The organism is Mariniflexile gromovii (assembly GCF_017814435.1).
In the GTDB taxonomy this organism is placed as follows: Bacteria; Bacteroidota; Bacteroidia; order Flavobacteriales; family Flavobacteriaceae; genus Mariniflexile; species Mariniflexile gromovii.
This window is the reverse complement of sequence record NZ_JAGJCB010000012.1, coordinates 1-57,671: the sequence shown is the minus strand read 5'-3', so window position 1 is coordinate 57,671 and position 57,671 is coordinate 1. Positions and strand designations below refer to the sequence as shown.

45 protein-coding genes (1 of these 45 running past the window's edge) are annotated in these 57,671 nt (G+C 35.3%); 40 read left to right on the top strand and 5 right to left on the bottom strand.

Going from position 1 to position 57,671, the window contains the following annotated elements:
- The 36 genes from J8H85_RS12540 to tsaB all read left to right on the top strand — a co-directional run.
- A protein-coding gene (locus J8H85_RS12540; RefSeq protein WP_209655551.1) for a TAT-variant-translocated molybdopterin oxidoreductase crosses the window boundary here: on the top strand, positions 1 to 1,468 show its end. Its footprint begins 1,625 nt before the window's first position; the window shows 1,468 of its 3,093 coding nt (coding positions 1,626-3,093); the start codon falls outside the window, past its left edge; its stop codon occupies positions 1,466 to 1,468.
- A gap of 95 nt (positions 1,469 to 1,563) precedes the next feature.
- On the top strand, positions 1,564 to 3,294 hold the full coding sequence (gene nrfD, locus J8H85_RS12535) for an NrfD/PsrC family molybdoenzyme membrane anchor subunit (protein WP_209655550.1): 1,731 nt from the start codon (positions 1,564 to 1,566) through the stop codon (positions 3,292 to 3,294).
- A 9-nt stretch (positions 3,295 to 3,303) separates the two neighbouring features.
- Positions 3,304 to 3,834: a DUF3341 domain-containing protein gene (locus J8H85_RS12530; RefSeq protein ID WP_209655549.1), complete on the top strand. Its 531-nt coding sequence runs from the start codon at positions 3,304 to 3,306 to the stop codon at positions 3,832 to 3,834.
- 5 nt (positions 3,835 to 3,839) lie between these two features.
- Positions 3,840 to 4,394, top strand: a complete 555-nt coding sequence (locus J8H85_RS12525) for a c-type cytochrome (protein ID WP_209655606.1) — start codon at positions 3,840 to 3,842, stop codon at positions 4,392 to 4,394.
- A gap of 22 nt (positions 4,395 to 4,416) precedes the next feature.
- On the top strand, positions 4,417 to 5,772 hold the full coding sequence (locus J8H85_RS12520; RefSeq protein ID WP_209655548.1) for a cation-translocating P-type ATPase: 1,356 nt from the start codon (positions 4,417 to 4,419) through the stop codon (positions 5,770 to 5,772).
- A 30-nt stretch (positions 5,773 to 5,802) separates the two neighbouring features.
- Entirely contained in the window at positions 5,803 to 6,870 is a 1,068-nt protein-coding gene (locus J8H85_RS12515; RefSeq protein WP_209655547.1) for a cytochrome c oxidase subunit II, read from the top strand.
- A 30-nt stretch (positions 6,871 to 6,900) separates the two neighbouring features.
- On the top strand, positions 6,901 to 8,700 hold the full coding sequence (locus J8H85_RS12510) for a cytochrome c oxidase subunit I (RefSeq protein WP_209655546.1): 1,800 nt from the start codon (positions 6,901 to 6,903) through the stop codon (positions 8,698 to 8,700).
- Positions 8,701 to 8,946: 246 nt separating this feature from the next.
- The gene (locus J8H85_RS12505; RefSeq protein WP_209655545.1) at positions 8,947 to 13,626 is read left to right on the top strand and encodes a gliding motility-associated C-terminal domain-containing protein; all 4,680 of its coding nucleotides are present in this window, start codon (positions 8,947 to 8,949) and stop codon (positions 13,624 to 13,626) included.
- 29 nt (positions 13,627 to 13,655) lie between these two features.
- On the top strand, positions 13,656 to 14,615 hold the full coding sequence (locus J8H85_RS12500; protein WP_209655544.1) for a PorP/SprF family type IX secretion system membrane protein: 960 nt from the start codon (positions 13,656 to 13,658) through the stop codon (positions 14,613 to 14,615).
- A 22-nt stretch (positions 14,616 to 14,637) separates the two neighbouring features.
- The gene (locus J8H85_RS12495) at positions 14,638 to 16,527 is read left to right on the top strand and encodes an OmpA family protein (protein ID WP_209655543.1); all 1,890 of its coding nucleotides are present in this window, start codon (positions 14,638 to 14,640) and stop codon (positions 16,525 to 16,527) included.
- A 172-nt stretch (positions 16,528 to 16,699) separates the two neighbouring features.
- On the top strand, positions 16,700 to 17,725 hold the full coding sequence (ruvB, locus tag J8H85_RS12490) for a Holliday junction branch migration DNA helicase RuvB (RefSeq protein ID WP_209655542.1): 1,026 nt from the start codon (positions 16,700 to 16,702) through the stop codon (positions 17,723 to 17,725).
- A 56-nt stretch (positions 17,726 to 17,781) separates the two neighbouring features.
- A complete protein-coding gene (gene queG / locus J8H85_RS12485; protein ID WP_245243804.1) occupies positions 17,782 to 18,747 on the top strand; it encodes a tRNA epoxyqueuosine(34) reductase QueG in 966 nt (321 codons plus the stop codon).
- A gap of 56 nt (positions 18,748 to 18,803) precedes the next feature.
- On the top strand, positions 18,804 to 21,104 hold the full coding sequence (locus tag J8H85_RS12480; RefSeq protein WP_209655541.1) for an NADP-dependent malic enzyme: 2,301 nt from the start codon (positions 18,804 to 18,806) through the stop codon (positions 21,102 to 21,104).
- A gap of 51 nt (positions 21,105 to 21,155) precedes the next feature.
- Complete coding sequence (ruvA, locus tag J8H85_RS12475) at positions 21,156 to 21,737, top strand: Holliday junction branch migration protein RuvA (RefSeq protein ID WP_209655540.1); 582 nt, start codon at positions 21,156 to 21,158, stop codon at positions 21,735 to 21,737.
- Between the two features lie 6 nt (positions 21,738 to 21,743).
- A complete protein-coding gene (gene sov, locus J8H85_RS12470) occupies positions 21,744 to 29,051 on the top strand; it encodes a T9SS outer membrane translocon Sov/SprA (protein WP_379937218.1) in 7,308 nt (2,435 codons plus the stop codon).
- A gap of 161 nt (positions 29,052 to 29,212) precedes the next feature.
- Entirely contained in the window at positions 29,213 to 29,593 is a 381-nt protein-coding gene (gene gcvH, locus J8H85_RS12465) for a glycine cleavage system protein GcvH (RefSeq protein ID WP_209655539.1), read from the top strand.
- The gene (locus tag J8H85_RS12460; protein ID WP_317195003.1) at positions 29,586 to 29,960 is read left to right on the top strand and encodes a VanZ family protein; all 375 of its coding nucleotides are present in this window, start codon (positions 29,586 to 29,588) and stop codon (positions 29,958 to 29,960) included. The genes gcvH and J8H85_RS12460 overlap by 8 nt, the downstream gene beginning before the upstream one ends.
- Before the next feature lie 62 nt (positions 29,961 to 30,022).
- A complete protein-coding gene (locus tag J8H85_RS12455) occupies positions 30,023 to 30,745 on the top strand; it encodes an energy transducer TonB (protein ID WP_209655538.1) in 723 nt (240 codons plus the stop codon).
- A gap of 206 nt (positions 30,746 to 30,951) precedes the next feature.
- Positions 30,952 to 31,737 (top strand): energy transducer TonB, encoded by a 786-nt coding sequence (locus J8H85_RS12450; RefSeq protein WP_209655537.1) that lies wholly within the window; start codon positions 30,952 to 30,954, stop codon positions 31,735 to 31,737.
- A 118-nt stretch (positions 31,738 to 31,855) separates the two neighbouring features.
- Positions 31,856 to 33,955 (top strand): energy transducer TonB, encoded by a 2,100-nt coding sequence (locus tag J8H85_RS12445; protein WP_209655536.1) that lies wholly within the window; start codon positions 31,856 to 31,858, stop codon positions 33,953 to 33,955.
- Between the two features lie 448 nt (positions 33,956 to 34,403).
- Positions 34,404 to 35,624, top strand: a complete 1,221-nt coding sequence (locus J8H85_RS12440; RefSeq protein ID WP_209655535.1) for a M57 family metalloprotease — start codon at positions 34,404 to 34,406, stop codon at positions 35,622 to 35,624.
- A 330-nt stretch (positions 35,625 to 35,954) separates the two neighbouring features.
- Positions 35,955 to 36,107, top strand: coding sequence for a hypothetical protein (locus J8H85_RS12435; RefSeq protein ID WP_209655534.1), 153 nt, complete (start codon positions 35,955 to 35,957; stop codon positions 36,105 to 36,107).
- A gap of 380 nt (positions 36,108 to 36,487) precedes the next feature.
- The gene (gene cyoE, locus J8H85_RS12430) at positions 36,488 to 37,381 is read left to right on the top strand and encodes a heme o synthase (RefSeq protein WP_209655533.1); all 894 of its coding nucleotides are present in this window, start codon (positions 36,488 to 36,490) and stop codon (positions 37,379 to 37,381) included.
- Between the two features lies 1 nt (position 37,382).
- Positions 37,383 to 37,964 (top strand): cytochrome c oxidase subunit 3, encoded by a 582-nt coding sequence (locus tag J8H85_RS12425; RefSeq protein ID WP_209655532.1) that lies wholly within the window; start codon positions 37,383 to 37,385, stop codon positions 37,962 to 37,964.
- A 46-nt stretch (positions 37,965 to 38,010) separates the two neighbouring features.
- Positions 38,011 to 38,991 carry a cytochrome c oxidase subunit 3 gene (locus tag J8H85_RS12420; protein WP_209655531.1) on the top strand — a complete coding sequence of 327 codons (981 nt, stop codon included), beginning with the start codon at positions 38,011 to 38,013 and terminating at the stop codon, positions 38,989 to 38,991.
- A 21-nt stretch (positions 38,992 to 39,012) separates the two neighbouring features.
- On the top strand, positions 39,013 to 39,393 hold the full coding sequence (locus tag J8H85_RS12415; RefSeq protein WP_209655530.1) for a cytochrome C oxidase subunit IV family protein: 381 nt from the start codon (positions 39,013 to 39,015) through the stop codon (positions 39,391 to 39,393).
- A 102-nt stretch (positions 39,394 to 39,495) separates the two neighbouring features.
- Complete coding sequence (locus J8H85_RS12410; protein ID WP_209655529.1) at positions 39,496 to 40,212, top strand: hypothetical protein; 717 nt, start codon at positions 39,496 to 39,498, stop codon at positions 40,210 to 40,212.
- 48 nt (positions 40,213 to 40,260) lie between these two features.
- On the top strand, positions 40,261 to 41,007 hold the full coding sequence (locus J8H85_RS12405) for an SCO family protein (protein WP_209655528.1): 747 nt from the start codon (positions 40,261 to 40,263) through the stop codon (positions 41,005 to 41,007).
- Positions 41,000 to 41,536 (top strand): DUF420 domain-containing protein, encoded by a 537-nt coding sequence (locus J8H85_RS12400; RefSeq protein WP_209655527.1) that lies wholly within the window; start codon positions 41,000 to 41,002, stop codon positions 41,534 to 41,536. The genes J8H85_RS12405 and J8H85_RS12400 overlap by 8 nt, the downstream gene beginning before the upstream one ends.
- 40 nt (positions 41,537 to 41,576) lie before the next feature.
- Positions 41,577 to 41,795 carry a hypothetical protein gene (locus J8H85_RS12395; RefSeq protein ID WP_209655526.1) on the top strand — a complete coding sequence of 73 codons (219 nt, stop codon included), beginning with the start codon at positions 41,577 to 41,579 and terminating at the stop codon, positions 41,793 to 41,795.
- Between the two features lie 84 nt (positions 41,796 to 41,879).
- Complete coding sequence (locus J8H85_RS12390) at positions 41,880 to 42,581, top strand: ABC transporter ATP-binding protein (protein WP_209655525.1); 702 nt, start codon at positions 41,880 to 41,882, stop codon at positions 42,579 to 42,581.
- A complete protein-coding gene (locus tag J8H85_RS12385) occupies positions 42,574 to 43,803 on the top strand; it encodes an ABC transporter permease (protein WP_209655524.1) in 1,230 nt (409 codons plus the stop codon). The genes J8H85_RS12390 and J8H85_RS12385 overlap by 8 nt, the downstream gene beginning before the upstream one ends.
- A 2-nt stretch (positions 43,804 to 43,805) precedes the next feature.
- On the top strand, positions 43,806 to 45,050 hold the full coding sequence (locus J8H85_RS12380) for an ABC transporter permease (protein ID WP_209655523.1): 1,245 nt from the start codon (positions 43,806 to 43,808) through the stop codon (positions 45,048 to 45,050).
- Between the two features lie 54 nt (positions 45,051 to 45,104).
- Complete coding sequence (locus J8H85_RS12375; protein ID WP_209655522.1) at positions 45,105 to 46,229, top strand: efflux RND transporter periplasmic adaptor subunit; 1,125 nt, start codon at positions 45,105 to 45,107, stop codon at positions 46,227 to 46,229.
- Positions 46,207 to 47,583 carry a TolC family protein gene (locus J8H85_RS12370; protein WP_209655521.1) on the top strand — a complete coding sequence of 459 codons (1,377 nt, stop codon included), beginning with the start codon at positions 46,207 to 46,209 and terminating at the stop codon, positions 47,581 to 47,583. The genes J8H85_RS12375 and J8H85_RS12370 overlap by 23 nt, the downstream gene beginning before the upstream one ends.
- A 1-nt stretch (position 47,584) precedes the next feature.
- Positions 47,585 to 48,256 carry a tRNA (adenosine(37)-N6)-threonylcarbamoyltransferase complex dimerization subunit type 1 TsaB gene (tsaB, locus tag J8H85_RS12365; RefSeq protein ID WP_209655520.1) on the top strand — a complete coding sequence of 224 codons (672 nt, stop codon included), beginning with the start codon at positions 47,585 to 47,587 and terminating at the stop codon, positions 48,254 to 48,256.
- A gap of 266 nt (positions 48,257 to 48,522) precedes the next feature.
- Here the strand turns inward: tsaB and J8H85_RS12360 are convergent, their stop codons facing one another.
- The 4 genes from J8H85_RS12360 to J8H85_RS12345 all read right to left on the bottom strand — a co-directional run bounded on the left by J8H85_RS12360 (position 48,523) and on the right by J8H85_RS12345 (position 50,981).
- Complete coding sequence (locus J8H85_RS12360) at positions 48,523 to 49,338, bottom strand: mechanosensitive ion channel family protein (RefSeq protein WP_209655519.1); 816 nt, start codon at positions 49,336 to 49,338, stop codon at positions 48,523 to 48,525.
- 77 nt (positions 49,339 to 49,415) lie between these two features.
- Positions 49,416 to 49,760, bottom strand: a complete 345-nt coding sequence (locus J8H85_RS12355; protein WP_209655518.1) for a DUF1304 domain-containing protein — start codon at positions 49,758 to 49,760, stop codon at positions 49,416 to 49,418.
- Between the two features lie 69 nt (positions 49,761 to 49,829).
- The gene (locus J8H85_RS12350; RefSeq protein ID WP_209655517.1) at positions 49,830 to 50,030 is read right to left on the bottom strand and encodes a dodecin family protein; all 201 of its coding nucleotides are present in this window, start codon (positions 50,028 to 50,030) and stop codon (positions 49,830 to 49,832) included.
- A 48-nt stretch (positions 50,031 to 50,078) separates the two neighbouring features.
- The gene (locus J8H85_RS12345) at positions 50,079 to 50,981 is read right to left on the bottom strand and encodes a NifU family protein (protein WP_209655516.1); all 903 of its coding nucleotides are present in this window, start codon (positions 50,979 to 50,981) and stop codon (positions 50,079 to 50,081) included.
- 171 nt (positions 50,982 to 51,152) lie between these two features.
- Between J8H85_RS12345 and J8H85_RS12340 the strand changes: the two genes are divergently transcribed.
- On the top strand, positions 51,153 to 52,154 hold the full coding sequence (locus J8H85_RS12340) for a PorP/SprF family type IX secretion system membrane protein (protein ID WP_209655515.1): 1,002 nt from the start codon (positions 51,153 to 51,155) through the stop codon (positions 52,152 to 52,154).
- 72 nt (positions 52,155 to 52,226) lie between these two features.
- On the opposite strand, the gene J8H85_RS12335 is transcribed toward J8H85_RS12340, so the two are convergent.
- Positions 52,227 to 53,384, bottom strand: a complete 1,158-nt coding sequence (locus tag J8H85_RS12335) for a vWA domain-containing protein (RefSeq protein ID WP_209655514.1) — start codon at positions 53,382 to 53,384, stop codon at positions 52,227 to 52,229.
- A gap of 211 nt (positions 53,385 to 53,595) precedes the next feature.
- On the opposite strand from J8H85_RS12335, the gene J8H85_RS12330 reads away from it, so the two are divergent.
- The 3 genes from J8H85_RS12330 (at position 53,596) to J8H85_RS12320 (ending at position 57,354) form a co-directional block, all read left to right on the top strand.
- On the top strand, positions 53,596 to 55,770 hold the full coding sequence (locus tag J8H85_RS12330; protein WP_209655513.1) for a histidine kinase: 2,175 nt from the start codon (positions 53,596 to 53,598) through the stop codon (positions 55,768 to 55,770).
- Positions 55,771 to 55,970: 200 nt separating this feature from the next.
- Positions 55,971 to 56,705: a LytR/AlgR family response regulator transcription factor gene (locus J8H85_RS12325; protein WP_209655512.1), complete on the top strand. Its 735-nt coding sequence runs from the start codon at positions 55,971 to 55,973 to the stop codon at positions 56,703 to 56,705.
- 133 nt (positions 56,706 to 56,838) lie between these two features.
- Positions 56,839 to 57,354, top strand: a complete 516-nt coding sequence (locus J8H85_RS12320; protein WP_209655511.1) for a gamma carbonic anhydrase family protein — start codon at positions 56,839 to 56,841, stop codon at positions 57,352 to 57,354.
- The last annotated feature ends 317 nt before the right edge of the window (positions 57,355 to 57,671 follow it).

Sequence of the window (57,671 nt, the reverse complement as noted above, 5' to 3'; positions counted from 1 at the left end):
ATCAGCAGACGTGCCTTCAGGAAATGCTGCTAGTGCTTTAACTGCTTCAGCTAAAAAATCAGGTTTAGAATTAACATTATATACCAAAGTAGGTATGGGTGATGGGCAACAAGCCAATAACCCATGGTTACAAGAGTTTCCAGACCCCATTACAAGAACATCTTGGGATAACTATTTAACCATTTCAAAAGCTGATGCTGATGCATTAGGTTTAATGAATAAGCACGTTGCTAACGGTGCCTTAAATGGTAGTTATGCTAAAGTTTCTGTAAACGGAACCACTATTACAGCTCCAGTAATGATTCAACCAGGGCAAGCTAAAGGCTCCGTTGGTTTAGCGTTTGGTTACGGAAAAACTAAAGGATTAAAAGAAGAAATGCAAACAGGTGTGAATGCCTATGCATTATATAAAGATTTTAACACGGTACAAAACGTTACTATTGAGGCTGCAGCTGGTGAGCATGAATTTGCATCGGTACAGTTACATAATACCTTAATGGGTCGTGGCGATATCATTAAAGAAACGTCTTTAGAAATCTTCAATACCAAAGATAAAAAACATTGGAATGCAGTTCCTGTAGTATCTTTAAACCATAAAGAAACTCCAGTAACATCTCCAGAGGTAGATTTATGGGATGAATTTGATCGCTCTATAGGGCATCATTTCAATCTGTCAATCGACTTAAATGCTTGTACAGGATGTGGGGCTTGTGTTATTGCTTGTCACGCTGAAAATAATGTACCGGTAGTTGGTAAAACAGAAGTGCGTCGTAGCCGTGATATGCATTGGTTACGTATCGATAGATATTATTCATCTGAAGAATCTTTTGAAGGTGATAACGAGAAAAAAGATAATATTTCTGGATTAGGAAGTTCGTTAAGCGAATTTGGTGAAATGGAAAATGCTTCTGTAAACCCACAAGTAGCATTCCAACCAGTAATGTGTCAGCACTGTAACCATGCGCCTTGTGAAACTGTATGTCCTGTGGCAGCAACTTCTCATGGTCGCCAAGGTCAAAACCACATGGCTTACAACCGTTGCGTAGGTACTAGATATTGTGCAAACAACTGTCCTTATAAAGTACGTCGTTTCAACTGGTTCTTGTACAATGGCAATGATGAGTTTGATTATCATATGAATGACGATTTAGGTCGTATGGTATTGAATCCAGATGTTGTAGTACGTTCTCGTGGTGTTATGGAAAAATGTTCTATGTGTATTCAAAAAACACAAAAAACAATTCTTGATGCTAAGCGTGATGGACGTGAAATTAAAGATGGAGAATTCCAAACAGCATGTTCTGCAGCTTGTGGAAGTGGCGCTATGGTTTTTGGAGACATCAACGATAAAGAAAGTCAAGTTGCAAAACTTAAAGAAGATAAACGTATGTACCACTTGTTAGAGCATGTAGGGGTTAAACCAAACGTGATGTATCAAACAAAAGTGAGAAATACAACTGAAGCATAAATCAAGTAAAGAGTTTGAAAGTAAAAAGTTTAAAAAGCAATGTGTCTTTTAAACAAATAAACGCTTAAACAAATAAACAAATAAACAATTAAGAAATGGCGTCTCATTACGAAGCACCTATTAGAAGACCCTTAGTTACAGGCGAAAAATCATACCACGACGTTACTGTGGATGTGGCTAAGCCAGTAGAAGGAAAAGCAAACAAACAATGGTGGATAGTTTTTGGTATTTCACTTGCAGCTTTTCTTTGGGGTATTGGATGTATTTTATATACCATATCAACAGGTATTGGAACTTGGGGTTTAAATAAAACCGTAGGTTGGGCCTGGGATATTACTAACTTCGTTTGGTGGGTTGGTATTGGTCACGCAGGAACACTTATTTCTGCGGTACTTTTACTGTTCCGTCAAAAATGGAGAATGGCAATTAACCGTTCTGCAGAGGCGATGACCATCTTCTCGGTAGTTCAGGCAGGTTTATTTCCAATTATTCACATGGGTCGTCCATGGTTAGGATACTGGGTATTACCAATCCCGAATCAGTTTGGTTCTTTATGGGTAAACTTCAACTCACCGTTACTTTGGGACGTATTTGCAATTTCAACATACCTATCAGTATCATTAGTATTCTGGTGGACTGGTTTACTTCCAGATTTCGCAATGCTACGCGATAGAGCTATTAAGCCTTTCCAAAAGAAAATATACTCTATTTTAAGTTTTGGATGGTCTGGTCGTGCTAAAGATTGGCAACGTTTTGAAGAAGTATCTTTGGTACTTGCAGGTTTAGCAACACCACTTGTACTTTCTGTACATACTATTGTATCATTTGACTTCGCAACCTCGGTAATCCCAGGTTGGCATACCACTATTTTCCCTCCATACTTCGTTGCTGGAGCGGTATTCTCAGGATTCGCCATGGTAAATACACTTCTTATCATCATGAGAAAAGTGTGTAACCTTGAAGATTATATTACCGTACAACACATCGAGTTGATGAACATTGTAATCATGATTACGGGTTCTATTGTTGGTGTGGCTTATATTACAGAGTTATTTATTGCATGGTATTCTGGTGTTGAATACGAACAATATGCATTCTTAAACAGAGCAACTGGTCCTTACTGGTGGGCATATTGGGCGATGATGACTTGTAACGTATTCTCTCCGCAGTTTATGTGGTTCAAGAAGTTAAGAACAAGCATCATGTTCTCATTCTTTATCTCAATTGTAGTAAATATTGGAATGTGGTTTGAGCGTTTCGTAATCATCGTAACGTCGTTACATAGAGATTACTTACCATCTTCATGGACTATGTTCTCTCCAACATTTGTTGATATAGGTATTTTTATAGGAACTATAGGATTCTTCTTTGTATTATTCTTATTATACTCGAGAACATTCCCAGTAATTGCGCAAGCAGAGGTAAAAACAATTTTAAAATCATCTGGTGAGCGTTATAAAAATATTAGAGAAAGAGGTGATAGTTTGGTTGGAACTGGTGCAGATGCAAGAACTTCTAACTTTAAGTTGCCTCAAGAAACAACAGCAAGCAAACCAAGTCAAGATAATTCTGAGAAATTAGATAATCTTTTACAGGGCATTGGTAAATTCGACCCAACATTACAAACGCCTGATGATTTAAAGGTTATCAATGGTATTGGTCCAAAAATGGAAGAAGTCTTAAATAGTATTGGTATTTATACCTATGCTCAGGTAAGCAAAATGACAAAAAGAGAATATGATTTGTTAGACGAAATTACAGGTTCTTTCCCGGGAAGAGCAGAACGTGATGATTGGTCAGGACAAGCTAAAAAATTAATAAACTAAACATAGTCAATGGAAACTTCAAAAGTTATTCACGCTATTTATACAGATGATGATGTATTAATGTCGGCTGTTAAAAAGGTTAAGGCAGAAAGATATCATATCGAAGAAATATACACACCATTTCCAGTACATGGACTAGACAAAGCTATGGGATTAGCACCTACACGAATAGCTATTGCAGCATTTATGTATGGTCTAGTTGGTTTAACAGTTGCAACCGTTATGATGAATTTCATCATGATTGAAGATTGGCCCCAAAATATTGGCGGTAAACCAAGTTTTAGCTATATAGAAAATATGCCAGCATTCGTGCCAATTATGTTTGAGTTAACGGTGTTTTTCGCTGCGCATTTAATGGTAATTACATTTTATTTAAGAAGTAGAATGTGGCCATTCAAAGAAGCTGAAAATCCAGACCCAAGAACAACAGACGATCATTTCTTAATGGAAATTGCAGTTGATGGTAATGAAGAAGCTCTTGAAAATTTGCTTAAAGATACTGGAGCCGTAGAGATTAATTTAATTGATAAAGCGCATTAATAATGATGAAGAGCTTAATTAAAATATTAGTAATAGCAGTTGTTTTAGTTGCTGTATCATGTAAAAAGGATACCGCACCTAACTACCAATTCATGCCTAACATGTATGAGTCTGTAGGTTACGAAACCTATAGCGAATCATCTGCTTTTAAAAATGGAGTTGAAGCACAATTGCCTGCAGAAGGTTCTATAGCAAGAGGTTTTATACCTTTTGATATTGAGAATTCAACTGAGGGTTATACGTTAGCTAAAGAAACCTTGAAAAGCCCTTTAGATTCTCTTTCAGTTGATTTAGAAAGAGGAAAAGCATTATATGATATTTATTGCGGTATCTGTCATGGAACTAAAGGAGACGGACAAGGAAATCTAGTAAAACGCGAAAAAATATTAGGTATTCCAAGTTATGATGATGCAGGTAGAGCAATAAATGAAGGAAGTATTTACCATACTATTTATTATGGAAAAAATGCGATGGGTTCCTATGCAAACCAGTTGAAAGAAGAAGAGCGTTGGCAAGTAGTTTCGTATGTGTTGGAATTAAAGGCTAATTTAGAAAAGTAAGATAGACAAGATTATTATAGATATGTATACATTTTCAAATAAATTAAAGACATTTTCTTTCATTCTAATGATTTTAGGAGCATTAGGAGTTGGATATGGTTTTATGACATCTCATAAATCTTTTGAAGAAGTTGAAACCTTACTTGCAGAAGAATCTCACCACGGTGGTGGTCATGCAGCAGAAGCTTCTCATGGAGCGGCTAGTCATGATGCTCATGCTGTTGATAATGGACATGGGGAAGAAGCACATGCTGAAGTTGATGAGCACAAAGAACATATTGAACATGTTCAGCACCAAATAGCAAACAGACCATGGTCTGCACTATATGTAGCTGCCTTTTTCTTTATGATGATTGGTTTAGGTGTTTTAGCTTTTTACGCTATTCAAATTGCATCTCAAGCAGGATGGTCTCCAGTATTGTTTAGAGTTATGGAAGGTATTACGGCTTATGTACTGCCTGGTGCTTTAATAGTTTTGGCTATTGCGGTAGCTTCGGGTACTATTGGCCATTACAATTTATTTGTATGGATGGATCCTGAAGTAGTAGCGCACGATAAATTATTACAAGGAAAATCAGGATGGTTAAGCTTACCTTGGTTTACTATTAGAGGTTTAATATTTATAGCTGGATGGAGTTTATACCGTCATTTCGCTCGTAAATTCTCTATAGCTCAAGATACAGCAGAAGACCAAAGCAACTTTAAGAAATCATTTCGTATAGCCGCTGCATTTTTAGTATTCTTTATTTATTCTGAATCTATAATGTCTTGGGATTGGATTATGAGTGTAGATCCTCACTGGTTCTCAACTTTATTTGGTTGGTATGTATTTGCTAGTATGTTTGTAAGTGGTATTACCGTAATCGCTTTAATCACTATTTACTTAAAATCTAGAAATTATTTACCATTTGTAAATGAAAACCATTTACACGATGTTGCTAAATTCATGTTTGCTTTCAGTATTTTCTGGACCTACTTATGGTTCTCACAATTCATGCTTATTTGGTACTCAAACATACCAGAAGAGGTAACATATTTCATATCTCGTTTTAACGATTACCAATTACCTTTCTTAGGCATGGTAGTTATGAATTTTGTGTTCCCAATTTTATTGTTAATGAACGCTGATTATAAACGTATCCCTTGGTTTGTTGTAATGGCTGGATTGGTAATTTTATTCGGGCATTATATAGATATTTTCAATATGATTATGCCAGCTACCGTAGGAGATAGATGGTTTATAGGTATCCCTGAAATAAGTTCTATATTGCTTTTTGCTGGTTTATTCATATTTGTAGTATTTACAGCTTTAACAAAAGCGCCATTACTTGTAAAAGGTTATCCTTTTAGAAAAGAAAGTGAAGATTTTCATTATTAATTAAGATATAAATAAAGACGAACGATACAAATGACTGCTTTATTAACAATTATAGTTTTAGTATTTATTTTAGTTGCCATATGGCAAATGGTAAAGATTTTCGATTTGGCACAAGCTAAAAATGAAAACTCTCAAGTTGCCACTGACAAGGATAATACAATCAATGGATATTTAATGATGGGCTTTTTAGCGTTCATTTATATCATTACTATTGTATGTTTTGCAAAATGGGGCGATTTGCCTTTAATGTCAAACTCGGCATCTGAACATGGTCCAACTATTGATAATTTAATGATTATCTCAATGATAATTATCTTTATCACACAAACCATTACTCAATTTTTATTACACTATTTTGCATTTAAATACAAAGGTGAAAAAGGTAAAAAAGCATTGTTTTTTGCTGATAACAACAAATTAGAAGCTATCTGGACTATTATACCGGTAATTGTTTTAGCAGGTTTAATTATATATGGTTTAAATACTTGGATTAACATCATGGGTGTTGATGAGAGCGACGACCCATTAGTAATAGAGTTATATGCACAACAGTTTAACTGGAAAGCTAGATATGGTGGTGCAGATAATACCTTAGGAAAGGCCAATGTGCGTTTAATTGACATTGACCGTGCCAATATTTTAGGTTTAGATGAAGCAGATCCAAATGCACAAGATGATGTTATCACTACGGAGTTGCATTTACCAGTAGGAAAACCAGTATTGTTCAAAATGCGTTCTCAAGACGTATTACATTCTGCATATATGCCACACTTTAGAGCACAGATGAACTGTGTACCGGGTATGATTACACAATTTGGCTTCACACCAACAGTTACTACTGCTGAGATGCGCCAAACACCAGAAATGATTGAGAAAGTAGCAAACATTAATAATATTAGAGTAGAAAAAAGTCAAAAGTTAATTGCTGAAGGTGGAGAAGCTTTGGAGAGATATGAGTTTGACTATTTATTATTATGTAATAAAATTTGCGGAAAATCTCACTACAACATGCAAATGAAGATTGTAGTAGAAACTCAAGAAGAATATGATGCTTGGATGAAGGAGCAAAAAGAATTCAAAAACTCTCTAGTTAATTAATTAAAAAAAAGATAAATACGCTATAAGATTATGTCAGCACACGAAGATACTCACGCTCACGACGCTCATGACGACCACGGACATCATCATAAAGAGACCTTTGTAACTAAATATATATTTAGTCAAGATCACAAAATGATTGCCAAACAGTACCTAATTACAGGTACGATTATGGGGGTTATAGGTGTTTTAATGTCTATGATGTTCCGTATGCAAATTGCATGGCCAGAGGAGCCAAACGTATTGTTTGAAGCTTTATTGGGCAAATGGGCTCCAGAAGGTGTTATGGATGCCGATATTTATTTAGCATTAGTAACCATTCACGGTACCATCATGGTATTCTTTGTTCTAACCGCTGGTTTAAGTGGAACGTTCAGTAACTTGTTAATTCCGTTACAAATTGGAGCGCGCGATATGGCTTCAGGATTCCTAAATATGGTGTCTTATTGGTTATTCTTCCTTTCAAGTGTAATCATGGTCATATCATTATTTGTTGAAGCAGGTCCTGCTGCAGCTGGATGGACCATCTATCCACCATTAAGTGCTTTACCAATGGCTCAAGGGGGGTCAGGTATGGGTATGACGCTTTGGTTAGTTTCTATGGCAATATTTATTGCGTCTTCATTATTAGGTTCTCTTAATTATGTTGTTACTGTAATTAACTTACGTACCAAAGGGATGTCTATGACAAGATTACCATTAACAATTTGGGCTTTCTTTGTAACAGCTGTAATTGGTATTATTTCATTCCCAGTATTATTATCTGCGGCATTATTATTAATCATGGATAGAAGCTTTGGAACATCATTCTTCTTATCAGATATATTTATTCAAGGTGAAGTTTTACATTACCAAGGTGGTTCTCCTGTATTGTTTGAACACTTATTTTGGTTCTTAGGTCACCCAGAAGTATATATCGTTATATTACCAGCAATGGGATTAGTTTCTGAAATTATGGCTTCAAATTCACGTAAACCAATTTTTGGTTATCGTGCCATGATTGCTTCTATTTTAGCCATTGCATTCTTATCAACTATTGTATGGGGTCACCATATGTTTATTTCTGGTATGAATCCATTCTTAGGTTCTGTATTTACATTTACAACTTTATTGATTGCGATTCCATCAGCGGTGAAAGCATTCAACTGGATTACAACGTTATGGAAAGGTAATCTTCAGATGAACCCTGCCATGTTATTCTCTATTGGGTTCGTTTCTACATTCATCACTGGAGGATTAACAGGAATCATTCTTGGAGATAGTGCTTTAGACATCAACGTTCACGATACTTATTTTGTAGTAGCTCACTTCCATTTGGTAATGGGAATATCTGCACTTTACGGTATGTTTGCTGGTATTTACCACTGGTATCCAAAAATGTTTGGTAGGATGTTGAATAAAAACTTAGGTTATATTCACTTCTGGATTACCGCAGTTTGTGCTTATGGTGTGTTTTTCCCAATGCACTTTATAGGTATGGCAGGTTTACCACGTCGTTATTACACAAATTCTAATTTTCCATTATTCGACGATTTAGCAAACGTAAATGTTATTATCACCATTTTTGCTTTAATTGGTGGTGTGGTACAAATAGTATATTTATATAACTTTTTCAGTAGTATTTTCTACGGAAAGAAAGCAACTCAAAACCCTTGGAGTTCTACAACCTTAGAATGGACAACACCTGTTGAGCATATTCATGGAAACTGGCCAGGAGAGATTCCACATGTACATCGTTGGGCTTACGATTATAGTAAACCAGGGCATGATGTAGACTTTGTTCCACAGAATATTCCTTTAAAAGAAGGCGAAGAAGAGCTTCAACACTAAGGGCCGATATTAAAATATTACGCTTATAATTTAAAAACTCACCTCGAAAAGGTGAGTTTTTCCGTTTAAATGACATTTTTTTTCGATAAAAAGTAAAATTATTTCAAAATTATCGTTGAAATACAAAAAAATCAGTTAAATTGCACTGATTTAAAAATGCTAAAGATTAATTCTGATAATATAATAAAGGATTAATCTAATGTTTTAGACAAGCTATTATTAATATGATTCTAAACTATTTCAACTATGATAACAAAACTACTATCTAGGAAAGTTATTAAAATAACATTAAGTGTTTTGATGCTTTTATGGACATCATTTTCAAGTTTTGCTCAGTGTCCTACTGTTTCAAATCCCAACCCCGCACCTATTTGTAATGCGGCCGGTTATAGTTTTGCAAATTTAAGTGCCGACTATGCACCGGGTGCTGTGTGGTATAGCGCAGCTATTGGTGGCATTCGTTACAATTCAACCCAATTGGTTACGCAAGGAACTTATTATGCAGGAAATAATGTTGGCAATTGCGGAACAAGGCAATCTATAAATGTGACGTTTCAAGTAAACCCTGTTCCTGTAGGAGCATCATTGGATAAATTTTATTGTAGTAACGATAACGCTACCATTCAAGATTATATTGATGATGCATTAGTTGGATATATACCAGTAGGAGGAACTGTAAATGTTTATTATGATATAAACATGAGCAATGAAGCTAATACTACCGATGCCGTAACAAACGGTATTGTTAATTATTATATCGTTTTTAGTGATGGAACCATGCCGACGCCTTGTACAAGTCAGATTAAGTTTGGAAAATCAATTCAATCTGTTTCACCAGCAAATCCAACACCTACTCCTAATCAGGAATTTTGTTCAGATTCCAATCCAACAATTGGAGATTTGAATCCTGGAACTACAGCTAATTATAATTGGTACGAACAAGTTGATGCCTTTGGAGATCCTATTCCTCCAATCCTATTGGCCTCGGAACCTTTAACAAACGGAACGTATTATGTACAAGTTACGGATGCTTTTTGTAACAGTGATGCCATACCCGTTACAGTTACAATTGATGATCCTGTTCAATCGGGAGCTTCAGCATCTTTAGAATATTGTGATGATAGTTTACCTGCAAACGATTTTAATTTATTTGATGAATTAGGAGCCCCTAAAGTTACAACAGGCTCTTGGTCTGGACCATTAGTTACATCTGGTGGCTATCTTGGAACAGTTAATATATCTACATTAACAACAGCAGGAACTTATGTATTTTCTTATACAGTTCCAACATCTGGAGCATGTCCAAATGGTGTTGCCACAGTAAGTATTACAGTTTTTGAAACACTTAGCTCAGGTATACCTTCTGCTATAAATCCAGCAACATTTTGTGAGTCTGCGGCACCGTCTAATTTTGACTTATTTTCCTTATTGGATAATGAAGATTTAAACGGACAATGGACACAAGGAACTTTAAGCACAGACCCAGTAGTAACATCTCCAATAGATTTGTCAAGTTTCATTCCGGGAACATATGATTTCACTTATACACAAAATTTGTTGCCAAATCCATGTACCGAGCAATCTACAACAGTACAAGTGGTGATATTACCAGATCCAAATACAGGAGTTGCAGTGAACCAAATATTTTGTGAGAATGATTTAGCAGCAAATTCACCATTCGATTTGTTTACTGCTTTAGATGGTTCTCAAGATAATAATAGTGGTACTTGGACAGACGCCAGTAATACACCAGTAACAAACCCCATAGACCTTACAAATTTAACAGTAGCAGGAAGCCCTTATAAATTTAATTATACCATAGATAATGGCACATGTTCAGATACTGAAGCAATAACTATTACTGTACAACCTTCTCCAGAATCTGGAACAGCAAACGCACCAGCCATATTCTGTGAAGATTTAGCACCAGCAAGTTATAATTTATTCGATTTATTAACAGGTGAAGATACAGCAGGAACCTGGTTTTCGGGAACGAATAATTTAGGTGCCATTGTTTCAAGTCCAGTAGACCTATCTGTTTTAGCACCGGGCGATTATGATTTCACTTATGATGTGGATGCCATTGGAAGTTGCGACGATGCATTGGTAACGGTAACCATTACCATAAATCCTTTACCAGTAACGGGAACACCAACACCTGCCATTTTTTGTGAAAATGATTTAGCAGCCAATTCACCATTGGATCTGTTCGGTCAACTTTCAGGTCAAGACCCAGGAGGTACTTGGACAGATGATAATACTTCGGGCGCATTGAGCGGAAGCGAGGTAAACTTAAATGCTTTAACCATCGGTTCCTATAATTTCACTTATATCATAACAGATGCGAATGGCTGTACAAACAGTTCAACGGTACTGGTTAGAGTGGATGATGCTCCAGAATCTGGTACAGCAAACGCACCAGTTCTGTTCTGTGAAGATTTAGCACCAGCAAGTTATAATTTATTCGATTCATTAACAGGGGCGGATGTTACAGGAACCTGGTTTTCGGGAACAGATAATTTAGGAGCAACCGTTTCAAACCCAGTAGACTTGTCTGTTTTAGCACCAGGCGATTATAATTTCACTTATGATGTGGATGCCATTGGAAGTTGCGACGATGAACTGGTAACGGTAACCATAACCATAAATGCATTGCCAGTAACGGGAACCCCAACACCGGCCATCTTTTGCGAAAATGATTTAGCAGCCAATTCACCATTGGATCTGTTCGGCCAACTTTCAGGTGAAGATGCAGGAGGTACTTGGACAGATGATAATACAACAGGCGCATTGAGCGGAAGCGACGTAAATTTAAATGCCTTGACCATAGGGTCCTATAATTTCACCTATACCATAACAGATGCCAATGGCTGCACAAACAGTTCAACGGTACTGGTTAGAGTGGATGATGCTCCAGAATCTGGTACGGTGAATGCCCCAATGGAATTTTGTATGGCTTCAATAACAGCAGGTCAAACATATAATTTATTTGATTTATTAACAGATGAAGATTCAACAGGTAGTTGGAGTGATGATGATAGTACCGGCGCTTTGTCAGGAAATTTGGTAACTATTGATGGTCTTTCTGCAGGTACTTATAATTTCACATATGATGTTGATGCCATAGGAAGTTGTGATGATGTATTAGTAACGGTATCTATTATAATTAATGACGCACCTTCACCAATAGCAGCAGCAACTCAAGAATTTTGTGATACGGCAACCGTTTCAGATTTAACAGCAACAGGAACTACAATACAATGGTATGATAATGCAACTGGAGGAAGCCCATTGGCTGGAAGTGTTGCCTTAGTTGATAGCGGAACTTATTATGCTTCACAAACCGATGCAACTACAAATTGTGAATCTTCGGTTAGAACCTTGGTAACTGTTACAATTTATCAATCACCAAAATCGGGAAATCCAAATCCTATATCGGTTTGTAATACTAATTTAGCGGTAGATTTATTTATAGCCTTAGATGGCTCCCAAGACGCTACTGGTGTTTGGCAAGATATTGATGGAACAGGGGCTTTAACAGGAAGTAGCTTTGATGCTTCGGCAGTAGCTCCGGGCACATATCAATTCAACTATTTAGTAACAGCATCGGCACCTTGTGTGGATGCGAATACAATAACAACTATTACCGTAGAACCACCATTAAGTGCTGGAACAGATAATACTTTAGATGTATGTAGTAACAATGGTACTACCGATTTATTCACATTAATAGGAAGCGCCGATACAGGGGGTACTTGGGCACCGGCAATGGCTAGTGGTACAGGTGTTTTTAATCCGTTGGTAGATGCCCCGGGTGTGTATTCTTATACTGTAACGAATGCTTGTGGATCGGATACTAGTAATGTAACGGTAACTGTAACCCAAACTCCAAATGCAGGAACTGATAATGCTACTATCATTTGTATTATTGATGGTCAAATAGATTTATTTACATTATTAGGAACTTCGGCTCAAAGCGGAGGTACTTGGTCACCCTCATTAACAAGTGGTTCAAGTATTTTCGATCCAAATTCAGATGCATCAGGAACCTATATTTATACTGTAACAGCGGTTTCACCATGTTCATCAGATGCCAGTGCTCAAATTACTGTAACAGTTAACGATTCTCCTCAAATAATTGTAATAGAACAAAATCCATCTTTTTGTTTAGTTGATAATCCAACAGTCACAGATTTAACATCAAGCATCAGGCCAACAGGAACAGTAAATTGGTATGCCGATGCAGCTTTAACTATACCGTTAAATCTAACAGATACGTTAATAGATGGTGAAGATTATTTTGCAACCCAAACCACAGGTTCTGGTTGTGAGTCCTCGATGAGTGTTCAAATAAATGTGACTATTAATGACACGCCAACACCAACCATAAAAGATTCTAGTAAGGAATATTGTATTAACGATGCACCAACCATTTACGATCTTTCACTAAACTTAAACGAGTATGCAGAATTACAAGATAATGTAGTTTGGTATGATGCCCATGTGAATGGAACAGTATTTAATAATACGGATGTACTTACTAATCTAACAACCTACTATGCAGCACTTATAGATGCGGCAACAGGATGTGAAAGCAGTGTGCGATTAGCTGTTACGCCAGATTTAACAGCTTGTGGTGAGTTGTTTTTGCCAGATGGATTCTCGCCAAATGGTGACGGTATTAACGATACTTACGATTACGATAATTTAGATGTTCTTTATCCAAATTTTGAAATAGAGATTTATAATCGCTACGGCAATATTGTTTATAAAGGAAATGCTTCTAGCCCACGTTTTAATGGCATATCTAATCAGGCAAGAACTATGTTAAAAGGTGATTTGCCCGTAGGAATGTACTATTACATTTTCAATTTCAATGATGGTAAGAATAAACCAAAACAAGGTCATTTATACTTAAGCAGATAATTTTTTAGATAAACAAAAATTTAGAAAACATGAAAAATTTAAATATATATCATAAAATAGCTGCCTTAGTAGGATTGACACTTTTGTCTTTTCAAAGTTTCGCGCAGCAAGATCCTCAATTTACACAGTATATGTATAATATGAGTGTTATAAACCCTGCCTATGCTACAGCAGATCCAGCCATTTTGAATTTGGGTGGTTTATACAGAACCCAATGGGTAGGAGTTGAAGGTGCTCCAAAAACAGGAACCTTTTTTGCTCACACACCTATTAACGAAAAAATAGAAGCGGGAATCTCGTTTACTAACGATAATATAGGCGATGTGGTTCAAGAAAATAATATTTACGCAGATTTCGCCTATGTGTTACCAATGGGTCTAGACCGTGGAAAACTATCATTAGGAATCAAAGCAGGTTTAACCTTTTTCAATGTTAATTTTGATGGTTTTACGCTGCAATCAGGAAGTGCATCAACAGATATGGCTTTCAACGAAAACATCAGTAAAACATTCCCTAATATTGGTATTGGAGCCTTTTATTTTACCGATAATTATTACATCGGTTTGTCAGCTCCCAATATGTTAAATTCAAAACATATTGAAACTGAAAATGGCGTTAAAGCTACAGGCGTTGAAAGTATTCACTATTACTTAACGGGAGGTTATGTGTTTGATATAAATAGGGATCTAAAATTTAAACCAGCATTTATGGCGAAGTCGGTTCAAGGTGCACCATTATCACTCGATATTACAGCCAATGTTTTATTTAATGAAAAACTGGAAGCAGGTTTAGGCTACCGTTTAGATGATGCTATTAGTGGGTTGGTAAGTTTTAGAGTCATGCCAGATCTAAAAATAGGATATGCTTACGATTTCACAACCAGTAACCTTGGCGATTATAATTCAGGTTCTCACGAAATATTTGTTTTGTTTGATATTGATTTATTCGGATTTAGAGGTGGCTACGATCGTTCACCTAGATTCTTCTAACCCTAACTAAGACTATAAAGAGATGAAAAAACATATATACATACTTGCAAGCCTTTTACTAGTTAGTGGAATGTCACTAGCACAAAAAGGAAACGTAAAACGCGCCAATAAGCTTTTTGAAATGAGAGCCTATGTTGAAGCTGCAGAAATTTACGAAACTAAAGATCGTACCCAAGAAGTGCTTCAAAACTTAGCAGACAGTTATTACTATAACACTAAACTTCAAAAGGCTATTAAAACCTATAGGGAGTTGTTTGTTAGCTATGGAGATTCCATAGATATAGAATTCCATTTCAGGTTCGCGCAAGCCTTAAAAGGTGTTAAAGATTATAAAGAAGCCGATGTTCATTTAAGCAGATATTACAACCAACGGATTAATACCCCTGCTTTTTTGGAGTTGACTGAAAAAACAACGCCTCATACATTTAAGTTAGAGCAAATTACAAGCGATACTGGAACTAATAGCGATTTTGGTATGTCTTTTTATGGCGATGATAAAGTGGTGTTTGCTTCAACCAGAAATTCCGAAAGCCCATCTTATTCTTGGAACAAATTACCATATTTAGACTTGTATTCAGGAACCCTTACACCAGATGGAAAACTAGAAAATGTCATGCCTTTTTCAGATGAAATCAATACGGATTCCCACGAAAGCAATGCAGTGTTCAGTAAAGATGGAAACACTATGTATTTTAATAGAACTAATAATTCACGTGCTAAAACTGAAGAAGATCGTATTGCCCATGTGCAAATTTTTAAAGCTGAATTGGTAAATGGAAACTGGACAAATGTTAAAGAATTACCATTCAATTCTATGAAGTACAGCTGTGAACATCCTTCCATTAGTAAAGATGGAAAAACACTCTATTTTGCTAGTGATATGCCCGGAACCATTGGTGGTTTTGATATCTATAAAGTAGCTGTTAACGATGATGGCACCTACGGAGAGCCAGAAAATTTAGGTGCAAAAGTGAACACCAAACACCGCGAACAGTTTCCATATATAAGTGATTTAGGTGTATTGTATTTCGCATCAGATGGTCATTTAGGATATGGCGGATTGGATGTTTTTAGAAGCAACTTGGTAAACGGAAGTTTCGATACCCCTGTAAACTTAGGAAGCTCTATCAATAGTAGTTTAGACGATTTTGCCTATGTTATTAAAGAGAATAGCAATAAAGGATTTGTGTCTTCAAACAGAAGCGGGTTCGATAGACTGTATGGTTTTGGAAGAGAAGAAAATATCTTAACCAAATATTTGGTTGAAGGTATAGTACTAGACAAAAACAGTAAAAAAATATTACCAGGGTCTTTAGTAAGTTTATTTGACGATGCTGGAAATGTGATTCAGGATTCCATTGTTGGTGCCAAAGCCGATTATTTATTCAAAATTGAACCAAATAAAAAATATAAAGTTAGAGGAACACGTAAAGCGTATATTCCACAAGATGTGGAGTTTTCAACCGATAGCAAAGGCAAAATTCAGCATAATATTTATTTAACTTTAGAATCATTTGCTGATGCTGAAGAACGTGTAAAACAAAATGAAAAAGGTGAAGTACAGGTAGAATTAGAAAAAATCTATTTTGATTTCGATAAATCTAACATTCGTAATGATGCTGCAACTATTTTGAATGTGTTGGTAGATTTAATGAAAAAATACCCATCTATGGAAATAGAAGTGTCGGCACATACCGATGCGCGTGGTAACGACCAATATAATTTAGATTTATCTAAACGTCGCGCCGCTTCAACTTTAGAATATTTGGTAAGCCAAGGCATTGATAGAAACCGATTGAAAAGTATTGGTTATGGTGAAATGCAACCACTTAACGAATGTGTTAAAGAAGGTATATGTAAAGAAGAAGAATACGATATCAACCGTCGTTGTGAATTTACAATTTTAAATTAACCCCAATTCTAACCAACCATATAATTTGAGAAAGCCTTTCCTTAGTTTGGAAAGGCTTTTTCTTTATATTTGCTTGAATAGTTTTTTTGTCATTCCCGCAAAGGTGGGAATCTACTATCTTTTAAGATTTATACATAATAAAATAAGGTTCCTGCCTTCGCAGGAAGTTGCTATGAACGAAAACCTAGACCCAACAAACGAAAACTTTTCTCCAGAAGAATTAGATGTCGAAAAAAAGTTAAGACCCTTATCTTTTGAAGATTTTACAGGTCAAGACCAAGTGTTGGAGAACCTTCAAATTTTTGTTCAAGCGGCTAATTTACGTGATGAAGCATTAGATCATACTTTATTTCATGGACCTCCAGGACTTGGTAAAACTACCTTGGCTCATATTCTTGCCAATGAATTAAATGTAGGTATCAAAATAACCTCAGGTCCTGTGTTGGATAAACCAGGTGATTTAGCAGGATTGTTGACCAATCTTGAAGAACGTGATGTGTTATTCATAGATGAAATCCATAGATTAAGTCCCATAGTAGAAGAATATCTCTATTCCGCCATGGAAGATTATAAGATTGATATCATGATTGAATCGGGGCCAAATGCGCGTTCCGTTCAAATCAATTTAAATCCATTTACTCTTGTTGGCGCAACCACGCGTTCCGGATTATTAACCGCACCCATGCGTGCCCGTTTTGGTATTCAAAGTAGGTTGCAATATTATAATACAGAGCTTTTAACCACCATAGTGCAACGTAGTTCCTCCATTTTAAATGTGGCAATCTCTATGGAAGCAGCCATTGAAATTGCAGGAAGAAGTCGAGGAACTCCACGAATTGCAAATGCATTATTGCGTCGTGTGCGCGATTTTGCCCAAATAAAAGGCAACGGAAGTATTGATATAAAAATCGCAAAATATGCATTGGAAGCATTAAATGTAGATGCGTTTGGTTTAGATGAAATGGATAATAAAATTTTATCTACCATTATCGATAAATTTAAAGGTGGACCCGTCGGCATTACAACTTTGGCAACTGCAGTAAGCGAAAGTGCCGAAACTATTGAAGAGGTTTATGAACCCTTTTTAATCCAACAAGGTTTTATTATGCGAACACCTCGTGGTCGTGAGGTAACTGAGTTAGCTTATAGGCATTTAGGGAAAATTAAAGGGCCTATTCAGGGAGGGTTGTTCCCCTAAATCCCCAAAGGGGACTTTCAAGGCTTTACCAGTATTGTTCAAAAAGAAACATTATCATGAATAGCAAGAGTAAAACCGGTCTGAGTTCTCTCTCCCTTGGGGAGAGAGCTAGAGAGAGGGCTTATCTCATAAAAACCGAAGCCAAACGCCTCGGTTTTTTGTCTTGTGGCATCAGTAAAGCTCAGTTTTTAGAAGAAGAAGCACCTCGATTGGAAAAATGGCTAAACAACAACATGCATGGACAAATGCAGTACATGGAAAACCATTTTGATAAACGTTTAGATCCCACAAAATTGGTAGATGGTTCAAAATCGGTTATTTCATTACTATTAAATTATTTTCCGAAAGAATCTCAAAACGAAAACAGTTTTAAAATATCAAAATACGCTTACGGAACCGACTATCATTTTGTTATTAAAGATAAACTAAAATCGCTTTTACAGTTTATTCAAGATGAAGTAGGCGAAGTTCATGGACGTGCTTTTGTAGATTCTGCGCCCGTTCTAGATAAGGCCTGGGCAGCAAAATCTGGTTTAGGTTGGATAGGGAAACACAGCAATTTGTTAACCCAACAAGTGGGCTCGTTTTACTTTATTGCGGAATTAATTGTCGATTTAGAATTGGAATACGACTCCAGAACAACCGATCATTGCGGCACCTGTACCGCTTGTATAGATGCATGTCCAACACAAGCCATCACTGAACCTTATGTGGTTGATGGTAGCAAATGTATTTCCTATTTCACCATCGAATTAAAAGAAAACATCCCAACCGAATTTAAAGGTAAGTTTGATGATTGGATGTTTGGTTGCGATGTATGTCAAGATGTTTGTCCATGGAACCGATTTTCGAAAGCACATAATGAGCCATTATTTAATCCGCATCCCGAATTATTGTCCATGACCAAAAAAGATTGGGAAGAGATTACTGAAGACACCTTCAAAAAAGTATTTAAGAATTCCGCAGTAAAACGAACTAAATTCTCGGGATTGAAAAGAAATATCAATTTTTTTAAAGATTAAGGTTTTCATAAAATAGGATTATTATCTTTGTTCGTTTAGTTAACTAATTTAGTCCTATGAGCGAAGAAAGTAAACGAAGAGAGGCCCTTATATACCACGCAAAACCAACTCCTGGTAAAATAAAAGTAGTCCCAACCAAAAAATATTCAACACAACGCGATTTATCTTTAGCCTATTCACCAGGCGTTGCCGAACCGTGTTTGGAGATTGAAAAAGATAAAAACAACGCCTATAAATATACGGCCAAAGGTAATTTGGTTGCCGTAATATCAAACGGTACGGCTGTTTTAGGTTTAGGGAATATTGGTGCATTGGCAGGGAAACCTGTTATGGAAGGTAAAGGCTTGTTGTTCAAAATTTTTGCAGATATTGATGTATTTGACATTGAGGTTGATACCGAAAATGTTGATGAATTTATCGCAACCGTAAAAAATATAGCCCCTACTTTTGGAGGTATCAATTTAGAAGATATTAAAGCACCTGAAGCGTTTGAAATTGAAAGACGTTTGAAGGAGGAATTGGATATTCCCGTAATGCATGACGACCAACATGGTACAGCCATCATATCGGCAGCTGCATTAATTAATGCGGTTGAAATTGCCAAAAAGAAATTAGATGAAGTAAAAATTGTAATAAGCGGCGCTGGTGCAGCGGCCATTTCTTGTTCCCGTTTATACCAAGCATGTGGTGCCAAACGTGAAAATATGGTGATGCTGGACAGTAAAGGCGTTATAAGGGATGATAGAGAAAATTTATCATCTGAAAAAGCCGAATACGCCACTCACCGAAAAATAGATACGCTTGATGAGGCTATGGTAGACGCCGATGTGTTTATTGGGCTATCTATGGCAAATATCGTATCTCCAGAGATGTTGTTGTCAATGGCAAAAAACCCTATTGTATTTGCCATGGCTAACCCCCACCCAGAAATTAAATACGATTTAGCTATAAAAACCCGTAAGGATATCATCATGGCAACAGGTCGTTCAGACCACCCTAATCAAGTTAACAATGTATTAGGGTTTCCATTTATATTCCGTGGTGCATTAGATGTACGTGCTTCCAAAATTAACGAGGAAATGAAAATGGCGGCTGTACATGCTTTGGCAAGATTAGCTAAAGAATCGGTGCCAGAACAAGTTAACATTGCATACGGTGAAACCCGATTAACATTTGGTAAAGAATACATCATACCAAAACCATTCGACCCACGTTTAATTGCCGAAATACCTCCTGCAGTTGCAAAAGCAGCAATGGAAAGCGGTGTTGCCAAAGAACCCATTCTTGATTGGGAAAAATACAAAGATGAATTAAGAGAACGCTTGGGGAACGATAATAAACTGATTAGATTGTTGTTTAACCGTGCAAAATCAGATCCAAAACGTGTTGTTTTTGCCGAAGCAGACCAATTGGCGGTTATAAAAGCTGCACAAATAGTTTATGAAGAAGGTATTGCCATTCCTATTTTATTAGGTAGAGCTGAAACCATAAAAGCATTAATGGCGGAAGTTGAATTTGATGCTGAAGATGTTCTTATAATTGATCCTAAAACCGAAGAAGAGGACGAACGTAAAAACAAATACGCCAAAGTATATTGGGAACAACGTAAACGTCGTGGAGTTACCTATTACTCAGCACAACGTTTAATGCGTGAGCGTAACTATTTCGCTGCAATGATGGTGAATGAAGGTGATGCAGATGCCCTAATTTCAGGATATTCCAGAAATTATCCCTCGGTTGTAAAACCAATGTTAGAGCTTATTGGTATGGCAAAAGGGACGTCGCGTATTGCCACAACTAATGTTATGATGACGAAGCGTGGACCTATGTTTTTAAGTGACACCTCTATAAACATCAATCCTTCAGCTAGAGAGCTTACCAAAATCGCACAAATGACCTCGCAAGTGGTTAAAATGTTCGGTATGGATCCGGTAATGGCTATGATTTCATATTCAAACTTTGGGTCTTCTTCAAACGAAAATGCTTCAAAAGTTCGTGATGCCGTAGCACACTTACACCGATATTATCCTAATATGGTTGTAGATGGTGAATTACAAACCGATTTTGCTCTAAATGCTGAAATGCTTCAAGAAAAATTCCCGTTTTCAAAATTAGTTGGTAAAAAAGTGAATACGTTAATTTTTCCAAATTTAGATTCGGCAAACATCACCTATAAATTATTGAAAGAATTAAACGAAGCAGTATCTATTGGACCCATCATGATGGGCATGCGCAAACCTGTACACATTCTTCAATTAGGTGCCAATGTAGATGAGATTGTAAATATGACTGCTATTGCTGTGATTGATGCACAGCAAAAGGAAAAGTTGGAATTGGAAAAGCAAAACGCTAAGTAATTCTGTTGAGAATAAATTTATTACATTTGGTCGATTAACGAATTGCTATAAATGATTACACATATTCAAGGAAAACTTGTAGAGAAAAACCCGACCGATGTTGTTATAGATTGTAACGGTGTCGGTTATGTTTTAAATATTTCATTGCATACCTATTCACAAATTCCCGATGGTGAACATTTAAAACTATTCACACACCTTCAAGTAAAGGAAGATTCTCATACACTTTATGGTTTTTCATCCTTGGCCGAACGCGAAATTTTCAGATTATTAATATCAGTTAGTGGTATTGGTGCAAGTATTGCGCGTACTATGTTGTCTTCATTAACCCCAAAACAAGTTATAGAAGGCATTGCAAGTAGCGATGTTGCTTTAATACAAGGTATAAAAGGCATTGGTGCAAAAACGGCGCAACGCGTTATTATAGATTTGAAAGATAAAGTCTTAAAGATTTATGATATTGATGAAGTTTCTGTTTCCAAAGGCAATACCAATAAAGATGAAGCGTTATCTGCTTTAGAAGTGCTTGGTTTTGTTAGAAAACAAGCAGAGCGTGTTGTGGAAAAAATTGTTTCGGCGCAACCAGATGCCAATGTGGAAACCATTATTAAACAAGCTTTAAAAAATTTATAATAGATTTTGAATATAGCCAACCTTAATTTTTATAAATCCATTAAAAAATGTCATGCTAAGCGCAGTCGAAGCACATTTTTAGTTCTTGTATTTTTGTTTTCTCTTGCAGCCTGGTCTCAGCAACCTACTGCTCAAGATTCGGTTAAAACGGGGTTTAATTTAGGAAGCATTAAAACACCAAATCCTAACAGTATTGAATCAAAATACACTTATGACCCTATAACCGATCGTTATATTTATACCGAAAAAATAGGCAGTTTTAACATCAACTATCCGGTTATTTTAACACCAAAAGAGTATTATGCTTTAGTAGCTAGAGAAAGTGTTAAAGAATATTATAAAGAAAAAATAAGTGCTTTTGATGGAAAAAAGGAAGGCTCTGACGATGCTCAAAAAAATCTATTGCCAGAGTTTTATGTGAAATCAGATTTTTTTGAATCTATTTTTGGAAGCAATACCATTGAAGTGGTGCCGCAAGGTTCGGTAGAAATGGATTTAGGGGTTCTTTTTTCAAAACAAGATAATCCAACATTTTCACCACGAAACCGAAGTAATTTCACATTCGATTTCGATCAACGTATCAGTTTGAGTTTATTGGGTAAAGTAGGAACCCGTCTTCAAGTAACGGCCAATTACGATACACAATCTACATTCGATTTTCAAAACCTCATTAAATTAGAATATACCCCAACCGAAGATGACATTATTCAAAAAATAGAAGTTGGTAACGTAAGCATGCCTTTAAACAGCTCGCTTATTACAGGGGCACAAAGTTTATTTGGTGTAAAAGCGCAGTTGCAGTTTGGAAAAACCACAGTTACAGGTGTGTTTTCTGAACAAAAATCACAAGCCAATACCGTAGTGGCGCAAGGCGGCGGTACTTTGGAAGAATTTGAGTTGTTTATTAGAGAATATGATGAAAACAGACACTTTTTCCTAGCACAGTATTTTAGGGATACTTATGATACAGCTTTACAAAGCTACCCATACATAAATAACAAAGGCTTACAAATAACCAGAATTGAAGTTTGGATTACAAACAGAAGCAATAAAACCGATAATGTTAGAAATGTGGTGGCGCTTCAAGATTTAGGTGAGTCTTTTTATGATCCTTCAAATCCAGACAATGATAATTTATTATTAGACCCCGTTCCAAGTGGGTTTATTAACACTGCTAACGCTTTACCTGATAATAAGAATAATGATTTCGATCCAACTTCCATTGGATCTGGGTCTGTTTTAACAAATCAGATAAGAGATGTTGCAACGGCACAACAAGGTTTTGGTTCCTTATCTTCTGTGGTTAGAGAAGGATCTGATTATAATAAATTAGAAAACGCCAGAAAATTAATTAATGGTCAAGAATATACTTTAAACACGCAATTGGGGTATATTTCATTAAACCAGCGTTTAAACAATGATGAAGTTTTAGCCGTAGCATTTCAATATACTTTAGGAGGGAAAGTTTACCAGGTAGGTGAGTTTGCCAATGATGGTGTTGATGCTACCAATGTAACCACCAATACATCAGGGCAGGTAACGGATGTTGTAAATAGCAACTTGGTAGTAAAAATGCTTAAAAGCAGCATCACCAATGTAAACCAACCTATTTGGGATTTGATGATGAAAAACATCTACGATACAGGTGCTTACAATTTAAGTTCAGAAGATTTTAAGTTGAATATTTTTTACAATGAAGCGTCGCCTTTAAATTATATAAAGCCAGTAGGTTCTACTGCATTTCCAACACCAGGACCTAATCAAGATCCTTTGGAAGAAACGCCATTACTACGTGTATTTAGTTTAGATAAATTAAACTTCAACAACGATCCACAAACAAAAGGTGATGGTTTTTTTGATTATGTTGAAGGCATCACGGTGATATCGCAAAGCGGAAAAATAATTTTCCCAAGTGCCGAACCTTTTGGAGAATACCTTTTTAACAAATTAGCATTGGGAGGAAGTGAAGATTATAATAATGGTATAACATACAATGAAAATCAAGCAAAGTATGTGTACGATGTACTATATAAAAGCACTAAAACAGCAGCTTTGGAAGCCGTTGAAAAAAACAAATTCAAACTTAAAGGGCGTTATAAATCTAGCGGAAGCGATGGCATTTCTATTGGGGCGTTTAATGTACCCCAAGGTTCGGTAACGGTAACTGCAGGTGGACGTGTTTTGGTTGAAGGGATTGATTACACCGTGAATTATCAGTTAGGTCGTGTTCAAATTCTAGATGAAGCACTAAAAGCATCCAATACACCAATAGAAATATCAACCGAAAACAACGCCGTATTTGGGCAGCAAACCAGACGTTTTACAGGGGTAAATGTAGAACATAAGTTCAACGAAAATTTTGTATTGGGGGCAACACTTTTAAATTTAAACGAGCGACCAATTACTCAAAAAGCAAATTATGGTACAGAGCCTATTAATAATACCATATTTGGTTTTAATGGAAATTACTCTACCAAAGTGCCGTTTTTAACACGGTTAGCCAATAAATTACCAAATATTGATACCGATGTAGAATCGAACTTATCCCTACGTGGCGAGTTTGCATATTTAGCACCGGGTTCGCCAAAAGGCACCAACTTAAATGGAGAAGCAACATCGTATGTTGATGATTTTGAAGGCACGCAAAACTCCATCGATTTAAAATCGCAACAATCTTGGTTTTTATCAAGTAGACCGATTGAATTAGGAAAAACATATCCAGGCTTTCCTACTGAAGATGAAAACGGTATCCAAAATGGTTTTGGTAGAGCCATGTTAAACTGGTATACCATCGATCCTATATTTTATACAAGTCAAAGGCCAAACGGCATTTCAGATAATGACATGTCTAGTTTATATACCAGCCGTGTTTTTATAAAAGAACTATTCCCCGATAGAGATTTAGTACAAGGACAAAATACCGTACTAAACACTTTAGATTTGGCTTACTATCCAACAGAAAGGGGACCATACAATTTTGATACTGCCGCAGCTAACGATGTTATTAATAATCCAATAGATTCATGGGCGGGTATCACACGACAATTAACTTCAACCGATTTTGAACAACAAAACGTGGAGTACATTGAGTTTTGGTTGCAAGATCCGTTTCAAGAAAATCCATCAAACCCAGGAGGTAAATTGGTATTCAACTTAGGTAATATTTCAGAAGACATCATTAAAGATGGTAGAAAACTTTATGAAAACGGATTGCCAAAAGATGGAAATAAAGCCTTATTAACTCCTACAGCCTGGGGAACCGTTGTACCTCAAAACCAATCTTTGGTATATGCGTTTGATACCACAGGGCAAGAACGTACCAATCAAGATGTTGGATACGATGGTTATAACGACGCAGAAGAAAAAGAGTTCACGGCCTCAATGCCCGGTGGCTTTAATACATTGCCAGATCCTGCAAAAGATAATTATGCCTATTTTTTAAATGCCGAAGGAAATATTTTCGACCGATATAAAAAATACAATGGTGTTGAAGGCAATACACCAGATACGTTTACAGATACCAATAGAGGGGCTAACACCCAACCCGATGTAGAGGATGTGAATCGTGACAATACCATGAATACCATTGATAGTTATTATGAGTATGAGTTGCCATTAACAAGACAGAATTTACCATTAACTAGCACCGAGTTTGATAATTTATCTGCTTCTAATAATCCTCTTAAAGAATACATAGTTGATTTTAAATCTCAAACAAGAACATTGCCTAATGGCGATACGCCCAATGTAAGATGGTATTTATTTAGAATTCCTGTAGAAGGTAGTTTAAGAAAACCTGTTGGGGGTATAAATGATTTGAGGTCGGTGCGTTTTGCCCGTTTATTTCTTAAAGAATTTACGCAGCCTACCGTATTTCGTTTTGGAACTTTAGATTTAGTAAGAAGCGAATGGAGACGTTATACACAAACTTTAGAAGTTGATAAAGATGATCCTTCCGATGATAATACCGAGTTTTCTGTGGGTGTTATTGGTACACTTGAAAATGATGGTAGTTATGAAAGACCTCCAGGTATTGATCCTGAAGAGTTATACAACAACAACACGGTTGTTCAACAAAACGAACAATCGTTACTTGTAAATGTGTGTAATTTAGAATCACAAGACTCCAGAGGTGTTTATAAAAACATCGATTTAGATATGCGCCAGTATAAACGTATGCGTATGTTTATGCATCTTGAAGCAGATGGAGCGGGAATACCATCTAGCAATACAGTGGTTGGTTTTATACGTATGGGTAACGACCTTACCGAAAACTATTATCAAATTGAGCTTCCTTTAAAAATATCAGAATCAAGAACAAGAGATGGACTTTGGCCAGAAGAAAACGAAATTGATTTACCCATAGAAATTCTAGGACAAATCAAAGCTTTGGAAATAGCAAATCCAACATTACCTTCCGAAAAGCAAAAGTTTTACAATGTGGTGGATGGGGTCTTGGACAATGCCGTTGTTGATGAATTTTCTGAACATATCCCAGGGCAACATCGTGTTACCATAAAAGGAAACCCTAATTTTGGAGATATTAGGACTTTAATGGTAGGTGTTAAAAATGGGATTCCAAATAATGCAAATGATGCACCTCCACCGGCATCACCTGTTTGTGCCGAAGTTTGGTTCAATGAATTGCGTCTATCCGATATGGATAACGAAGGTGGTTGGGCAGCCGTAGTAAGTTTAGATACCAACATTGCCGATTTTATGAATATCAGTGCCACAGGAAGACAAAGTACGTCGGGTTTTGGTACGCTCGAACAAGGCCCTAGCCAACGTAGTTTGGAGGATGTTAAGCAATATGATGTAGTAACAAATATTAATGTGGGGCAATTATTGCCAAAAAAATGGGGTGTTCAAGTGCCGTTTAATTATGGGCAAAGTGAAGAGTTGATTACTCCTAAATATGATGCCTATTATGAAGATTTAACCTTGCAGTCCAGATTGGATGCTGCAGAAACAACGGCGGATAGAAATAGAATTAAAGAACAATCGGAAGATTATACAAAACGCCAAAGCATCAATTTCATCGGTGTTAGAAAAAACAGAACTACCGATGCTAAACCACGATTTTACGATGTTGAGAATTTAACGGTTAACTATTCATACAACAAAGTAGAACATAGAGATTTTGAAATTGAAAACTCGTTAAACCAAACAGTTCGAGCGGGTGCCAATTATGCATTCAACTTCAACCCTATAAAAATTGAACCTTTTAAAAAGAACGATTCGTTGTTTACAGGTAAATACTGGAAAATTTTAAAAGATTTTAATGTTAATTTATTGCCTTCAAGTTTCACTTTAAACTCAGATTTCAATAGGCAATTTAACAAGCAGAAATATAGGGAAGTAGAACTTGGTGACGGTAATATTGGTATTGAAGAATTAATTAGAAGAAATTACACGTTTGATTTTCAATATACCATCAATTATAATTTAACCGAATCGTTAAGTTTCAATTTCACGGCAGCAAACAATAATATCGTTCGTAATTATTTTAAAGATAATATTATTAATGGCGAGCAAGATGAAACCTTAAATGTTTGGGATGGCTTTTTCGATTTTGGTGATCCAAATAGGCAATCTCAAAATTTGGGCGTTACCTATCAAATCCCAATTAATAAAATACCAACCTTTAGTTTTTTAAATGCTACCTACCAATATAGTGGTAATTTTCAATGGCAAAAGGGTTCCGATTTATATGGGGAGTTAGAGTTAGATGGCAACATCTACGATTTAGGAAATACCATTCAAAATGCCAATACACACAATATCAACACTACCATGGATATGAACAGGTTGTATCGATATATTGGGTTGGTAAAGAAACCAATTTCTAGAGCCAGACCAAGAACAACGCCTCCAGGAAGTGTTCCAGGTGCAAATCAGAATAAAACAAATCAGTCACAAGTTTCAAGTCAATCTACTACTAAGTTGCTAAATGCTGGAATTGATATTTTAACAAGTATCAAAAGAATCCAATTTAACTACTCTGAAAACAACGGAATTTATTTACCAGGATATTTACAAACGCCAGGTTTTATAGGTACCTTAAAACCCACAACAGGTTTTACATTTGGTAGCCAAAGCGATATTAGGGATTTAGCAGCGCGTCGTGGTTGGTTAACAGTGTTTCCAGATTTTAATGAGCAGTATACCACTACCAACACAAAACAGATGGATGTTTCTGCCAGTTTAGAACCTGTAAAAGATTTGAAAATTGATTTGGTTGGGAATAGAACCTATTACGAAAACTATAGCGAGAATTATAATGTTACCAATGGGGTTTATAATTCATTAACTCCAAATACATTTGGTAATTTCAATATTTCAACTATTTTAATTAAAACAGCTTTTAGTAATAGTGATGAATCAACTTCGGGTGCTTTTAATGATTTTAGGGCTAATAGACTTATAATTGCACAGCGATTGGCGCAAGAAAAGGGTGTAGATTTGAATGATGTTGATGATGATGGTTACCCTAAAGGTTTTGGCAAAAACAGTCAAGCAGTATTATTACCAGCGTTTTTAGCCGCTTATTCAGGGCAAGATGCAAGCAAAGTAAAAACCTCTGCGTTTAGAAATGTGCCCATCCCCAACTGGGATTTAAAATACACAGGCTTTATGAAGTTTGCTTGGTTTAAAAAGAATTTCAAACGTTTCTCATTAACTCATGGGTACCGTTCAACATATACCATTAATCAGTTTCAAACTAATTTAGATTATATAGAACCAGATTTTAATGAAGCGTATGATGATCAACCATCAGAAGTTTTAAATCAATCAGGAAATTATAAAAACCAAAGTTTGTATAGCAACATCAACTTAACCGAAATGTTCAGTCCGTTAGTTCGAATCGATTTTGAAATGAACAATTCGGTTAAAATATTAACGGAAATTAAAAAAGACCGTTTGTTGTCACTTAGTTTCGATAATAATTTAATGACCGAAGTGCAAGGAATGGAATATGTATTGGGCTTAGGTTACAGAATTAAAGATTTGCGTATCAATTCCAATTTAGCAGGACCAAGCAAACGTATAGTAAGCGATTTGAATATGAAAGCCGATATATCTGTTAGGGACAATAAAACCATCATTAGATATTTAGATTTGGAAAACAACCAAGTAACATCGGGTCAAACCATTTGGGGCTTAAAATATACTGCCGATTATGCGTTTAGTAAAAACCTAACAGGTATCTTTTATTTCGATTATACATTCTCGGAATATGCAATTTCAACAGCATTTCCGCAAACAACCATTCGTTCTGGTTTTACCATCAGATATAATTTCGGGAATTAATTAATAAAACTTTCCTCGATTTTTATCGAGGTTTCCTATGAAATTGTCATTCTCGCGAAAGCGGGAAACTATAAAATAAAAAAACCGTTTTTGTTTTATAATCTGTTTGAATTTAGAATTTGAATAAATACATTTGCCACGTACTAACTTAAAATAATAAAATGAACATTCCATCAGAATTAAAATATACAAAAGACCACGAGTGGGTAAGTATTGAAGGCGATATAGCAACCATAGGCATTACAGATTTTGCACAAAGTGAATTGGGCGATATCGTATATGTTGAAGTTGAAACGGTTGATGAAACATTAGAAGCGGAAGAAATTTTTGGCTCTGTTGAAGCAGTAAAAACAGTATCCGATTTATTTTTGCCATTAACAGGTGAAATTATTGAGTTTAATACGGCTTTGGAAGACGAGCCAGAAAAAGTAAACACAGACCCTTATGGTGCTGGTTGGATGATAAAATTGAAATGCTCAGACTTGTCGCAGGTAGAAAACCTTATGTCTGCAGATGCCTATAAAACACTCATAGGTGCTTAAAAAAATAGTTCTTTTAATAAGCATACTTTATACAGTAGCTTTGGCTGCCGTTTGCTTAATTAAATTAAATAATCTTCCAGATGTGGGTGTGTCTTTTGGTGATAAAATATTTCACTTATTGGCATATACTATGTTGACGTTATTATGGTATTACACTTTATTTTATACAGTTAAGTTTGAAAATAAAAAAGCATTAATGTATGCTGCATCTTTTTCAATAGTGTTTGGTATAATTATTGAGGTATTACAAGGAACAGTAACGGCATCACGATCAGCCGATATTTATGATGTGATGGCAAACACCATAGGCGTGTTTCTTGCGGTAGTAATTCTATTCATCAAAAATTTGATTACTATTAAAAAATAACAAACACTTGCTTATTTGATAAATAAATAGTTATTTTACCAATCTTGAAAAACAATTAAATTATGGAACCTAAAAAAAATCCTAAAGCAAATGTTGGACGTAACAGTTCACTTTATTTCGCAATTGGTTTAGCGTTAATGTTATTTTTAACAAATTTCGCTATCAATTTCAAAACATACGATAAGTCGAATATCGATATAGGCATGGTAAGTATGGAAGAAGAATTAGTTGAAGAAATTCCATTAACTCAACAATTACAAACACCACCACCGCCACCGCCACCGCCAGCAGCTCCTGAAGTTATTGAGATTGTTGAGGATGAGGTAGAGGTAGTTGAAACTGTTATAGAATCTACAGAATCTAATCAAGAACAAAAAGTTGTAAAAGTAGAAGCTGTAAAAGTAGCTCCAACAATCGAAGAAGATGTAGAGGTTCCTTTTGCTGTTATTGAAAATGTACCGGTATTCCCAGGTTGTGAAGGCGGCGATAACAATGCAAAAAGAGATTGTATGGCTAAAAAAATATCTGATTTTGTAAATAAAAAATTCAATACCGAGTTGGCTAGTGAATTAGGTTTATCAGGAAGACAACGTATTAACGTTATTTTTAAAATAGATAAAACAGGAGAAGTTGTTGGTATCCGTGCCAGAGCACCACACCCTGGTTTAGAAAAAGAAGCAGCGCGTGTTATTGGAATGCTTCCTAAAATGCAACCAGGTAAACAACGTGGTAAAGCAGTAACTGTACCTTATTCATTACCAATTGTTTTTCAAGTACAAGACTAAGAATAATCTTTCTTAATATATTAAAAAAAACTCAAAGGCAACTTTGAGTTTTTTTATTTTACCGCTCCTTTGTAGAAGCCGAAACTGTAAAATAATAGTTTCGGTTAAGGCATATAAAATCCCGTTACAAAATTTGTAACGGGATTTCTTTTTTGGTATACTTATTGAGACTTTATCATAATATTAACATTTAAACTTTATTTATTATGAGTAATCCAAAGAAAACTCACGAGCCCATTCGCCAAAATGGAGAAATCGTGAAAAAGTCGCAAAAGCATGATGCAAATTTACGAAAAAACTCAAGCCTTTACTTTCAATTAGGCTTAATTGTTTGCTTACTGGCCGCCTATGGCTTGTTAGAGATGAAATTTGAAACCAGCATTCCAAAGGTCGCCGATACGCTACCACCCGATGTTACTTATGTAGCTGAAATGCCAGTTTTTAAACCTGAAGTAGAAGTTGTTGACGAACCAGTGAAACAAAAAACAACCGACCCTACAAGTGACTATGAAGAAGTTCCTAATGAAACCCCCGATGTGTTTATTGATGAGCCAGAAAAACCAACCACACCAACTTCAACACCTGTTAAACAAGGAAACTTCAATTTAGTGGATAAGCCCGATGATGAAGCACCTGTTTCATTTGAGCGTATAGAGAATGTGCCCATTTATCCCGGTTGCGAAAACAAGAAAACAAATGACGATAAACGTAAATGCATGTCGGATAAGATTACGCAGCTCATCCAAAAGAAGTTCAATTCGGGCTTGGGTAGTGAATTAGGTTTGTCCGGCAAACAGGTTATAAGAACACAATTTAAAATTGATAAAACGGGGCATGTTAAAGAAATTCAAGTTAGAGGTCCTCACCCCAAATTAGAAAAAGAAGCAGAGCGTGTTATCAATATCATTCCAGAAATGACACCAGGTAAACAACGGGATAAGCATGTAGATGTTCTTTACTCGTTACCCATTATATTTCAAGTACAAGATTAAAAACATTACAATTTAATAAGCTTAAAGCCGTTATCGATACATCGATATCGGCTTTTTTAATTAGCTATTATTAAAAATATAGTATCTTTCAACCCTAAATCAATGCTAATATAAAACCATGAAGCAATTCGTTGTTCTATTCCTACTTTTTACAAGCTTTATAATGGGTTCCCAAAATAAAGCTTACAATGAAAAACCTCCTGTATTTCCAAATTGCGACAGCTTAACCATTGATAAGTTGCAAACATGTTTTGATACCAATGTTTACAACAATATTTATAACAATTTTAAAGTCCCTGAAAAAGTTTTAAAAGAAAACTATAAAGGCGAAGTGGTGGTGCTTTTTGAAGTTGATACCACAGGGCAATTTAAAGTATTGTATGTAGAAGCCATGTACAGCGAATTAAAAACCGAGGTAAAACGGGTGTTCTCCATGTTTCCAAAAGTTACCCCAGCTACTTACAATGGCAGAAACACCTATAAACAATACACCATTCCTGTCAGGATACCGTTAGTAAACCAAACGGCAGTAACCCAAGATATAGCTAAGGAAAACGAAATATCTAAACGAGAGCAACAAGCAAAATCGGAATTTGATAGCATCAACAATACCTTAAAAGCGTTTGAAGATAAAGCCTATTCCAGTCAACTTAATATTCCGTTTACACATAGCGATTATGCCAAGTTTGATAGGCAGATGAACATGGTTGGAACCAATAGCCATACGGCATCCAAACCATTTGTTTATGAAGATGTATCAAAATATTACGATTTTAAAGCTGAAAAAGACAAGTTGCTAAAAGAAACAGATACTTGGGTAGGAAGAAAACTTTGGAACGAACATTTGGTGCAATTGCAAGGAAATGGGTATTGGTTTACAATCGACCCTATTTTAGATTTACAAACAGGAACCGATGCCGATGCCGATTTCAATTCAACCTACAACAACACCCGTGGGGTTTTAATACAAGGTGGCTTGGGAGATAAATTAAGTTTTTATACCTCGGTTTTTGAAAGTCAAGGGCGTTTTGCACAATATGTAAACAACTATGCCGAAAGCTTAAAAGCTTTTGGTCCCGATCCAGCCATCATTCCAGGGCGTGGAATTGCAAAGCGTTTTAAAACCAATTCGTATGATTACCCGGTGGCAGAAGCCTATTTATCATACGCGCCAGCTAAGTTTATGAACGTTCAATTTGGGCATGGAAAAAACTTTATTGGCGATGGGTACCGTTCGCTGTTATTGAGTGATGTGGCGAGTCCGCACCCATTTTTAAAATTGAATACCTCGTTTTGGAAAATTAAATACACCAATACATGGATGTGGTTAAAAGACGTGAGGGATGAAGTGGTGCAAGACAAAGCCTTTTTAACCAAGTACATGGCAAGCCATTATTTAAGCTATAATGTGTCCAAGAAATTAAATATTGGTTTGTTCGAATCGGTGTTGTGGACGAATAGCAACGACCGAGGTTTTGATGTCAATTATTTAAACCCCATCATATTTTACAGGGCTATTGAGTTTGAAACGGGCCAAGGTGCAGGTAACGCCATTATGGGAGCATCAGCAAAATACAAATGGAACGATAATGTGAATATTTACAGCCAGTTTATTTTAGATGAATTTTCACTTAGCGATATCAAAGCAGGCGAGAAAAGCTATAAGAATAAATTTGGCTACCAATTAGGGGTTAAATATTTCAATGCCTTTAAAGTTGATAATTTATTGCTTCAGTTTGAATATAACCGAGTGCGCCCTTACACCTATTCGCATAATACCATTGTGTTAAACTATGCGCACAACAACCAGTCTATGGCGCATTTATGGAACTCAAATTTTAGCGAGGTTATTTTAATAGGGAGGTACCATTACAAGCGTTGGTTTGCAAATGCCAAATTAATTTTTGGGGTTAAAGGTTTTGATATTAATAGCGAAACGGATAATTTTAGTTACGGTGGCGATATTTACCGAGATTATTTTGACAGACCATTTGATACCGGTGTTGAAATAGGCCAAGGCATAAAAACCAACATATTTAACGGTAATATACAAGCAGGGTATTTAATAAACCCCGCAACTAATTTGAAGATTTTTACCGATATAACCGTTAGAAACTTTAACCCAGAAGCCGAAAACACCACCACATTTAAAAACAATACCGTGTGGTTTAACTTTGGTATTAGAACCGATTTGTTTAATTGGTATTTCGATTTTTAACCCCATTCCTAAGAACACTAAACTCTGCTTATTGGTTTTAGTAGTTGGTGAAAGTTAAAATTCTTTTTAAATAAATTTGAGTATAAGTATAAAATATCACAACAACAATGAGTTTTTTTGGTTATTGTTGTCACTACTAGATAGCGGCTTAGCGGTAGTTGAGTAAAGAGGTAAAGATAGGATGACGTTTTAATATAAAAGGTCACTAACTTAAGAATTAATAAAAGATTTCGTTAAGGTCGATTAAATACCTCTATTGTTTAAATATAATAATTCTAAAAAACAATTATTTTACGGGTTTTCCACATTATATTTTTTTATTTTTAAATAAAACATCTGTTTTTTCTTGTTTATCATGTAGGTTTTTTTAATTTTCTTATTACATTTATAACATAAAGTTCTCTCATTTTTAATATATGAATTATTAACCTTTAAATTATATATACTCATGGAAACTTATTTTAGAACTTATTCAAAAATTGTAATTTTACTTACTGGAATTCTGTTGACATTCACTAATTGTGAAAAAGATAATCCAAATATTGGAGATGAATTGCTTGATGATTTTAATGAGTATGAGATTACAGAAAATGATGTGCTTAAGATGAAAAAACTTGATTTTAATCCATCTGGGCTAAGATTAGTTGGTCTTAAGAATAACGAACAGACTACTGAGAAATATTATATAGTAGAAGGGGATATCATGATAAATTATGCTCAAGTAGATAAAATGATAGATTCAAAAAAATCAGATAAGTATTCTCCAAATTCCAAAACAAATCATTATAGTTCAAATAATGTAGTTGATAATAATAAAATTATTAATATTAGGGGAGTTAATCAAGGTGTTGGAGTTCTTCCATATGATGCGCGAATAGCCCTTATTGATGCGGTACAAAATTATAATGATTTAAATATTGGACTTGAATTTATATTAACTTTTGGACCTCAAGATAATTCAAAGGATATAAATGCAATTGAAATTTTTGAAACACAACCAGGGGGTAGAGCAGATTTCCCATTTAGTGGAAATCCTGGATCATTAGTAAGAATGTTTTCTGGAAGTATAGGATATAGTTCTCAAGTTTTAAAACACATTTGGACACATGAAATCGGACATTCGTTAGGTTTACGACATACAGATTGGTTTAGTAGAGAAAGTTGTGGTTATAATGTTTCCGAGCCTGTTAATCCTGTTGATTTTCCAAATGCAAATGGAGCAAATCATATTCCTGGTACACCAACTGGCTTTGATCCTAATTCAATAATGCTTAGTTGTTTTGATTCATCAACAGCAACAGGTGAATTTGATAATTATGATAAAATTGCCCTAAATTATTTGTTTCCTGCTCCACCACTACCAACAGTAAATATATCAGGTACTACATATATGGGATCATACAATAGTGTTTCGTGGACTTACAATGGAAATGTGCCTAATGTTCAACAATATAAATGGTGGTATAAAAAAGTAAATAGTGCTGGATCTCCAGTTGTGATTGGATCAACAGGTGTATTTGTTGCAGTGCCAGATACGTTCTATTCTAGTGGTGTGAACTCTTATTTCGATATATATTTGGAAGTGATAGATATTAACGGTAATTCATATAATAGTGCAACATATACCATTTTGAAAAAAGGTAAATTCAAGCTAGTAAGTGATTTATAAAATTAAAAAATCAAACAAAACCCCTTACTAATCGAATAGTAGGGGTGTTTAATTATTTAATTTACTATTTATATCAAAAAAAAAACGGATATTATAAAACATGCGTAACATATTGGTGAAACTTTAACATATTTTGATATTCAAAAAAAATGAACTTTTTGATAATAAACCTTATGTTAAAAAGGTTTCTGTAAAAGGATGTGTTTTTAATGATGTTTCAAGATAGTATATTTTGAATAATTCACAGCTACCGCCAAACTCTTCTTATTCGTGTTCTTAGTGGGAATTTTTTTGAACAAGCCAGTAAACCTTAAACAATATTATTAAAATATGCTGAAATATAGAAGAGAAGTGTCATTTGAGCGTATTAGTATGGAAAAATACAACAAAGAAATTGACGATTCTATTGCTGATATTGAAGTAGGAAATTATCATACCCATGAAGAAGTGAATACAATGATAAAACAGTGGGGAAAAAGATAATTTGGACTAACCATGCTATCGCACAGTTAAACGAAGCATTTTTAGAACACAAACTGATTTGTAAACAACTTTGTATTTACACTAAACAATGCAAACATGCCCGCGTGAGGGATAGCAGTGGAAATCCTTTTTAAAACATGATAAACCAAATTTTGGCAAGAACTGAAATTTGACAGATTGCTTCGTCCTTCGTCCTCGCAATGACGTTTTAAAAAGATTGTAACGAATAGCCCGACCCGTCCTGATAGCCATCGGGAGGGACACGCCCAAAAAATTCCAACAGATTTCCCAAAATAAATTACCAATAAAAAGCATTGCTCAAAATGCTTTAATAAAGTATCTTTGCACTCGCTATTGAAAGCGGTTAAGTAAATTTACTATTGGGCAAATCAAAAACTTTAGTAACAGGGCCTTCTGTTATATCAGATTTTAAGGAAATCACTAAAATGCGATTGGCATTAAGCGTGGTGTTTTCGTCGCTTGCAGGTTATTTGCTAGGGGTTGAAACGGTTGATTTTAAAACCTTGGTTTTACTGGCATTTGGTGGCTATTTTATGGTGGGCGCCTCTAACGCGTTCAATCAAATTATTGAAAAAGATTTGGATGCCTTAATGGATAGAACCAAAAACAGGCCCATTCCTTCGGGACGTATGAGTGTTACCACGGCGTTTATAATTGCATCCGTTTTTACACTGTTGGGTGTAATTATTCTGTACACCATAAACAAGCAAACGGCTATGTTTGGTGCTATATCCATATTTTTATATACCTGCGTTTATACGCCTTTAAAAACCAAAACACCTTTGGCGGTTTTTGTGGGTGCCATTCCGGGTGCTATTCCGTTTATGTTGGGTTGGGTTGCGGCTACCGACGATTTTGGTATTGAGCCAGGGACCTTATTCGCTTTGCAGTTTTTTTGGCAGTTTCCGCATTTTTGGGCCATAGGCTGGTTTTTGTTTGAAGATTATAAAAAAGGAGGTTTCTTTATGTTGCCAACAGGTAAACAAGATAAAGGCACTGCGGTACAAACCATTATGTACACCATTTGGACGGTTTTGGTATCCATTATTCCGGTTTTTGGGTTTACGGGACGCTTACAACTATCCATAGTTTCGGCCATTATAGTGTTTGCTTTAGGATTATGGATGCTGTACTACGCCATCCGTTTGTTTAAGATCATGACCGAAAAAGCGGCAAAACAGCTTATGTTGGTAAGCGTGTCTTACATTTCGTTGGTGCAAATAGTATATGTTATAGATAAATTTATACGATAATATGGATTTAACACAAGGTACTTTAGAAGAAAAAAATAGCAGAGCAAAAAAAATGATGCTTTGGTTTGGTATTATATCGCTTATCATGTCGTTTGCAGGATGGACCAGCGCTTTTGTGGTAAGTAGTTCTAGACCCGATTGGTTGAAAGATTTTCAATTGCCAAATGCTTTTATAATTAGCACTGTAATTATTATGTTAAGCAGCGTGTCTTTTATTTTAGCTAAAAAGTCTTTAAAAAACAGCAACAATAAGGCTACCATGCTTTGGTTGTTCATCACACTTATTTTGGGTGTGGTTTTTATTTTTTATCAATTTTCGGGTTTCCAACAAATTATTGATTTAGGTTATAATTTTACCGGTCCAACAAGTAATGTTACCATGTCTTACATCTATTTAATAGCCATTGTGCACATTTTGCACGTGGTTGTAGGGCTTATTTGCTTATTGGTTGTAATTTATAATCATTTTAAACAAAAGTATAAACCAACAAAAATGCTTGGTTTTGAACTTGCAGCCACCTTTTGGCATTTTATTGATATACTATGGGTGTATCTCTTTTTATTTTTATATTTTATAAGATAAATAAATTGATTATTTTTGTCCAACTTTTAAAAAACAACCAACATATATGAGTACTACAGTTGCGAACACTGGAACAGAAGTTAAAACTTGGGGAGGAGGTAACGAACCTTTAAAAGCAAGTTATGGTAAAATGATGATGTGGTTTTTCATCGTTTCAGATGCATTAACCTTTTCGGGGTTTTTAGCTGCCTACGGATTTTCAAGATTTAAATTTATTGATGCATGGCCAATTGCCGATGAGGTATTTACACACGTACCGTTTTTACATGGGCAAGAATTACCGATGATTTACGTAGCGTTTATGACGTTTGTACTTATCATGTCGTCTGTAACCATGGTATTGGCGGTAGATGCTGGTCATCATTTAAACAAAGCTAAAGTAACTTTATATATGTTCCTAACCATTATTGGTGGTATCATATTCGTAGGGTCTCAGGCTTGGGAATGGGCAACCTTTATAAAAGGCGATTTTGGTGCTGTACAAACAAAAGGAGGAAACATTCTTCAATTTGTTGATACCGATGGGCATCGTGTAGCATTAAGGGATTTTGTGGTAGCTGGTGAGCATGAGCGCGTACAACAAGAGCGTAAAAATGGTATTTGGTTTGTTGAAGAAGGTACCTTGCCTCCTTATACGGTTGAAGAAGTTGTTCACGGTTTAGAGAAACACGAAAATATTTTAGTTAGAACACAGTTGTTGGATGAACACGGACATAAAACGGTTTTATCTAGAGAAGAATCATTAAAACAGTTGAAAAACAACGGTAAATTAGTAGTTGAAGGTGCTAATTTACATGTGAACGAATATGGTTCGCCGTTATTTGCCGATTTCTTTTTCTTCATTACAGGGTTTCACGGTTTCCACGTATTTTCAGGAGTTGTTATCAATATCATTATTTTCTTCAACGTGGTATTAGGAACTTACGAAAGACGTAAAAGCTACGAAATGGTTGAAAAAGTTGGGTTGTACTGGCACTTTGTAGATTTAGTTTGGGTATTTGTATTTACATTCTTCTACCTAGTTTAATAAGTAAAATATTAGTTTAAAATGGCACACGCACATAAATTAGAAATATTTAGAGGTTTAGTTAAGTTTAAATCCAATACTCAAAAAATTTGGGGAGTTTTGGTCTTTTTAACCATTGTAACAGCGGTTGAGGTTGTATTGGGTATCTATAAGCCAGAATCTTTAATGAAGCATGTTTTAGGCATGAAAGGTCTTAACTGGATATTCATTATACTAACTTTGGTAAAAGCTTATTACATTACTTGGGATTTTATGCACATGCGCGATGAAACTAAAGGTTTAAGACGCGCCGTGGTTTGGACAACAATTTTCTTAATTCTTTATTTAATATTTATCTTATTACAAGAAGGCGGTTACGTTTTTAGAGTATATGATGATGGCTTTATAAAAAGAGATTTTTAAGGAATTAGAATAAATTAGCATTAAGTGTTAAATAGATATATAAAGGCGGTTTTTAAACCGCCTTTTTTTATTTTTGCACATTAATTTGAAAACAGGTTTTTAATGAACTATAAAAAAGCAGGTCGGTATTTAATTTTAGGGGTTTTGTTCTTTCTTCCTGTTACTTTTTTACTGTTCTTATACCCGGCAACACATAACTATACGCCGCTTGATATCGTGAACCAGTCGGTTTTAGAAATCAATCAATTTAATTCAAATACTGAAGAAAAAATTGTTTTAAAAGACCATATTACGGTACTCGGTTTTTTAGGGACAAACCCTATAAGTAACAGTATTATGGCTTCCAATTTAAAGGAATTGGTTTATGATAAATTCAAAGGTTTTAAAAAATTTCAAGTCGTTATTTTGGTTCCAAACGGAACAGAAACGGAGGTTGAAAAGTTAAAATCTGAAATTAGTGGATACGAAGATTTAAGGTTTTGGCACTTTGTTTTTGGTGAACCCGATGCTATTAAAACCGTGTTCAATAGTTTAAAAAGCAAAACAGGTTTAAACAACAATTTAGAAACGAACGAGGTGTTTGTTGTTGATAAGGATTTAAACCAAAGAGGCAGATTGGATGATAGAACGGATAATGAAATCGCGAAAAAAGCACCTGCTTATAGGTTGAATTCGTATAACTGTATTGAAGTGGCCGAAATAAAGAATAAAATGAGTGACGATTTACGTATTTTATTTACCGAATACAGGCAAATAAGAAAAGGAGAATTTGATTCTTCTACAAGAAGAGCAAACGATTTAAAAGAAACTACAAATTAATAAGGTTGTTAGGTTGAGCGCAGTCTAAACCTTTTAATATTTATAAAAATGAGCAAAAAAACGAATTATTCATATATAGGTATTGCATTTGTGATTCTGGTTTTCGGTATTATTTTTATTCCGAAAATTGTAGATAGAATTTCCAATGATGATGTTACTAGAAATGAGAGCAGAAGCGATTTTTCAAAAGGGAGCAAAACAAAACTTTCCGATTTGGCTTTTATAGAAATTAATGGTGAAGCAAAAAAAGTGCCGCCGTTTTCTTTCATAAATCAAGATGGGGAAACCATTTCTAATAAAGATTATGAAGGTAAAGTGTATGTGATTGAATTTTTCTTTACAACCTGTCCCACCATTTGCCCAAGAATGAATGCAAACCTTATTCAAATTCAAAATACATTTAAAGGTTTTGAAAATTTTGGTGTGGCATCGTTCACTATAAACCCCGATTATGATACGCCCGAAATACTTAAGGCATATGCAACCCAATATGGTGTAACCAACCCAAATTGGCATTTAATGACCGGCGATAAGGAGGCCATTTATAAACTTTCAAACGAAGGATTTAATTTGTACACAGCACAGGAAGAAGATGCGGTGGGTGGTTTTGAACACTCTGGAAATTTCGCTTTAATAGATAAAAACGGATTCATTCGCTCTAGAAAAGACGAATTTGGAAACCCTATTATTTATTACAAAGGCATCGTTTCAGAATCTGAAAAAGTTGATGACGATGGTGCCCCCGAAGAAATTAGCGCATTAAAAGAAGACATTAAAAAGTTATTAAATGAATAATTCAAACGAAGTTTTAGACGATAAAAAATACAATAAGTTAATTATTATATTATCTGTTGTAATACCTATAGCAGTAGCCATTTTATTTGGTGTTAGAATACCCAATGTGGAGCCTTTATCTTTTTTACCTCCTATTTATGCTACTATAAATGGGCTAACGGCGGTTATTTTGGTAATTGCCTTCATAGCCATTAAAAATAAAAATATTGTGCTTCATGAGAATTTAATGACAACCGCCATATGGTGTTCCGCAGCGTTTTTAGTTATGTATGTAGCTTACCACATGACGAGCGATTCCACAAAGTTTGGTGGTGAAGGCGCTATTAAATATGTGTATTATTTCATCTTAATAACACATATTCTATTGTCTATTGCTGTGATTCCGTTTGTGCTAATTACGTATGTTAGGGCCATCACCAACAACATAGAAAAGCATAAAAAAATAGCTAAAATTACATTCCCATTGTGGTTGTATGTAGCGGTAACAGGTGTTATAGTTTATATTATGATTTCACCATATTATGTATAAATGTCTGTTTGAGCGCAGTTTGGAATTTTAAGATTACACCATGAAAACTAAAATCATCTTTCTTCTCTTTTCTCTTTTCTTTTTTTTGAAAAGTAATGCCCAATGCGCCATGTGTAGAGCGGTATTGGAAAGTGAAGAAACACAAACTGCAGCCGAAGGCATCAACGATGGTATTGTATATTTAATGGCAATTCCTTATATTCTGGTGGGAGGTTTGGGTTACTTTATCTATAAGAAATACAAGACGTTAAAAAAGTAATAAAAAGTTTTTAGTCTGTAATATGTAACATTTCTTTGTATTGATAGTCTTATCTTAGAGCTTCTTACTTAATCAATCAAAAGAATGTTAGAAATACGTCAATTACACAAGTCCTATCCTATAGGAGATTCCAGTTTACATGTTTTAAAAGGTATCGATCTTTCTGTTGAAGAAGGTGAAATGGTTGCCATTATGGGCTCTTCGGGTTCGGGTAAATCTACATTACTGAATATTATTGGTATGTTAGATGAAGCCGATTCAGGAGAGTATATTTTAGATGGCTTACCAATTAAAGACCTTACGGAAAAGAAAGCCGCTGTTTACAGGAACAAGTTTTTAGGATTCATTTTTCAATCATTTAACCTTATAAACTACAAAAATGCGCTTGAAAATGTAGCGTTACCTTTATACTACCAAGGGATGAAACGTAAAGAACGTCAAGAATTGGCTATGTTTCATTTGGAAAAAGTAGGTTTAGCAAATTGGGCTACCCACTTGCCTAAAGAATTATCAGGTGGTCAAAACCAACGTGTAGCCATAGCACGTGCTTTGGCGGCAAATCCTAAATTATTATTGGCCGATGAGCCAACAGGAGCATTAGATACGTCCACTTCGCATGAAATTATGGCGTTTATTCAGCAATTAAATGATGAAGGTAAAACCATTTTAATGGTAACGCACGAAGAAGATATTGCCAATATGTGTAAACGTATTGTCCGCTTACGAGATGGTATCATATTAGAAGACGTAAAAGTAACCCAAGTAAGAGCAGAGCAATATGTTTGATTTAGATCTTTGGCGAGAAATATTTCAAAGTATCAATAAAAACCGAACCCGGAGTTTGCTTTCTGGGTTTACAGTGGCATTTGCCATATTGTTATTTACCATTCTATTTGGTATTGCAAACGGCTTACAAAACACCTTTGCAGAAGCCTTTGTTGATGATGCTACCAATTCAATCTTCATAAATTCCGGTAGGACTACCAAAGCCAATAAGGGCTTGCAGTCTGGAAGACAAATTCAATTTAAAAACGAAGATTACGATTATATAAAAGACGAATTTGGCAACAAAGTAGAATATATTACAGCACGTATTTATAACAATATACAAGCTTCTTTTAGAGGGGAACAAAACAGTTATAGTTTGCGTGGTGTGCACCCAGATCATCAATATTTAGAAAAAACCAATGTCATTGAAGGACGATACATTAATCAAAATGATTTACAAAACAGAACCAAAGTAGTTGTTATTGGCAGAAAAATTGAAGAAGATTTGTTTTTAAAAACCACCGCTTTAGGTAAATATATAAACCTTAGTAGCATACCTTATAAAGTGGTGGGCATTTTTACCGATGATGGTGGCGATAACGAGGAACGTATTATGTACATGCCCGTAACCACGGCGCAACAAGTTTACGGTAAACACGATTATATCGATCAAATAAACCTGACCTACAACCCCGAAATGAATTATGATGAAGCTCTGGCTTTTAGTTCATTACTAACCAAAAAACTTAAAGACCGATTTTCAGTGGCCAGTAGCGACCAACGTGCTGTAAGAGTTCGCAACATGGCAGAAGGTACTAAAGCCGTTAGCCAAATGACATTTGGTTTAACCGTTATTATTTTGGTTATCGGTTTCGGAACTTTAATAGCCGGCGTTGTTGGGGTAAGTAACATCATGATTTTTATAGTTAAAGAACGTACCAAAGAAATAGGTATTCGTAAAGCTTTGGGTGCTACACCAAGATCCATTGTTTCTATTATTTTAATAGAATCTATTCTTATCACAGCCATTGCAGGCTATGTTGGGTTATTAATCGGAGTTGGGGTTATAGAACTTGTGACACCAGTTTTAAAAGATTATTTTATTAAAGACCCAGGTGTAAGTAACGGTTTGGTAATAGGAGCCACCTTAACTTTAATAGCAGCAGGGGCCATCGCAGGCTATTTTCCAGCAAAAAGAGCTTCTAAAATAAAACCCATTGTAGCACTAAGAAACGACTAAACATGTTTAAATTTTTATTTGAAAGCGATACGTGGCAAGAAGTTTTTGATAGCTTTAGTAAAAACAAACTAAGGTCTATCCTTACCATGGTGGGCGTTTGGTGGGGTATTTTGTTGCTTATTGGCTTATTGGGTTCTGCACGGGGTTTAGAAAATTCATTTAACAGATTGTTTGGAAGTTTTGCCACCAATAGCGTATTTGTTTGGGGTCAAAGTACCAGCAAACCATTTAAGGGATTTCAGGAAGGAAAGCAAGTAAGACTATCTCTAACCGATGCTAAAAAAGTAGAAGAAAATGTAGAAGGTATCGAGTTTGTGCTTCCAAGAAGCCAACAAGGTACCAGTGTTACCAGAAACTTTCTTACGGGTAGTTTTCAAATGGCGGGCGATTATCCGTTGTTAGACCAATTGCAAAAGAAAAAGCTCATACATGGTCGTTTCATCAATCAAAATGATATTGATGAAAATAAAAAAATAGCAGTTATTTCAGAAGACACCTATAAACAGCTGTTTGAAAAGGACGAAGATGCCATAGGGAAATATATCGACATCAACGGCATCAATTTTATTGTAGTAGGTATTTTTGAAGTAGGAAACATAAATATGGGACCTTCAACAGATATTCACATTCCATTTACAACTTTTCAGCAAATATATAATAGAGGCGATCGAATAGGTTGGATGATGATAACCGGAAAGCCAGAATATGATATTAAACAGATAGAAGAAGATGTTAAGCTGTTGCTTAAAAATTTGAATAATATTCATCCAGAAGATACGCGCGCTTTTGGAAGTGTTAACGTAGGCAAAGAATTTAAAAAAGTAACAGGCTTTTTAATAGGTATGCAGTTTTTAACATGGTTTGTTGGCATTGCAACATTAATAGCAGGTGTTTTTGCTATTGGAAATATATTGTTGATTACCGTAAGGGAACGTACCAAAGAAATAGGCATACGTCGTGCTTTAGGGGCAACACCTTTTGAAATTAAACGTCAAATTGTGTTGGAAGCGGTGTTCTTAACCATGGTGGCAGGTATTTTCGGAATCATTACTGGCGGTTGGATTTTAATAGGATTGGATGCAGCTTTCGGGCAAGGTACCGATGCGGTAATAGTAAACGCATCTGTATCGATAGCAGTCGTATTTATAGCCCTTATTATATTAGTAATATTAGGCACCCTGATTGGGTTAATTCCGGCATTTAAAGCCACAAGTATCAAACCCATAGAAGCATTAAGAGAAGAATAGGCTACTATGTAGCAAATTCCAAAAAAATAAAAAAACTAAATTCCAAAATAGAAAATGAATAAAACAGTAAAAATCATTTTAGTATTAGTAGTTATCATACTATTAGCGTTTGTATTAAAGTATTTTAAAGACGCCAATTCTAAGGGTATTGAAGATTTTAAAGTTGAAGAACCTTTTTATACATCCATTAATACGAAAGCAGTAGCAACAGGTAAATTAAATCCTGAAGAGGAAATTGAATTAAAACCTCAAATCCCTGGTATTATAGACGAAATTCTTGTTGAAGAAGGTGATATTGTAAAGAAAGGTGATTTAATTGCAAAAATTAGAGTGGTACCAAACGAACAAAGTTTGGTAGGTGCTAGCAGTAGGATAGCTTCAACCAAGTTGTCTTTTGATAATGCGAAGGTTTTGTATGAAAGAAATAAATCTCTTTTTGAAAAAGGCGTGATTTCAAAACAAGATTTTGAGAATAGCGAATTGGCATTCAATCAAGCCAAAGAAACATTATCGCAAGCACAAAACGATTATCAAATTATAAAACGAGGTTCTATTTCTGGCGGAAGTTCAGCAAATACCAATATTATAGCACAAATTGCGGGTACCATTTTAGAAATTCCAGTGCGTGAAGGCGACCAAGTAATCCAAAGTAACAACTTTAATGCAGGAACCACCATAGCCATTATTGCCGATATGAGTTTCATGATTTTTGAAGGTAAAGTAGATGAAGCTGAAGTAGGCAAATTGAAAGAAGGTAAAGAGATTAAAGTTATTTTAGGAGCCATCAATGAAAAAGAATTTCCAGCAACATTAACTTTTGTTGCACCTCGAGGTGTTGAAGAAAATGGCGCTGTTCAATTCACCGTTAAAGCAAATGTAAAGCTTGATAACACAACAAATGTAAGAGCAGGCTACAGTGCCAATGCCGAAATTGATATAGAAAGTAAAGACAGTGTTTTGGCCATAAGGGAAGCCTTATTACAGTACAACAGAATTACCGAAAAACCTTTTGTTGAAGTATTGGAAAGCGAGGGCAAGTACAAAAAACAAGATGTAACTTTGGGTATTTCCGATGGTATAAACGTAGAAATTACGGAAGGTGTTAAGAAAGGCGATAAAATAAAAGTTTGGAACAAGGCATCAAAAGACAATGAAGATGAAGATAGACAAAGAAGATAAAATGATAGATTTTAAAACATTTAAAATGAAGCAAATTTTTGTTGTTCTAGCCTTTTTTGTGTGTGCAATATCCTTTTCACAAACCAAAAAATGGACTTTGGAAGAATGTGTAAATCATGCATTAGAAAATAATATTACAGTAAAACAAGGTGAAAACGTATTGCTTACTAATGAGCAGAATATTATAGTGGCAAGAGGCAATTTTTTGCCAGGTGTAAGTGCCAGTGCGAGCCATAATCTTGGAATAGGTACACAAAGGATAGATATTGGAGAAACTCAAGTAATTGTAGACAGAACCTCTAACAGTACAAGTTTCGGAGTTGGTGCAAGCCAAACCGTGTTTAATGGTTTTCGATTAACAAATCTTTATAAACAATCGAAATTAAATTTAGAAACCAGCCAGTTGGAGTTGGATAGAATTAAAGATGATATTTCTTTAAATGTGGTGAATGCTTATTTGAATGTACTGTTCAATAAAGAAAACTTAGCCACCTCAAAAGCACAATATAACTTTAGCGACAAACAATTGCAACAGGTAAAAAGTTTGGTTGATGCAGGCGTACAACCTAGAGCCAATATTTATGATGTAGAAGCTACCTTAAGTGCCGATGCGCAAAGCGTAACCCTTGCCGAAAATAACGTAACCTTGGCATTATTAACCTTGTCACAATTACTTCAAGTGCCTTTTGAGGGGTTTGATGTGGAAATAATCAATATTGAAAGTCCATCGGAAACATTATTATATAACAATATAACACCTATTTTAAATTTTGCTTTTGAAAATAGAAATGAGATTAAAATAGCCGAAAAAAATATTAAAAATGCGGAATTAAGTACTGAAATTTCTAAAAGCGGATTTTTACCAAGTGTGTCGTTAGGATACGGTTTTAATACCAATGCTTTTTATACAAATTTAACTCAAAATGAAGCGGCTTTTTTAGACCAGTTGAATAATCAAAAATCCCACAGCTTTAATTTGAATGTAAATATTCCCATATTTTCTAGATTTCAAAATAAAACAGCTCTAGCCAAATCTATAATACAAGAGGAAAACAGTAAACTAGGTTTAGAGCAGGCAAAATTAAATTTGGAATCGAATATCCAGCGTGCGTTTACCGATGCTAAATCGGCATTTAAGGCTTTTGAAGCTGCAAAAAAATCATTGGTGGCACAGGAATTATCATTTGAAAATTCACAAGAACGCTTTAATATTGGGGTAATGACCTCTTTTGAGCTAGACCAAGCACGTGTGCGTTTAATAAATGCACAGGCATCTTTAATAAATGCGAAGTATGATTTTGTTTTTAAGACAAAAGTTTTAGACTTTTACATGGGAAAACCTTTAACTAATTAATGTGTCAGTAATTTTAAGTATAGAAACCGCAACAACCAATTGTTCGGTAGCCATTTCAAAAGCAGGAAAAACAATTGTTTTAAAGGAAGATAACAGCAAAAACTATTCGCATGCCGAAAGTTTGCATGTGTTTATAAATGCTGTTTTAAAAGAAGCAGGTCTTGCTTCAAAAGATTTGGATGCCATAGCCATTAGCAAAGGTCCAGGTTCTTATACAGGTTTGCGCATCGGGGTTTCAGCGGCAAAAGGACTTTGTTTCGCTTTAGATAAACCTTTGATTTCAGTACCTACTTTAGAAGCGTTGGCGCATCAAGTTGATGCCAATGATGGTGTTATAGTAACCATGTTAGATGCCAGACGTTTGGAAGTGTATGCAGCTATTTTCGATTCAAATTACAATAGAATAAAAGAAACCGAAGCGCAAATTTTAGATGAAAATGCTTTTGCAGATTATTTAGCTAAAGGAAAAGTCTATTTTGTTGGGAATGGTGTTGAAAAAACAAAAGGCTTGATTAAGCATGAAAATGCTGTTTTTGTTGAAAATAAATTGCCTTCTGCCAGCCAAATGGGCATGTTGGCATTTGATAAGTATAAAAATGGCGACTTTGAAGATGTCGCTTATTTTGAACCTTATTATTTAAAAGATTTTGTGGCTTTAAAAAGTTCAAAATAAAAAATTTAATGTCGTAATCAATCATAATAAAAATCTCTATGTCAGGTCGAGCGCAGTCGAGACCTCATTTTGAATTTATTAAGTTTAATAACCTCTCGATTCGCTTTGCGAGCTACCTTCAACTAAAACAAGCTTTGTTTTCGGCTATGCTCGAGGACAATGATTCATGATTGATTAAGGATAAGCAGATAGAAAAAGACCTGTTAGTTTTAAAGCTAACAGGTCTTTTTCTTTTTAAATAATTCAAGAAATTTGGTTAATTAAATTTATCCTTTTTTCTGAATTTCAACTTGATGTGGGTACGGAATTTCAATACCCGCAGCATCAAGCGCTATTTTGGTGTTTTCGGTAACTTCAAAGTAAACTGCCCAATAATCAGCAGCGTTACACCAAGGTCTTACGGCAAAATTTACCGAACTATCTGCCAATTCCAAAACATTTACTGTTGGAGCTGGTGTATCAATAACTTTTGGGTGTGAAGTAATTACATTCATTAAAACTTCTTTGGTTTTTTTAATATCAGAATCATAACCTACGCCAAAAACCAAATCCACACGTCTTGTACCTTCGGTAGTATAATTGATAATGTTGCCATTAGACAGCGCACCATTAGGAATAATAATTTCTTTATTTGAAAGGCCAGTTAGCTTTGTTGTAAAAATTTCGATTTGTTTTACTACACCAATTTCACCTTGAGCTTCAATTAAATCGCCAATTTTAAAAGGCTTAAAAATCATAATTAATACACCTCCCGCAAAATTTCCAAGCGATCCTTGAAGTGCCAAACCAATGGCTAAACCTGCGGCGGCAATAACAGCGGCAAATGATGTGGTTGGTACGCCTAAAGTACCTAAAAGCGTTATTATGAGTAATATTTTTAATGTCCAACTAAGCAGGTTTATTAGAAATTTTTGAAGGCTTTCCTCATAATTGCTTTTGGTCATTATTTTTCTAGTAGCCTTCAGTATTTTTTTAATAATCCACGAACCAATAACCCATATGGCAATGGCGCCAATTATTTTTAAACCGTATTCTGTTATTAAAGCAATCCAATAGGTAGTGTCAATGTTTTCTAAATTCATAATTTTTATTTGTAATTTATTTAATATTCAAAATGTAAAATTTTTGAAGCAAATAGAAGTAAACTAATAGTTAAGTTTTAAATAAAACAACTAATTAAAGCTATTATGGCAGGAACTGCCTGTATGTAAAATAATTTTATTTGCTTTGTGGAGTAAGACCCATAAATACCAGCAATGGTCACACAAATAAGAAAAAAAGCAGCCATTTGCATGTCTTTTTGAATAATTGAAAAGACTAAGCCCGCGGCTAAAAAACCATTATATAAGCCTTGGTTTGCCGCTAATACCTTGGTGTCGTCGGCAAATTGTTTAGATTTTAAACCAAATATTTTAATGCCTTTTGGTGTGTTCCATAAAAACATTTCTAAAACTAGAAAATAGAAATGCAGTAACGCAACAATGGCTATTAAAATAACGGTCATATAAGGTGTGTTTTAAAAAGATGTATTAGAATTAAGCGCTCTGTTTTAGAACGCTTAGCTTTTCTAAATTTAATTTACTTCAAAAGTAATTTTTAAGTTTACTCTAAATTCGGTTACTTCACCATCTTTTACGCTGGCACTTTGGTCTTGTACGTAAACAGAACGGATATTTTTAACGCTTTTTGAAGCATGTTTTACTGCTTTTCTGGTAGCATCTTCCCAACTTTTATCGGAGTTGGATAAAATCTCGATAACTTTTAATACAGACATAATTTTAATAATTTAAGTGAAAACCTAAAGTTAAGAAAATTAATGCAATTAGCCATTTATAGCTTCAACCATTTCTACTTTGCCAGGAAGCATTTCCTTTAGCATGTTTTCAATGCCACTTTTTAAAGTATACGTTGAAGATGGGCAACCACTACAAGCGCCTTGAAGCATTACGCTTACATTTTTACTTTCGGCATCGTATGAAATGAATTGAATATTGCCACCATCACTCGCTACAGCGGGTTTTACATACTCTTCAAGAATATTGATGATTTCTTTTGAAGTGTCATCCAACGCTTCGTATTGTGAATCTAATTGAGGTGTTGATTTTTTTAAAGTTTCGGCAGCATGGGGCAATACCACATCTTTTCCATTTTCAATATAACTTCTAATGAATTCGCGAAGTTCAATGGTAATGTCTTGCCATTCAGCCATATCGTATTTAGTGATGGATACATAATTTTCATCAATAAAAACACTTTTCACAAACGGAAAATGGAACAACTCAGTCGCTAAAGGCGATAGTTTTGCTTCATCAATCGAGGTAAATTCAAAAAGGGCCGTTACTATTTTTTTATTTGCAACAAACTTCATTACCGATGGGTTCGGCGTGCTTTCGGCATACACCGTAACGGGTACTTTTTTTGCTTTTGCAGTTTCTTCAATCACTACACCGCCATCGTTAAGATAGGCTTCAATTTGTTCGGCTACTTCATCTTGTACATCGCTCCATTCTACAATATTATAGCGTTCTACAGCAATAAAATTTCCAGAGATATATACTTTTTTTACGAATGGTAGATAAAATAATTGTTGCGCTAAAGGTGATGCTTTAGCCTCGTCTATATTGTTGAATTCAAAACTTTGATGCTTGGTAATAAACTCGTTTATTTCGAATTTAACTATGGCGTTATTTGATGTTTCTTGCACAGAAACCTTGAAAGTATTCATTTCAGCTAATTTTTTACAAAAATACTAAAAGAAAACTTTAGTTATCCATATATTTGAGTTTTGTTGCCTCTTTTTAAGAGATTGAAAGAATAGAGTTTGCGCTTTATTTTTTTATGTAATTTTTTAATAACCACGGCGTTTGTATAGTACTTAACAAGCCAGATTGAACTTATGAAGTTAAAGAATATTTTCATGGTAGTAGTAAGTGTTTTGTGCGCTCACATTACATATTCGCAAGAGGGGCTGCCAATATATACCGATTACCTTACCGATAATTATTACTTAATCCACCCATCAATGGCGGGTATTGCCAATTGTTCTAAAGTAAGGTTAACAGCTCGTCAACAATGGTTTGGACATGAAGATGCGCCTAAACTTTTAACACTGAGTATGAATGGGCGTATTGGAGATTCACCATCGGCTATTGGAGGTATTTTATACACCGATAAAAATGGGTATCATTCCCAAACAGGAGCTTATGCAACCTACGCACACCATTTAATGTTTTCTAGAAGTGAAACCGATTTGAATATGCTCTCATTTGGTTTAAGTGCTGGATTTATTCAGTACAAATTAGACGAAACGTCTTTTTTGTTTGATGGTCCAGACCCCATTATTGATGGTGTTGTGCAAAACGAAACAAACTTTAATATAGACTTAGGCTTTTCATACCATTTTCTGGATTTTTATGTACATGGAACCATTAAAAATGTATTGGAAAACGCTGGTATTAATAAAGATAGAAACATAACAAGTAATTTAAGACGCTATTTATTTTCTGTTGGAAATGTATTTAGTAAATATGGCAGCGAATGGAGCTATGAACCTTCTGTAATGTTGCAATATAGAGATGAAACCAAAGAAGCTTCTATTGATGTGAACGGAAAAGTCTATAAACAAATGGATTTTGGTTCTTTATGGGGCGGGCTATCATACAGAAATAGTTTTGATGGTGCCGAGTATACACAAGGTGCCACAGTAAATAGCCAACGTTTACAGCAAATTACACCTATTTTGGGAGTAAATTATAAAGAGTTTATGTTTGCATATAATTACACCTATCAATCCAATTCTGTGGTGTTTGCCAATGGCGGTTTTCATCAATTAACTTTAGGGTATAATTTTAATTGCAGACGGGTGCGTTACGATTGTAACTGTCCTGCGGTGAATTAAAGAATCATAAATTTTAACCGCAAATTCGCAAATTGTTAGTATTTTAAATTTTCGAATTTGCGGTTCAATTTTTTATTCCCAAGTATATTTCTTTCTTTTTGCTTGTTCTTTAATGGCATTGGTCATGGCGTTTTCCAAACCATTTTTAGTATCCGTTTTTTGTTTTGAAATAAACACTTTACGCTTTTCGTTCAATTCTTGAATTTTATTTTGAATTTGCTCGCGCTCTTTCTTCTTTTCTGCTACATAGGTTTTTATTTCAGTTGCCGATTTTCCTTTTAATTCTTCAGGCAACCCTTCATCTTTTAAAGCTTCCACCGAAACTTTTTTAAGTTCAACAGCATCTACCAAATCCCAGGTGTCATTTTTATATAAGTGCGAACTTTTGCTCACGGTTCTACTTACGGCATTGGCTTTACTGTAGGTTTCGGCATTCGTATCTTGTTCAGCTTGTAATGCCATTTTTTGCTTACCTGCTGTGCCATAAATAACATAGGTTTTATTTAATCTCTGATTTAAAATAAGAATCTCATCATCATAAGGCGACACAATATGAACGGTTGTTTGGTTTTGGTTTATTGCCATATAATCGCCCTGTGTTAAAGTGGCACCATCTTTCCACGATGTTGAAATGCCTTGGTAGTAATCGCCACAAAAAATGGTATTTATGGTAATGCCTTTTTCTTTTGCATTAACGGCAGCATCTTTATAGTTTAGTTTTCCTTGCGTAAAAGGCTCGTTTCCTGCTATAAAAATGAGTTTTAAATCATCTGGATTTTTGCCCCAGTTCAATTGGTTTAAAGAGGTTTGAATCACTTGTCCGCAATATTCCTCACCACCATTTGTGGTTAAAGAAAACAGTTCTTTGGAGATTTCATCCAAATCGTTACTAAATGCTAAAACTTGACGGATGTAACCTTCGGCACTGTTCAGTCTATCATTACCATATTCGTAAAGTGCAATTTCTAAATTGGGTTTAGCCGTGCCACATTTGGCATACGAGAGCTCGTTTACAATATCCCAAAGTTGAGCTTTAGCTTGATCTATTAAACCATCCATACTATTGCTGGTATCCAATAAAAGGGCTACTTTAATATATTGCTTGTTGGGTTCGTGCTTTATTGTTTTTAATTGCGCGTATGGAGTAGGCTGCTTTTTGTTATTGGCATTACAAGCCGTAAACCCTATGAATGCCATAGCAAATACAAGTGTTTTAAAATGTGTTTTCATGATGTTTTTGTTTTTTGATTCATACCGTAAATCTAAAAGCAACATAATTCTTAAAAAACGAAGAATGAGTAAAGGCTTGTTTTGGATGAGTAACTGTAGCGGGTAATTGCGTAAACACATCATTTTGGTATCAAACCAACTTCATTTTGTAAAATCTTCATTTTATTTTATCAAGTAAAGTGCGTAAGTTTAGCTATTGTAAAATAGTATAATGAAGTTGATTCTAAAACAGATATGGTTTGTATGTGCTTTATTGTGCACCACCGTTTTGTTGGCGCAAGAGAACAGTAAAAGCTTAAATAGCCAACCAAGATTTACGGTTCGAGGATCGGTGGTTGAAAGTGACACTAAAAACCCCATTCCGAATGTAAACATTGAAGTAAATGGTGGGTCTTACACAACAACCGATGACATAGGGAATTTTAGAATTGAAGCCAGAAAAGGTGATGAGCTTACCATAAAACACAAAGATTTTGAAACGGTTTATTATACTATTGAAAGCAACGAACGTATCAAAGTTGAGGTACAACCCAGTGCTGCAGAGGTTCAATATTCCAAGAAAAAATATTCTAGAATCAATCCTGAATTGTTTAAATCGCTTATAGATTCCGCTGAGACACATTTAAAAAAGGATGCTAAAAAGAGCATTCAATTTATTGAAAAGGCGTTGGGCGCTAGTAATTCTTCAAAAGAAAACGGCGAAGCTTTTGAGGTTTTAGGCGATATTTATTTGCATTGGAAACAGTTTGATTTGGCGGTTTCCAACTACCGAATCAGTCTTCAAAATAGAAGCACCAATACGGTTAAGTTAAAGTTAGCTTCGGCGTATAAACTAAACAAGAACTACCAAGAAAGCCTTCAAATTTATAATGGGATTAATAAAAGTGAACTATCAAATTGGCAATTGGTAGAACTTTACGAAGGACTTGGTGATGTGCATTTGCTAACAAAATCGTATCAAGCGGCTATCAACGCTTACAACGAAGGTTTAAAAGTGGCGAAAAAGCATTTAATTTCGCCAAAAGTTACCGATTTGAATTCAAAAATAGCCCAAGTTTACAACGCAAAAGGGGAAACCCAAAAAGCAGAAGGGTTTTTTAATGAATCGTTAAAACTAGCTAACAGTCAAAATAAAAAACGGGCTGTGGAAGAAAAAATTAAAGTCGCCGATTTTCAGAACGAAACCAATAATTATTCAAGTGAAATTCAACTAAGAAAAGAAGCTTTAAAACAAATAAAGGACATTCAAAAGGATTCTGTTTTTAACAATGAAAGTGCCTTAACGCCCCAAAAACAAAATTATAAAATTGGTAATGCTTACGCGTCTCAAAGAGATTATGTGAATGCCATTCCATATTTAAAGAAAAGTATTGAAGAAGCCGACACCAAAGAAGATTTAATTGTACAAAAAGATGCCACCCGAAAACTTTCAGAAGTGTATAGAGATGCTGGCGAGTTCGATAAAGCCCTTGTCGCTTACCAAAGTTATGTAGATTTGGTAGATAAGTTATACTCCAAAAAAGAACAGGAAATATCGCAAGCAGCACGGTTTAGCAAGGATATTGTAGCAAAACAAAATAGGATATTAAGTTTGGAGAGCGATAGGGCGCTGTCTGAAAGTAAATACCAACTTAATGTAGAACAGGCCAAACGCCAAAAAATTATTATTTACTCCTTAATTGGTGGTGTTGTACTGTTGCTTGTTGCTGGGTTTTTGATGTTCAAATACATCAAACAACAGCGGTTGGCAAATAATTTATTGGCGCTTAAAAGTTTAAGAAGCCAAATGAATCCGCATTTTATTTTTAATGCTCTAAACTCAGTAAACAGTTTTATAGCTTCCAATGATGAACGCACAGCCAATAAATACTTAACCGATTTTTCCCTGCTCATGCGTGCCGTTTTAGAAAATAGCGAAGAAGATTTTATTCCTTTGGAAAAAGAGATAGCGCTTTTGGAATTATACACCAAATTGGAACATTTTAGGTTTCAAGATAAGTTCGATTATAAGATTACTATAGATGAAAATATTCATATAAACGACTTTGTAATTCCGCCCATGCTATTGCAACCTTATATAGAGAATGCTGTTTGGCATGGTTTACGCTATAAAAAAGTAAAGGGAAAATTAGATATTGCAATTACTCAAAGCAATCCCGATGAAATAAAAATAACCATTACCGATGACGGTATAGGACGCCAAAAATCGAAAGCTTTGAAAACCGAACATCAGAAAAAGCAAAACTCAAAAGGCATGGGGAATATTAAAAAACGTGTGGCTATTTTAAACGAAATGTATAAAGACAAAGTAGATGTGTTTATTGATGATTTTCAAGATGAAGAAGACACCGGAACTAAGGTTGTTGTAACCTTGAAAAAGGATTAAAGGATTAACGAGTAATGATTTTTGATTTACGATTTTAATAAGAACCTACAGTCACCTCGAGCGCAGTCGAGAGGTCGCATAAAATTTAGAAACGTATGGAAACTAGAATATTGATTTAGTTCTAAAGCCAATTTGAAATAAAAGTGTCACGCTGAGCCTGTCGAAGCGCAAATAATAATAAAGAATAAAAAATATTTTAGATGAAACTAACCGCCATCATAGTAGAAGACGAAGAAACCAGTAGAGACATTCTAAAAAATTATCTCAAAAAATATTGCCCCAATGTATCGGTAATTGGTGAAGCTTCAAACGTAGAAGAAGCATTGGTGTTAATTCGTAATAACGATTTAGACTTGGTGTTTCTAGACGTAGAAATGCCCTATGGTAACGCATTCGATTTATTGGACAAGGTTGGCGATATTAATTTTGAAACCATATTTGTAACCGCCTATAACCATTACGCTATAGAAGCTTTAAACGCCCATGCTTCCTACTATTTAATGAAACCCATTTCCATAGACGCCCTTATTAAAGCAGTGGATTATGTAACCGAAATCAAAACCAAAGAAAACGCACTTCAAGACCAAGTACTGGTGCCAAAAACCCATACAGTTAATGGAAAAATAACCATTCCGCAATTAGATGGTTTTGAAGTTATCAATACGGCCGATATTTTATTCTGTAAAGCCGATGATAATTATACCGAAATTCATTTAAACACCAACAAGAAAAAAATAGTGAGCAAAACCCTAAAATATTTTGAAGATATTTTGGTTGACAGTAGCTTTGCAAGAGTACATAAATCATATTTAGTAAATGTAAACGAAGTAGTAAAGTACGTAAAAGGAAAGGGCGGAAGCGTGGTACTAAGCAACGGAAAAGAAATTATGGTTTCCGCTTCCAGAAAGTCCGATCTTTTATCATATTTTCAATAATATCATTGTCATTTCGAACGCGTGAGAAATCACATTATAAAATTCATGGTTCAGTCTCTAGTGCGATTTCTCACTGCGTTCGAAATGACAAAACCTTCAACCTTTTAACTTTTCAACTTTTAAACTTAAAAAAATGCCAATAATAAAACCAGTAAACGGAAAATCACCACAATTACCAGACGATTGTTACATAGCCGAAAACGCTACCATAGTGGGCGATGTTGTAGCAGGTACCCAATGCAGTATCTGGTTTAATGCCGTGGTTCGTGGCGATGTAAACTACATAAAAATGGGCAACAAGGTAAACGTGCAAGACGGCGCCGTTATACACGCCACATACCAAACCGCCCCAACCAACATTGGCAACAACGTATCCATTGGGCACAACGCCATAGTGCACGGTTGCACCATTCACGACAACGTTTTGGTAGGCATGGGAAGCATTATTATGGACAATTGCGTAATAGAAAGCAACAGCATTATAGCCGCAGGTGCCGTAGTAACCCAAAACACCAGGGTAGAATCGGGCAGTATTTATGCAGGTGTTCCCGCAGTAAAAATAAAAGACATTAGCCAAGAGTTAATTTCCGGACAAATAGACCGCATAGCCAATAATTACATAAAATATTCCAGCTGGTTTAAGGAGTAAATTCCTTTGCAAAAAGGAACCCTATTAAGTATTTGGGCGTTACCACAAGGGTCGGGCTTAGTTTATCCTGAGCGCGGTCGAAGGGTTACAAGTCCTCGCTTCTACGTCGCTGTGGGCTTTCCACTGCTATCCCTCACGCAGAGGTAGGTTCGGTTGGTTATTACCTTTTTTGCCTCATGGCGCTAGTGTGCGGTCAATGTCATTAAGTTAAGAGAATGTCATATGCTATCTTTTTGGTTTTTAGTTATTTTAGGTTTGATTCTAGTTCTGTATTTTCCTGAATCTCGTTCAAAAGAGCGATTTGGCCTTATGGGTAT

What these genes read in the sequence shown, in the direction of transcription:
- nrfD (WP_209655550.1), top strand. Translation starts at nt 1,564, where the DNA reads ATGGCGTCTCATTACGAAGCACCTATTAGAAGACCCTTAGTTACAGGC.
- J8H85_RS12530 (WP_209655549.1), top strand. Translation starts at nt 3,304, where the DNA reads ATGGAAACTTCAAAAGTTATTCACGCTATTTATACAGATGATGATGTA.
- J8H85_RS12525 (WP_209655606.1), top strand. Translation starts at nt 3,840, where the DNA reads ATGAAGAGCTTAATTAAAATATTAGTAATAGCAGTTGTTTTAGTTGCT.
- J8H85_RS12520 (WP_209655548.1), top strand. Translation starts at nt 4,417, where the DNA reads ATGTATACATTTTCAAATAAATTAAAGACATTTTCTTTCATTCTAATG.
- J8H85_RS12515 (WP_209655547.1), top strand. Translation starts at nt 5,803, where the DNA reads ATGACTGCTTTATTAACAATTATAGTTTTAGTATTTATTTTAGTTGCC.
- J8H85_RS12510 (WP_209655546.1), top strand. Translation starts at nt 6,901, where the DNA reads ATGTCAGCACACGAAGATACTCACGCTCACGACGCTCATGACGACCAC.
- J8H85_RS12505 (WP_209655545.1), top strand. Translation starts at nt 8,947, where the DNA reads ATGATAACAAAACTACTATCTAGGAAAGTTATTAAAATAACATTAAGT.
- J8H85_RS12500 (WP_209655544.1), top strand. Translation starts at nt 13,656, where the DNA reads ATGAAAAATTTAAATATATATCATAAAATAGCTGCCTTAGTAGGATTG.
- J8H85_RS12495 (WP_209655543.1), top strand. Translation starts at nt 14,638, where the DNA reads ATGAAAAAACATATATACATACTTGCAAGCCTTTTACTAGTTAGTGGA.
- ruvB (WP_209655542.1), top strand. Translation starts at nt 16,700, where the DNA reads ATGAACGAAAACCTAGACCCAACAAACGAAAACTTTTCTCCAGAAGAA.
- queG (WP_245243804.1), top strand. Translation starts at nt 17,782, where the DNA reads ATGAATAGCAAGAGTAAAACCGGTCTGAGTTCTCTCTCCCTTGGGGAG.
- J8H85_RS12480 (WP_209655541.1), top strand. Translation starts at nt 18,804, where the DNA reads ATGAGCGAAGAAAGTAAACGAAGAGAGGCCCTTATATACCACGCAAAA.
- ruvA (WP_209655540.1), top strand. Translation starts at nt 21,156, where the DNA reads ATGATTACACATATTCAAGGAAAACTTGTAGAGAAAAACCCGACCGAT.
- gcvH (WP_209655539.1), top strand. Translation starts at nt 29,213, where the DNA reads ATGAACATTCCATCAGAATTAAAATATACAAAAGACCACGAGTGGGTA.
- J8H85_RS12455 (WP_209655538.1), top strand. Translation starts at nt 30,023, where the DNA reads ATGGAACCTAAAAAAAATCCTAAAGCAAATGTTGGACGTAACAGTTCA.
- J8H85_RS12450 (WP_209655537.1), top strand. Translation starts at nt 30,952, where the DNA reads ATGAGTAATCCAAAGAAAACTCACGAGCCCATTCGCCAAAATGGAGAA.
- J8H85_RS12445 (WP_209655536.1), top strand. Translation starts at nt 31,856, where the DNA reads ATGAAGCAATTCGTTGTTCTATTCCTACTTTTTACAAGCTTTATAATG.
- J8H85_RS12440 (WP_209655535.1), top strand. Translation starts at nt 34,404, where the DNA reads ATGGAAACTTATTTTAGAACTTATTCAAAAATTGTAATTTTACTTACT.
- J8H85_RS12435 (WP_209655534.1), top strand. Translation starts at nt 35,955, where the DNA reads ATGCTGAAATATAGAAGAGAAGTGTCATTTGAGCGTATTAGTATGGAA.
- J8H85_RS12425 (WP_209655532.1), top strand. Translation starts at nt 37,383, where the DNA reads ATGGATTTAACACAAGGTACTTTAGAAGAAAAAAATAGCAGAGCAAAA.
- J8H85_RS12420 (WP_209655531.1), top strand. Translation starts at nt 38,011, where the DNA reads ATGAGTACTACAGTTGCGAACACTGGAACAGAAGTTAAAACTTGGGGA.
- J8H85_RS12415 (WP_209655530.1), top strand. Translation starts at nt 39,013, where the DNA reads ATGGCACACGCACATAAATTAGAAATATTTAGAGGTTTAGTTAAGTTT.
- J8H85_RS12410 (WP_209655529.1), top strand. Translation starts at nt 39,496, where the DNA reads ATGAACTATAAAAAAGCAGGTCGGTATTTAATTTTAGGGGTTTTGTTC.
- J8H85_RS12405 (WP_209655528.1), top strand. Translation starts at nt 40,261, where the DNA reads ATGAGCAAAAAAACGAATTATTCATATATAGGTATTGCATTTGTGATT.
- J8H85_RS12400 (WP_209655527.1), top strand. Translation starts at nt 41,000, where the DNA reads ATGAATAATTCAAACGAAGTTTTAGACGATAAAAAATACAATAAGTTA.
- J8H85_RS12395 (WP_209655526.1), top strand. Translation starts at nt 41,577, where the DNA reads ATGAAAACTAAAATCATCTTTCTTCTCTTTTCTCTTTTCTTTTTTTTG.
- J8H85_RS12390 (WP_209655525.1), top strand. Translation starts at nt 41,880, where the DNA reads ATGTTAGAAATACGTCAATTACACAAGTCCTATCCTATAGGAGATTCC.
- J8H85_RS12385 (WP_209655524.1), top strand. Translation starts at nt 42,574, where the DNA reads ATGTTTGATTTAGATCTTTGGCGAGAAATATTTCAAAGTATCAATAAA.
- J8H85_RS12380 (WP_209655523.1), top strand. Translation starts at nt 43,806, where the DNA reads ATGTTTAAATTTTTATTTGAAAGCGATACGTGGCAAGAAGTTTTTGAT.
- J8H85_RS12375 (WP_209655522.1), top strand. Translation starts at nt 45,105, where the DNA reads ATGAATAAAACAGTAAAAATCATTTTAGTATTAGTAGTTATCATACTA.
- J8H85_RS12370 (WP_209655521.1), top strand. Translation starts at nt 46,207, where the DNA reads ATGAAGATAGACAAAGAAGATAAAATGATAGATTTTAAAACATTTAAA.
- J8H85_RS12360 (WP_209655519.1), bottom strand. Translation starts at nt 49,338, where the DNA reads ATGAATTTAGAAAACATTGACACTACCTATTGGATTGCTTTAATAACA.
- J8H85_RS12355 (WP_209655518.1), bottom strand. Translation starts at nt 49,760, where the DNA reads ATGACCGTTATTTTAATAGCCATTGTTGCGTTACTGCATTTCTATTTT.
- J8H85_RS12350 (WP_209655517.1), bottom strand. Translation starts at nt 50,030, where the DNA reads ATGTCTGTATTAAAAGTTATCGAGATTTTATCCAACTCCGATAAAAGT.
- J8H85_RS12345 (WP_209655516.1), bottom strand. Translation starts at nt 50,981, where the DNA reads ATGAATACTTTCAAGGTTTCTGTGCAAGAAACATCAAATAACGCCATA.
- J8H85_RS12340 (WP_209655515.1), top strand. Translation starts at nt 51,153, where the DNA reads ATGAAGTTAAAGAATATTTTCATGGTAGTAGTAAGTGTTTTGTGCGCT.
- J8H85_RS12335 (WP_209655514.1), bottom strand. Translation starts at nt 53,384, where the DNA reads ATGAAAACACATTTTAAAACACTTGTATTTGCTATGGCATTCATAGGG.
- J8H85_RS12330 (WP_209655513.1), top strand. Translation starts at nt 53,596, where the DNA reads ATGAAGTTGATTCTAAAACAGATATGGTTTGTATGTGCTTTATTGTGC.
- J8H85_RS12325 (WP_209655512.1), top strand. Translation starts at nt 55,971, where the DNA reads ATGAAACTAACCGCCATCATAGTAGAAGACGAAGAAACCAGTAGAGAC.
- J8H85_RS12320 (WP_209655511.1), top strand. Translation starts at nt 56,839, where the DNA reads ATGCCAATAATAAAACCAGTAAACGGAAAATCACCACAATTACCAGAC.